Genomic DNA, 57,671 nt, shown 5'->3' on the forward strand with positions numbered 1-57,671 from the left:
GAAATAGTTTTTCGTGGCTCAAGTAAATTACCACCCGGACACCAATTATCCCGTGAAAACCTACTGATAAACTGCGTGCCTGCAATTAATTTATTTTCCCAAGCGGCAGAGCCAATCAGAATCGAACCCAATCGTACCGACTATATGATCACAGCAGATCAAAATCGTACCGATCATATTTTCAGTTACACCGTCGATTCGGTAATGGGGCGCAACTCGCTCAGTGGTAAAACCTATGATTATACACCTCGTTATCAAAGTGTATTTGAAGATGAGAAAAAGCTATTTACCGTATTAACTAAAGATGTGGGTGCAGCTGCACCAACTCATTACTTACAGTTGCCTTTCAATTTAAATGATGAAAAAGAAACACTATCTGTTGATTTAACTGCTTTTAATGCAGGCTGGCCTCGGCAACTACTGCAAGAAGGTGATTTAAATATTGGCGGGCGCGATATGCCAAGTATTGCCGAGGTTGAGAATGTTATTAGGCCTACTAATTATTTACCGTGCCCAGAACAACCAAAACATTGGCAGCTGATCAGCTTACTTAATGTTAAGTTTTCCCAAATAACTCAAGTAACCGAGCTTAAACGTTTATTAGTGCTATTTGATTGGTCGCAAAAAGCTGAGAATCGCTTGCGTATTGAGAGCATTCAAAAAATAACGGCTACTCCGATCAGCCAAATAAAGCGTGGAATTTTTATTAAAGGCGTAGATGTATTAATTGATATCGATGAAAGTAAGTTTGTGTGCGATGCCGATCTTTATCATTTTTGTAATATGTTGCACCAATTCTTTTTAATGTACGCACCAATTAATGAAAGTGTGCAGACTCGCGTTAATGCTATTCCTAGCTATAAAACCTGGTGTTGGGATATTGAGCCGGGCAAGAGTTATCAATTATGAGTGTGCATGAACCAGCCATAAAGCATCCGGTTTGGGCTAAATTGCCCAAACCGATTGAACAATTAATTGCTAAGCCTTGGCAGTTTAATTTATTTAAAGCGATGAGCTTAATTGAAAAGCATTGGGCAACGCCTCACGAACTTGACAAAGGCATTAGTGAGCGGGTGATGTTTAAGCCCTATAAAGAGCTTGGCTTTCCAGCAACCGATGTACGTGCGTGTAGCTTAGATAACCAAGGACGCGGGCGACTCAGTTTATCAACGTCATTCTTGGGTTTGTATGGGGTTGATGCGCCAATGCCGCATTACCTGTTAGAGCAAGCAGCAAGTGATGACGAAAGTGGTGACAGGGTTCGGCAATTTTTAGATATGTTTAATCATATTTTATATTGCCAACTTTTTCAGGCGTGGAAAAAGTCACAAATCAATGTTGCAGGACGTGGTGCAGATCAATTTGATCATTTAATAGAAGCCATTTTATCTACAAAAACAGATCAAAAAGTACAATGCGGCATTGCTAGCTTAAAACAAACCAGTGCAGCAGGCTTAACTCAATTACTTAAACATACACTTGCAGTGAAAGAGCTGCATGTTGACGATACCCGCGCTAATTGGCAAACAATTGATGCCCCAAGTACATTTGGTGATGATGCTCAGATGGTACTCGGTGGTTCTGCGGTATTAGGTAGCAAAGTATTAGTAAGTGGCAGTATTTTAACAATTGCCATCGGCCCTGTAGACAGTGAAACTGCCATTAGTTTGAACCCTTTGCATGAGCAAGGTAAAAAAATGGCGGCGTTATTAAGCACTCACTTACCAAATAATGTGCAGTGGTTATGCCAAATCAAAGTGGCTAACGAAGCTGTAGAGCAACAGGCAATCGGTGTGTCACCGTTAATACTTGGACACAACAGTTATTTAGGCAGTGCTGCGGCAAACACAACCGTACACAGCTATACCCATCTTCAATATCAACATTAGTAAGAAACCAGATTTAAGGACAAAACAATGGATGCAAAAGGCATTAAACAACTTATCGACAAGCTAAATGGCCATACCGCGACCGCGCTTGAGTCTGCTGCAGGGTTTGCTAGCAGTCGTAGTCATTTTGAAGTGCTGCCTGAACACTTACTAATTAAGTTGATGGAAGAGGGCAGTAGTGGCGATTTAGAACAAATATTTCACTTTTTTAATATTAATCAAGATGCGGTATGGCATGAGTTGCTTGACTTTTTAAATCGTCAACCTGCGGGTAACCAAAGTAAGCCGGTGTTTTCTCGTCGTTTATATGAATGGTTAGAACGCGCATGGTTGAGCGCTAATGTGCAGCATAAAAGTGATTGGATCAACGGTGCTGCATTGCTTGATGCACTCACGGAGCTATTACCTTATAGCCCTGTGCTTCAATTACCAGCGTTGCTAGATAAAATTGACTCACGCTTTTTAGCCGAAAACCTCGATAAAATTTGTCAAAACTCAAGCGAGCGTTTAAACCCACAGGCAAAAACAGCTCAGCAAACGCAAAATAATGGCCAAAGTGAAGGTGGCGGCGCGCTTGATGAATATTGTGAAGATTTAACCGAAAAAGCTAAGCAAGGAAAAATTGATCCTGTACTCGGGCGAAACGACGAGATACGCATGATGGTGGATGTGTTATGTCGTCGTCGTAAAAACAACCCGATTTTAGTGGGTGATCCGGGAGTCGGTAAAACCGCCGTAGTAGAAGGTTTTGCACAGCGTATTATTGATGGTCAAGTACCTGATGAATTAAAAGGTGTGCGTTTATTAGTCTTAGACATGGGCTTATTACAAGCTGGCGCAGGTGTTAAAGGCGAGTTTGAGCGCCGTTTAAAAACAGTAATTGACGAAGTTAAAAACTCAACCACGCCGATCATTATGTTTATTGATGAAGCACACACCTTAATTGGTGCGGGTGGCGATGCCGGTATGAGCGATGCGGCTAATTTATTAAAACCCGCTCTTGCCAGAGGTGAATTACGCACAGTGGCAGCAACCACCTGGAGTGAGTATAAAAAGTACTTTGAGCGTGATGCCGCATTAGAGCGTCGTTTTCAACTGATCAAAGTCGATGAGCCAACGGAGCAAGCTGCGCAACTTATGCTAGCGGGTTTAAAAGATAAATATCAGCAACATCATAATATCCAAATTACCGATGATGCCATTGAAGCGGCTGTTGTATTGTCAGCTCGTTATATCACAGGTCGTCAGTTACCAGATAAAGCAATTGACGTACTTGATACAGCAGCAGCTCGCGTCAGAATGTCGTTTGCAACTGATCCAGCTGCAATTGAATCTGAGCGAGAGCATATAAATTATTTACAAACTCGGATTGCCAGTATTGCCAGTGAAAGCGAGCAAGGTTTAGCTGTCGATATGGATAAGTTATTGTACTTACAGCAAGAGTTAAATACTGCACAAGCTAAACTTGCTGCATTAACCAGTGCCCGCGAGTCACAAATTGCTACTTTAAGCCAGATCAACGAATTTAAACAAGCAACCAATGCAAGCGAACAAGACAGTGCTGCACTACTTAGCTTGCGCCAAACTTTAAAAGAGCAAAACAGTCAAGATAATGGCTTATTTAGCGAAGTAGACGCTGATGCAGTGGCACAAATAATTTCTCAGTGGACCGGTGTACCTGTTGGTGCCATGGTTAAAGATCAGATCAGTAACCTCATTAATTTAGAAACGGCAATTGGTCAAGAAGTGATCGGGCAGCAAGCGGGTATGGCAAAAATTGCGCAAGCATTACGTGTCAGCAAAGCGGGGATCAGTAATGAACAAGGACCGTTAGGGGTCTTTTTACTTGCCGGACCCTCCGGTGTTGGTAAAACTGAAACAGCCCGCTGTTTAGCTAAGCAATTGTTTGGTGGCGAGAAGTTCTTAACCACTATCAATATGAGTGAATATCAAGAGTCGCATACAGTATCGCAGCTTAAAGGTTCACCTCCTGGTTATGTAGGTTACGGTGAAGGCGGTGTATTAACTGAAGCGGTAAGACAGCGCCCATACTCAGTAATTTTGCTTGATGAAGTAGAAAAAGCGCATAAAGATGTGCTTAACATGTTTTATCAAGTATTTGAACGCGGCAATATGCGTGATGGTGAAGGCCGTGAAATTGACTTCAAAAACACCGTGATCATCATGACGTCTAACTTAGGTTCAGCAGAGCTAATTGATGCATGCACACCACCAACAGTGATCGATTTGAGTCCAGAGCAAGACGATGATGTAGAACAACCGACTGAGCAGCAGCAAGCCATTAATGACGCACTCAATCCAACGGATGCACCGATTAATGAAGATGGTAGCCCATGGCAAGTGCCGTCAATTGGTGCGTTAAGTGAATTAATTAAGCCACAGTTACTACAATTCTTCGCACCAGCTTTACTTGCACGCATGCAAGTAGTGCCTTATTTAGCGCTTGATCAAGATGCACTGCAAGCAATTGTTAGTTTAAAACTAGAAGCGATTGCTAAGCGTCTTGCTACAAATCATAAAATGCAACTGCGTGTTGATGCAAGTGTATTGAGTAAGTTAACTCAGCAATGCCAGCTTTCAGACAGCGGTGCTCGGATGGTAAATGCAGTGATTGAACGACAAATTTTGCCGGGAATTGCTAAATCTATTTTGGAATATATGGCGCAAGAAGATATGCCAGATATTTTAACGTTAACGGTTGATGAGCAAGACGAAATCACCGCAATATTTGCCGATAACGCCTAATTTAATAGATAAAAAAGGATTGAAAATGGGACTTATGGACATCTTTAGTGAACATAAAGCGAATACCAGTCATTTTAGCGTAAGTATACAAGGCTTACCTGATGGCATGGTGCAGGTAACTGACTTCACATCAATTAATGATAGCTTATGTGAAGACTATGAATTTAATATTCAAGTATTGAGTCAGGAACATTTAACTGCGCAAACGTTGCTAGGTAAAGATGCCAGTTTGAGTTTGGTGTGGTCTATGACAGATCGGACTATCTCAGGTTTACTAAGTCGTTTTGTAGCCCATGGTAAAAGTCACCAAGGTTATCATTACACGTTAGTGTTGAGTTCTTATTTAACTTTACTTAAGCATCAACATTCTAATCGTGTTTTTACGGCGATGGATCCCGCTGCCATTATTAAAAGTGTGTTTAGTAAAGCGGGCTTCCCAATGCAAAAATTTAGCATGCAAGCCAGCGGCCCTAGCCTCGATATGACAGTGCAATATAATGAAACCGATTATGAATTTGTTACGCGTTTAATGCGTAAACATGGCTTTGTTTATAGTTTTGTTGAGCAAACTGACGCGGATTGCACTTTTAAAGTATGCAATAGCAGCAAAGATATTGCGGCTCTGTTTGATGAAGTAAACTTAAGTTATGTGCCACCATCTGGGCAAGTACGTACTAGCGAAACAATCTTCGCAATTAGTCGCCAAGCCCAACTTCAGCCGCAAAGTATTGCGTTAAACGATTATAACTACCGCGCACCAGGTAATTTACAGGTATCGGCGCAAAATAGCGCTTCGCAACCAGGATTTGGTGAAGACAGTCATTATGGTAATAACTATGCAACTTCTGGCGAGGGCAATACGCTTGCTAAAACCCGTCAGCAAGCGTTTGATTGTCAACGAGAGCAATTGATTATCGACAGTGATTGCAGGGCGCTTAGACCAGGAATGATTTTAACTATTTATGATCATCCAGATCATAATGGCCAATATTTGGTTGTGCGTGTTGATCATAAGGGTAGCCAGCAAGCAGGTGTGGAATATGGCGCTAACGTAAAAGGCTTAACTTATAAAAATCAGGCGTACTTGGTCCCATCGGATCAACAGTTTAAAGCACAGTTACTTCCAGAAAGACGTGTATTTGCAACTTTTAACGCACTAGTAGAGCAAGAAATTGATGATGATGGTAATTACGTAGTAAAACTGCCATTTAATCAAGATGGTGAAGGCCAACAAAGCCGCCCAACACGCTTAATGCAACCTTATGGTGGCAGTGGTCATGGCATGCACTTTCCGCTTACACAAGGTACTGAGGTATTAGTTTGTGGCGAAAATGGCGATTTAGACAGACCCATTATTTTAGGTGCGTTATACAACCAAAATGCACCTAACCCAGTTACCAGCCAAAATCCGACCGAGAATAAGCTCGTTACTAAAGCTGGCCACAGTTTAATAATGGATGATAAAAAAGGCGAAGAAAAAATTAGCCTTGCTAATAAAAATAATAAAAACCAACTATTACTCGATGCCACCAATGGCGCACATCAAGCAACGCTTAAGTCTGTAGATGGCGATGTAAAAATATCAGCGAAAGAAAATCTGCAATTTGTTGCTGAAAACGACGCCACCTTTACGGTTGCCAATGACTTTACTACGCGGGTAGAGAATAACTTGCAAATGCAAACCCGCGAAGGGGATATCACAGTAACATCGGCGGCAGATTTAACCCTCAAAGCCACCTCAAACACACGTATTGAAGCAACCGATGGCAGCTTAGAGCTTAAAGCGGATCAAGAGCTTAAATTACAAGGTGAACAAGATGTTAGCGTATATTCGGTTGACGGCAATTTAGAACTGCAAGCCCCCAATGGCGATATAGAAATTAGTAGTGGCGCAAATATTACCATTAAAGCGGATGGTCAAGGATCACTGCAATTGAGTCAAGGCGGTGCGAGTATTGAAATTGATGCCGGTGGTAACTTAACCATTGATGCGACAAGTATTACTTTATCGGCCAGTAATATCGCCGTGAAAGGCAGTGCAATTAGTAATAACTAGTTGAAAAGGAGTTTATTATGAGCGCTCAGATCCAAAGTATATTCAATCACGATCAACATTTAGCGTGTGTGAGTCGTGTCGACAGTTTTGGCCGTGTAAAAGCGGTATTAATTAATAATGTTGAACATCAAGTTATTGCGCAAGGCGCACATGTCAGCATCGCAGAAGTAGGGGCTAATGTATTACTTGTACATAGCGCACAAGGCTTTATTGTAACGGCGCTCTTAGCGCAAGCGGATCAAGCACCTGCCGCGCAAATTAATAATTCGCAAGGGCATATCGTTATTGAAGCCCAGCAAAGTGTTAGCCTACAAACGGCCAAGGGTAGTGTTGAGGTATATGCAGACGGCACTATCGTGCTTGAAGGGCAAGATATTACAGCAAACAGCGAGCAAGACCTTACCTTGGCTGGCTGGCCAATTAGGCTTAATTAGCACTATGTTCGCACCTGTATATAAAGTAAAACTTCATAATCAGCGCCTCACCACCTTGTTAAAGCACCGGCAAAAGCTGTTGCAGCAAGGGGCGTTTTCGTTGGCACGTTTTAGCGTGATCGACACGCAAATGCTCAATCATTTATATACCTTAAGTGAGTTGGCAGGCGAAGCGCCAACAGATTATTTTTCAGCGCAAAACTTAACCCAAGTAAGCGAGTTAACATGGCAGGCTTTGTGTGAACTTGCACAGCAAAATAGCGAACATAGTGAAGTATATCGTTTAATAGCGGGTGATTTATTCATTACTGCTATTGATGACTTTACTGCCTACTTTCATAGCTTAAGAGGCAGTGAGCAATTAGCGCAGTGTGAATTACTTCAACATAATTTAAAGCATTGGCAGCTTAACGATTTAAAAGCGCTACGCACCAGTGTACTTGAAGGTAAAGAAAAACCCCAAAACGTGGTTAAAACCTTATTATTTTCACAACCTCTTACAACCAGTGAATTACTCGCAGCGGTATTACACAAAGATTTTGAGATTGCCCTTGCTGCGTTAGTAAATAGTTATTGTGCAGGGCATGACGATGTAAGCGATAAGCTATTTAAAGTGTTTGCAAAAACCGCAGATGAACAGCAAAAAGCACAATTACTCGCTTTAGCGGGTTTACTTAATGACACGCGTTGGTATGAACCCTGTGCATTATTTTGCAAAGCAAATCCAGAGCACTGCTCGTTTGTATTAAGTCATTTTGTTTATAAACAAGCGCTGCCATTAGTGATGGATTTAATGACCATCGCAGTAACACAACCAAGTGCTTATGCAGCGTGGCTCACATTAACAGATAGGCCGCTTGCCAAAGCTGAAAAAATGTCAGTCGTCAGTGATAACAATGCAGTAAAACCGCAAAGCGGCATTAACCTTGATGATGCCGAGCACGTAAGGCAAGCGTTTGCAATGCAAGCAGGTGAGCAACTTTTAATGGGCATTAGTTTTACCAAAGCCAATAGCGCACAAAAACTCGCTAAATTAGCAGGCTCTTTAGTACAACGTGTTATTGCCCCACATTTTGATTTAACAAGTGCATGTGGTTTATTTCATGTCCAGCAAAGTGCATCGCAGTGGCAATTACTGTTAAGTGAAAAAGTGGAGAACGTTCATGCTTCATAATCTTTCTCCTTGGCAAGCCAGCACGTTTAGCGGCTGGTTAGAAGACAGTACTGAAGGTCAAGTAGTGGTGGTTAAACAAAGCTTTGAGTTTGATGAGCAAGGCAACGTTACAGCCATTGAACCCGGCCCTGAGATTGTTATTGCTGATGATTACCAAGGCGATCCTAACAGCTCACCGATTTGTGAAGTAAACGAGCAGGTGGCTTTTAAGTATGGCTTTGAAGTATATGGTAATTGCACTGCTTATCCGCCAAAAGGAAAAGACGCGCGCGTTATTGAGGTTGAGCTGGGCCTTGATTCGCCTTCGCAACCTTTGTTTAAAAAGCGTTTACGTGTAACCGGAGCGCGTTATTGGCGACGTTCGTTGCTTGGGCCAGTCGCTACAGATCCAGATATTATTACCCCAGTGGCACTCAATTATATGCAGGCTTTTGGTGGCAAAGAGCTAAATAACGAGAGCAACACGTTCTTAGAAAACCCAATCGGCCGTGGTTTTAAACTTAAAAATAAGCACGCGGTCGGCCAGCAGTTACCCAGTGTTGAATACGCTAACTCATTACTTAGAAAACCTAGCCACAGCACACCGGTCGCAAGCTTTTCGGCCATACCAAGCCATTGGTCGCCACGAGTTGAACGCTTACCAGAAATAGACGAAACAGCACTTATGGCGGGAGACTACCCGTTTAAAACAACACAGCCAAAAGATTTATACAACACAGCGCCCATTGATCAGCAAGTTGCAGCCGAGTTTGGCAAAGGCTGGGCGTGTCAGTTAACAGGGCTTTATCCATTACAACAATACGGACAACAACAACGTATAGAACTGCCGTACCAAAAACCTATTGTGGAAGTGGTAAATACACTAGCCCGCGAGCGGCTAACCATGCGCTGCGACACCTTAGTAATTGATTCCGACGCCCAGTGTTTTTCTCTGCTTTGGCGCGGTCATATTAGTCTTGAAAAAGTAGGCGCAAATAGTCAAATACTCGTTGCCTCAGAAGAAAATAGCGGTAAAGAAAATTAATATGAAACAACTTACTTTTGACAGTCTTTATCATATTAATGCTGCCGGCTGTACATCAAGCAGCTTGTATACTGCAGTGGCTAATAAAATGCTTTTTTCTAAACCAAGTAAAGCATTAATTCGATGTGATATTAGTTTAGATGCGCCGTATATTTTTGTTGAAATAGACGAACTTGCGCAACTCGATAGAGTCACGCGCTGTTTATTAATGCTCTCGCACCTACTTGAGCAAGTTGATATAGCCACGTTAAGGCAAACAAACCGCATTAGCCAAATTGTATTTTTACTGCCCGTTGATGAAATTAAACAGCCACTGATAAGCGATGGAACACTCGCTGAGCTACTCCAAGAGTGTATTGCAGAACAAATACCCGCCTATTCACAGATGCCAACATGTGACTTAACCACCATGAACAACGACACCTTAGTAATCGCTGTGGATTCATGTAATAGCTATCAATATGTGAGTGAACAAGCTAAACGCTGCACCGTGCAAGTATTAAACGGCCCACCGGGCGTTATATATGGCGAAGGTGGATATGCACTGTTAATACACCCGCAAGGCAAGCTTACCGCGCAATTATATGACGGCCAAATGACGGCTCAATTAGCACAGGCCAATTGCACCAGCCAAGACCGTTATTTATTTGCGGGCGAACAATCACTTACTTGGCAAAAAAAATGGTTTGCTTACACACAAAAATTGTACAAAAAAGGCCAGCCGCTCATTGAGTGTGCAGAGTTAGCAACGACGATAGGCCATCAAGGTAATGCAAACTCATTAGCGGCACTTACACTAGCACAAAGCTATTTATGCAACCCGCTTACGCGCTCACTTGAGCAGGTATTTGCTATTTTTAATGCACCTAATGAGCAGCTAGTCAAAATTTCAAGGAGTGAAAAATAATGCCTTATATTAACGCCGCAGCAGGCAAACAAACAGGCAGCGTACAATATGATATTGATGCGCTGAGCGCTGATGTGCGCACCGGTGGCTCAGTAACATGGCGACATAACAACTCAACATTGCTAGGGCTTAACAATAGCGCCCGCAGTAATGGTGCGCTAGGTAAAGCTAACGGTATCGCTATTTTTGAAGATAAAGCCAGTGGTGACGCCGCCTTTTTAGCTGAGATTGCCAGGCCAAAATACCGCGAGAAAACCCTCGGTGAAATGGTAAATATTTTTATACCTGATTATATTATTCCACCGCCACAATGGGATAGCCAAAAAAACGAACCTAGGCTGCCATGGAATGAACCGCAAACTAATATGGATGTAAATAAACCCGTTAGTAACGCGCAAGCATTCTTAGATTTAGTATCAACGCATTTAGGTTGGCAAGCCGGTAACCAAGAGCAGCTTATTAAAGATACAGCTTCACAAGCACCACAAGTACAAGCTGTATCGGGGCAAAATGTGCTGATAAATGGTCGCACCGCTGTACATCAAGATAGTGGCGGTAAACTTATGACGGTGGATGTCTGCTTAACCACAATTGGGACTAGCGTTGTACCAATTCCATACGCAAATAAAGCGCAATCAAGTGACGTTACAGATGTTGCCAGCTCAGTAAAAGTCAATGGCAATGGCGCCGCTAATATAAATAGCACTTTTTCACAAAGCTCAGGTGACTCCCCTGGTGATAAAAAAGGCGTCGCGAGTAAGAAAAACGACGGTGAAGCTGAATTTATCATGGGCTCGTTTAATGTATTAATTGAAGGTAAACCCGCTGTACGCCAAGGTGACCCGATGATTTCCAATTCTAAAAACACCCCACCTGCGCCACTTATGCAATCAGGCGGCCCCGCACCAAGAGGGTTGAGCGTGCAAGTGAGGGATAGTTTGAGTGATGCAGAAACAACACATGGAGCGAGTATTTTAGTCAAAGGTGTTGATAGTAACGATGCATCGCTTGGTGCAATAAAAGCGACTCAAGGTGCAAGTGAGCAAAAAGAGCCAATCGCAGATAAGCAAAATATCAGTGGCAAAAACGCGTCAATTAATTTTACAGCAGGTGCTTAATATGGGATTAATTAAATTAGATTCGGAGATAAAGGGTGAATGTGGGAGTTCATATATACCTTTCGGCTATACACAACCTTATACTTTAGATAATCCGCCAAGTGATGACAATAAAGCGCAATTTATTTCGGTAAAACCAACCGTTTTTACCGAGGCGTCCCTTGATAAAAACAAAGCTAAACCTGCGCAATTTCAAGTGTTAGGAGAAGACGAACGACCTGTTAGTAACTTAAACGGCTTTTACTATATATTCGTTAATGGTTATTTATGGCGTGAAATTGCAGCTGTTGACAATGGTTGTTTATCTGAAGTTGATTTGGCAACTGAATTTGGCAAAAACGAGCGTTCATATTCGGGTTTAGTTACCCAAACAATCTTGCTGCCTAAGAAAACAAATGGTTTAAACTGTGAGCCAGGTTCACTTAGTGACCCCACGGTACAAGTTGCTTTTTCCATCGCCCAATGGTCATGGCAGTATATTGTGAGCCTCGGCGGACTGTACAAAGATGATCCAAGACAAAAAAGTGCTAACGCCACTGCACCTACACATGTTGAAGACCAAGGATTAGCTGATTCATTACGAAACGCTCGCTGTCAACAAATTGATTTAGCAGTAGCAGAGCGTGAAGGGCAAATTACAATACATGACCCAGGTGGCATAGCGCTTTCTCTGTTAAATAAGTGCCAAATGATTTTTTTACAGCTACAGCTTGAGAATAAAAAGCTAACAGATAAGAAACATTATGATTCAGGTGTGTTGGCTTATCAAGCGATGCTAAATGATGATTTGCATGAAAAAGTGATGCGCGATCATTATATATTCCCACATCGAACTTCGATGACTCCTATAAAAACCAAAAAAGAGGGATATGCAGACTTAAGTTCTGGTGCAAAGTTTTTACGTAGTGGAGCAAAGCATCTAGACAAAGAATATCTAGAGCAATACTTGTCAAATGACAAATTAGAGAAATATTTAAAGGAGTTACCAATAGCACAAAAAGAGTTTGTTGATTTTTTACAAGACTTAAATAACGACTCATCTTTAACTTCTAAGCAAAGTGATTATATTGGTTTAGCTCCAGTAATGAATGATTGGGTAGCCCTTGAAAATGTAGATTATTTATTTGGCTTTAATTTTATTACTAATGTATTAAATATGTTGAGTATCGACGATGTTTCAACTGGTGTATTTAGACCTTGGAAAGAAAAGTTACCTGCTGAAAACGAGCGTAAAAATAATATAAATAAAGCCACAAGCGCAATAGAAAGCTTTTTAAAAGCAACGTTTGAGCAAGGCAATTGGTTATCTGACTGCTTTATGATCCCAGAAGGGCACTTCGATATAAACCAGCCTGGGAGTGTTGTATTAAACAAGTTGCCGGAAGAAAAAAATAATGGCGAAGCTAAATTTAGATTTGAAGAGTTTAAGCGCATTCATAAAAAGTTGATCGAAGAAAAGCAAGAGCAAGACAGCTTATTAGCTAATAAAGGTTTAAAAGAGTTTTTTGGTAAAGCAAAAGATGCGGTGGGGTATTTAACCGGTGCGTGGGGGCGTGTTGCAAGTCAATATCAAAACGGCGTTTTAAAACCACATACTGTAAAAATTAGAAACTTAATGGTCTCATATAACAAGGCGCTTGGAATTAGTGACTTTGCAGATATTCATGTTAAACAAGCTGGGGCAGTATTAGGTGATAACCCATCAGTAATAGGCATAACCAATTATAAGCGCACGCAAAACAATAGGCAGCAAAGGCGTGCAATGTTACGTGAAAGCGTGAAAAATCCGCCGCCAAATGCTGTAACGATTTATGATAGTAAAGAAAATGTAATCGCCTCTGAAGACCCGAAAGCATTTGGCAGTAACAAAGGCTATTTTAACCCAAAAAATTGGACAGATTATCACGATTTAATCGGTAGATATGATTCTATCGAAGGTGAATTAGTAGTAGTACCCAAAACGCATCGGTATGCAAGCGCGTATGATAACCCTGACTTTAAGCTAGGTGCCGTTGATACAGTCAAGCTCAAAGGTGTGAGAGTTTTAGAACACAACTTGCCGATGGTGATGTTAGCGTTTGAAATGTTTAATGCGAACGAGATGATTAAAAAGTTTAAGGCAGGGGACAAGGTAGATGCTAAGTTCGTCCTTGATTCGATAAACCTTGTCTATAGTTTAGCGACTTTATCTGTTGAGGCTGTTTCTTTCAAGGTTACTTCAGTTGCAGATTTTTTAGAAAAAGGTTTTAGATTTAGAACTAGTACTTTTCAGCTTACAAAAATATTGGCTAAAGTTGGGCTTACATTGGCTTTAGCAATTACTTCATATGACATTTATAAGTCTTTGCAAAAAAATGATATGGATGCAGTATTTTTTCATGCTTTGAGTGGTGTAATTGCTATTGCAGGGTTTATTTATTTGGGGGCTGCATTATTTACTACCCCACTTGGGTGGGCAATAATCGCAGTCGGCTTGATCATTGCAGTTATTGCTATGTTAGTCACTGATAATGAATTAGAAACCTGGGCTAAAAATGGCCCATTTGCTGAAGATGAAGATGACCGTTGTACAGGTGATTATAAAAAGTGGGATACATACCCTAAAGAATGTTATGCCACATTAGTGTCAACAATAATGAAGCCCAATGTGACTTTGGGGGTGAAAAAGTTAACCAGTTCGCATTGCCAATTAACCATTGATATAGACACGCCAAATTTTGCACTTGGGCAATCAGAGTTATTTGTTCAAGTATACCAAATTGAAGATGAGGGAATTTTGCATTTTGAGCAGGAATTTCGTCATGACCATAAAAATTGGCAGGTTATCCAAAAAGAAAGCACTGAATCAGGGGCTATAACTGGGTTTAAATATAGCATACCGATATTATCAATGTGGCCAAAACACTTTGAAGTTGATTGGCAAGTAAAAGTACAATATCGCTTAGATAAGAATACCACCTTACCTTATGTCGATATAGATGAGCGTGATAAATGGGGTAAAGGTGAGCAACCTGATATAGCTTGGATAATTAAGGAAATAGAATATGCTTGAGCAGTATGCTGAAACAGCTTATAGAGGTAAGCAAAACCCTAAAATTAGAAATAAAATAGCGACTGATGAGCGCAACTCTCTGTATTGTCGTTATCAAAGTAAGCAAGCGTTATACCCAAGAGGAAATGTTTTTAGACATTGTTTTGACAGTTCTCAAACCTTATTTTACAAGGATAATTTAAATGGAAGTGCCGAAGATTGCAGAGCACTTTTCAAAATAGATAAAAAGTTAAAACTGGCCCTGAGTACTATTCCTGCTAACTTCACTGATTTCATTATTTCTTCTTGGGTTATACTGCACTTTATTAATTTGTTGTTTGTTATTTTTATCCCTTCAGTGGCATTTGCTTTAGGTGCAACCAGTGTCGCTCTTGATTTTTTATTGGTTCTAGTGGTTATTTGGATTATCTCAAAAGTAATGAGTTTGATAGTGCTACCATTTTTTCGTTCCAAATATAATTTTACCGTCAATTTTAATCGCTTAAATGGAACAGTTGAAGTTCCGAGTTCAAATGCGAAAGATTTTGAAGTTGCACCATTTGAAGAATTCAATGCCCATTATAAAGTACAGAATAATCCTAAAAGTGGTTATCCTTATCGTGGCTTTTCGTTGTTACACTATAAATATAGTATGAGATATGAGATAACGTTCGCAAATCGAATTACTCCAGCACTAATTCATTGGGAATTATTAAAAAATTTTATGGATGTTACTCAGCCCTTAGCTGATATTCCGCAATTTGAATATTATCGAGAGTTTGATAAAACCACCGCTGAATTCGATAAGGCCAATGGTCGACCAAAATATTTTTGGTATCGTGTTGATAAGTCTTTTTTAAAAGAAATGTCTAAAGCACATGACGAGGTTTTAAAAGAGTTTAATGACGAAGAGCAACTCGATAACCTTTTAATGGGTAAACCAATCAAAAAACTTAATCCACCTGAAATCTTCAAGCTCCCTTGGAAATACGCAGAGAATATAAAACCTGAAAGTGAAATTAAATTTGGTAAAACGCTTTGGCAAAAGTTTTACTTGTTTTTAATAGTTGATTTGTAAGCCGTGGAAGTAAACATTAAAAAACTACAGCTTTCTACTTTCCATAAAAACACAGAATATCAAATCGGTTAACTGACCATAACTCTTTAACAATCAGAAAAGGAATTCAAACCTAGGCGGTATATGCTGCCTAGGTTTACCGTCACGTTGCTGGCTAATATGGCGACATAATAAACTGTTAAGAAGACAGCCCCTTTAAATATAAGCGTTTTTGGTGATGAAGTAGAATAAAAATAAACCATGCGCGAGGTAAACTCCCGCCAACAGGCGATATAATACAGCTGTTTAAATTTGCGTAGGCGGGGCTTTACGCCGCGCAAATTGAAGAATAAAAATTGAAGAATAAAAACGATACTCACTCTGAATAGTTAAGATGGGTGTCATCTTAATTTCGTTTCCTCAAAAAAGTATGAGTATAGTTCACCTAAAGGGTTAATTATTGTCCGATTTTTATTAGAAAAAGAGGATAATAAAAAAGTACAGCCTCAAAGCTTGGATAATGAAAGCCGCTACTTGGGTTTTCATAATGCGGGGGATTGGACGCTAGGGTTAACATTAGGGCCTATTCTTTTAGGAGTAACAGGGAGTATCGTGGTTGCTTGCATTTTTCTTATATGTCTCTACACCCAATTTACTGCTACCCCGGAACCATTACCCGTTTGGTTTATTGTATTTGTTGTTTGCTGGGATCTATTCTTTTTAAACTTCATAACCGCCCTGAAAAGTACTGGCGTTTAATGAGCTACAAGCAAATGAAGCAAATAGAAGAAAAGCTCGATAATGATATTTACCGCTTTAACTTTGATGGCGCCATCACCAACCCAAAACGCTGGGCAAATAAAGAAATCACCAACCCCTGGGAAAAGTGGCCGATAGACGAAAGTTTAAACAAACCAGACAACACCCCATACTGGAAACGCCTAGCTAAAACGTTGGCATTTCAATTAATAGCCGGTGTTTAAAAGTTACTGCTCTTTAACAATCAGAAAAGGAATTCAAACCTAGGTGGTGTATGCTGCCTAGGTTTATTAAAGCAAAGGAACCTGATGCAAAAAAATAATTACCTTGGTGTTGGAATAATGCAAAAGAAAACGAAGTTTAATCGTTTTTTTGAATATCGTAGTATAAAAAATATATATCACGAATTTAAAGGCCTGTGTTTTTTATATGATTGGCTTGATACGAACAAGTTATATGAAAATCAGCGCGAAAAATACAAACTTGTCCCTTGTGGCAATAATCCTATAAAAGCCATATTATTTGGACCAATGGCTATCGGGGCTGTATTAAGCTTATTGTTACTAATAGCCTGTGTTGTCGCAACGTATTCTGAAGAGCCATTTCCTTGGTGGCTGGTAGTCCTTACCTTTTGCTGGAACTTATTCTTCTTAAATTTACTACCAATAACTGCTAGGTATATACCTGATAGGGTGATGTATCTTGATAGGCAAAACCAAACGGTCGGATTTACTTTTGATATACCAGGTTGTGAACAACGAGATGACTTAGGTAACTGTTGCTTTAAATGGGAAGAGATTGTTTGCAGGCTAACCTCGAAAATGGGCGCGCCGGGTGTGATGAATTACTTTCCAGAAATTAGTCATATAGACCAAGAGAAGTACCCTAAAACAATAGTAACTGGTTCAGTTGTAGAGCTTTCAGCTAACCCTGTCCATTGTTATTTATTATGGGAGTGTTATGTGCGCTTTATGGATTTAAGTAAGCCATTGCCCGATGTGCCTGTGTATGAACAGCACCGCCATTTAGACCCCATTACAGCTGAATTTGATAAAAAAAATAATCGTCCTTCAGACTTTTGGGTAGACTTTTCAATTGAACAGCAAATTGAAATTAGGGACGAAATTTTAGAAGATGCTTTTCCATTTGATTGGCTAAAAGGTAAAGTAAATGACGAAATAACGAAACCTTGGCAGCATTGGAAAGCAGAGCCTGAGCGCATAGAGCAATTAACGTGGAAATATAAAGTAAAGCGTTTACTGGTTCAACTTTTTATCGGCTTTCCGTGAAACGGCTTAAGTTTCAGAGTCCATGATATGTTAACAATCAGAAAAGGAATTCAAACCGAGGCACTTTAAAGTGCCAAGGTTGATTAAACAATAAGGATATTAAATGCAAAATAATGACTACCTAGCCGTTGATATCATGCCTAAAAAAACGCGATTTAATCGTTTTTTTTACCCTCATAAAATCAAAGAACGATATAAAAAGTTTAAAGGCTTATGCTATTTGTATAATTGGATAGATACTGACATGCATTTAGTTGAAACCCAACCGCAAAGATATCGGTCTTTTAAGTGTGGTAACGATCCTATAAAAACGCTCTTCTTTGGACCAATGGCAATTGGGTTTACTTTAAGTTTGCTATTTGTCATTTCTTGTGTTGTTGCTACCTACTCGGACGAACCTTATCAATGGTGGGTACCGTTACTTACATTTAGTTGGAATTTATTTTTCTTGAATGTATTACCAGTTACATTTAGGTTTACATCTAAAAAAATAATATATTTTGATAGATTAAAGCAGACAGTGGGTTTTACTTTCAATATACCAGACTGTGAACAGCGTGATGAATTAGGTAATTGCTGCTTTAGTTGGGATGAAATAGTGTGTCGGCTTGATATTGCATCTACGCGTCCGGGAGTTGTAAGCTACTTCCTGAGTATTAGCCATATTGATTTAGAAAAGTATCCAAAGACTAAAATGCTAGGTACGGTGGCGGATAATGGAGAAACACCAGCATATTGTTACTTGTATTGGGAAAGTAATGTACGTTTCATGGATTTAACTAAACCTTTACCTGATGTACCTGAATATGAAGAACACCGGCATTTAGACCCACGGACAGCTGAGTTTGATATTCAAAATAATAGACCTGTAGGTTTTTGGCTCGACTTTTCATTTTCGCAACAACAAGAAATTTGGCGAAAATTAAAAGAAGAAGCTTATGACTTTGATTGGCTGAAGGGAAAGCCTAACGAAGAAATAACCAAACCTTGGCTTCATTTTAAAGGTGAGCCAGAGCGTATCGAAAAACTTACTTTGAAATATAAAGCAAAGCGCTTAGCATTGCAGTTGTTTATGGGGATACCTTAAAAGATGACTTTATGTATAGTATTAGGCTAAGTTTATTTTTAATAAAAGTAAACTTAGCCTAGGCAGTATATGCTGCCTAGGTTTATTAAAGCAAAGGAACCTGATGCAAAAAAATAATTACTTTGGTGTTGGAATAATGCCAAAGAAAACGAAGTTTAATCGTTTTTTTGAAGCGCACCGAATAATAAATGAAGGAAGCGAATTTAGAGGATTATGTTTTTTCCGACGTTGGCTAAATCAAGATAGGCGCATTTACGCGAATAAAAAAGAGCAATATAAAATAGCACCTTGTGGCAATAACCCTATAAAAGCCATATTATTTGGTCCAATGGCTATTGGTGCTGTATTAAGCTTTGTTACATTAATTAGTATCTTATCACTTCCATTTTATGATGAAGGTGAAAATTTTCAGTGGTGGATACCACTTGTTACCTTTTGCTGGAACTTATTCTTCTTAAATTTATTACCAATAACGGCTAGGTATATACCAGATAAGATGATGTACCTTGACAGGCAAAACCAAACGGTCGGGTTTACTTTTGATATACCAGGTTGCGAACAACGAGATGACTTAGGTAACTGTTGCTTTAAATGGGAAGAGATTGTTTGCAGGTTAACCTCGAAAATGGGTGCGCCGGGTGTGATGAATTACTTTCCAGAAATTAGTCATATAGACCAAGAGAAGTACCCTAAAACAACTGTTACCGGTTCAGTTGTAGAGCTTTCAGCTAACCCTGTCCATTGTTATTTATTGTGGGAGCGTTATGTGCGCTTTATGGATTTAAGTAAGCCATTGCCCGATGTGCCGGTATATGAACGACACCGCCATTTAGACCCCATTACAGCTGAATTTGATAAGAGGAATAATCGGCCTGATGAGTTTTGGTCCTTATTTTCGTTTTCGCAGCAATTAGAAATTGAAGAGGAAATTCTGAGTGAAGCATTTCCTTTCGATTGGCTTAAAGGTAGAGAGCAGGAAGAAATAATCAAACCTTGGCAGCATTGGAAAGCAGAGCCTGAGCGCATAGAACAATTAACGTGGAAATATAAAGCTAAGCACCTTGCGCTTCAGCTTTTTATCGGCTTTCCGTGAAACGGCTTAAGTTTCAGGGTCCATGATATGTTAACAATCAGAAAAGGAATTCAAACGAGGCACTTTAAAGTGCCAAGGTTGATTAAACAATAAGGATATTAAATGCAAAATAATGACTACCTAGCCGTTGATATCATGCCTAAAAAAACGCGATTTAATCGTTTTTTTTACCCAGAGAGATTAAATAGCCTTAAGAGTAAATTCAAAGGCTTATGCTATTTATATGATTTACCAGCTAGAAAACAACAAGCAATTACAAAATATCCTGAACGATATAAAGTAGAAATGTGCGGGAATAGCCCTGCTAGAGCAATACTTTTTGGTCCTATAATTATAGGAGCGGTACTAAGCCTTGTGACTTTTATAAGTGTTGTATCTCTGCCTATTTACGAAGAAGGTGAAAAGTTTCAGTGGTGGATACCTATACTCACTTTTTCTTGGAACCTATTTTTTCTTAACTTATTACCAATAACAGATAGTTACATCCCTAAAAAGCAAATATATTTTGACAGACAAAAACAGCTAGTGGGCTTTACCTATGAGATACCCGGTTGTGAAGAGCGTGATGAGCTGGGTAATTGTTGTTTTAAATGGGCTGATATTGTATGCCACCTTGATATAGTGGCAACACGCCCGGGTGTAATGGGGTTTGTGCCTTTTATTAGTCATATTGATGAGGATAAATACCCCGCCACTAAAATTGTTGTTCAAGTGCCTGATAACTCAAATAACCCGATGAACTGCTATTTATATTGGGAACGAGTAGTCCGGTTTATGGATAACAATCAACCACTGCCTGATGTGCCTGAGTATGAAAACTGCCGCCACCTTGATGAACTCACAGCTGAATTTGATAAGCAAAATGACAGACCCAATAATTTTTGGAGCGATTTTTCGCTTGATCAACAAGTCGAAATTTGGCAAAAATTCAATAAAGAGGCTGCTCATTTTAATTGGCTCAGAGCGACACCGAACGAAGAAATAACCAAACCTTGGCTGCATTTTAAAGGTGAGCCTGAGCGTATCGAAAAACTAACATGGAAATACAAAGCAAAGCGCTTAGCACTGCAGTTGTTTATGGGTATACCTTAAAAGATGATTTTATGTATAGCATGCAACTAGGATTCTGATAAAAATTAAAAATGGAATTCAAGCCTAGGGGTTATGCACCCATCTAGGTTTATTGGCACACTGACGACTAAGGAAGTAAAAAGGAAATTAAGAAGAGAGCCACTTTAAATACGCGCATCTTAGTCATAAGGTAGAAAAAAATCAAACCATGCATGAGGTAAACTGCCGCCTACAGGCGATGTAATATAGCTGTTTAAATTTGCGTAGGCGGGGCTTTACGCCGCGCAAATTGAAGAATAAAAACGATACTCACTCTGAATAGTTAAGATGGGTGTCATCTTAATTTCGTTACGCCGCATTAGTAGGCACATTGATGAGTCCAAATGTTACATTAGGGGTTAAAAAGCTAACTGGTTCCCATTGCCAATTAACCATTGATGTAGACACACCAAACTTTGCTTTAGGTCAATCGGAACTTCTCGTTCAGGTATATCAAATTGAAGATGAAGGAGTTTTACATTTTGAGCAGGAATTCCGTTACGATCATAAAAATTGGCAAATAATCCAAAAAGAAAACACTGAATCAGGAGCTATTACTGGGTTTCAATATATTGTCCCAATTTTATCCATGTGGCCGAAACATTTCGAAGTTGATTGGAAAGTAAAAGTACAATATCGCTTAGATAAAAATGTCACTTTGCCTTATGTTGATATAGATGAGCGTAAGGGGTGGGAAGACGGTGAAGTACCTGATAAGGCATGGATAATAAAGGAAATAGAATATGCTTGAGCAGTATGCAGAGACCGCTTACAGAGGTAAGCAAGAAACAAAGTTTAGAAATGAAATTGCGACAGACGAGCGTGACTCTATGTATTGCCGCTATCAAAGTAAGCAAGCGCTATTCCCAAGAGGAAGCGTTTTTGGGCATTGTTATAATAATGATCAAAAGTCAGAGTATAAGTATAATTTAAGTGGTAAAAGTGAAGAGTACCGCTCAATTTTATGTCGAAAGAAACATGGAGTTGAATTGGCGTTATCTTCAAATGCTACTAATTATATCGATGTATTAGTTTTTTCGTGGGTCATTTTACATATTACCTTGTTATTTTTAATTGTTTCTTTTCCGTTTGTGAGTTTTGTTCTTGGAGATTATAAAAATGCCTTTGATTATGTTTTATATATTTTTATAGCGTGGGCTATATCAAAACTGTTTAATGTATTTGTTTGGCCAGTATTTCGCCACAAAATTAAATTGGCTGTTGTTTTTAATCGCCTAACAGGTGGGGTAAGTGTGCCAGATTACAGCTCTAGAAAACTCGATACTTTACCATTTAAAGAGTTTAATGCTCATTATAAGGTGTCGCATAACCCAAAAAGTGGGTTTCCCTATAGAGGATTTACACTCTTACATTTTACTCGAAGTGCCAGATATGAAGTTACATATAATAATGATATATCTTGTGGATTTATTCATTGGGAACTGCTACAAAACTTTATGGATATAACCCAACCCCTAGCAGATATCCCTCAATTTGAATATTACCGTGAGTTTGATAAAACCACTGCTGAGTTTGATAAAGCGAATGGCCGCCCTAAGTATTTTTGGTATCGTGTTGATAAATCATTTTTAAAGCAAATGAATCAAGCTGATGATGAGCTTCTAAAAGATTTTAATGATGAAGAGCAGCTTGATAACCTTTTGATGGGTAAACCTATTAAAAAGCTAACACCGCCGGATATATTTAAGTTTCCATGGAAATACGCAGATAACATAAAAGCCGAGTGTGACATTAAGTTTAGTAAAACGTTGTGGCAAAAATTCACTTCATTTTTGATGGTAGATCTATAGTTAAATAACATAATAAAATTAAAGGAATTTAACCCAAGCAGTAAATAACTGCTTGGGTAGGCAAAAGGATATTCATGTCAATTTCATATAAATTTGCAAAACTAAATGCAAAAGTGATAGAAAAATCGCAGAACTTTAAACACTATATTTCCTCATAAAAGTATGAGTTCACATCACCCAAAGGAATAATGATTCCCCGATTTTATTGAATAATAAAATTTAAATAACTACCTCAAATGTTTGATTAAACTGCTGTAAAGCGGCTTCAACGCGGGTGATGCCTAAGTCAAACTCAGCCCGGGTTGCTGGGCCGCCTAGGGTGAGGCGAACACCATTTGGATTATCCACCTTTAGGGCTGGAACTTCTGGGATAAAGGAATCTAGCGTCCTTACAATTACCTTATGCGCTTTTAATACGCTGCAAAACTCAAACATATTCTGCGACTGGGATAAGCGAATATATACATTTAAACTGGCAAACTGAGCATCTATCTCATAAGTTTGAAGCAGCTTTTTTATTTGTTCAATACGATAGCGTATCTCATCTGCTAGCTTAGTTTGATTATAAGTAAATTCGTTACTCTTAATGGCGCGCATTATTAACTCAAAATTCATTGAGGAAACCGCCCAACACTCACTATGAATTTGTTTTAAAATTGGTTGCTCCCAAAGTCGTGGAGGTAATAAGTAACCGGCTCGTAGTCCGCCTGCAAAATATTTTGAAAAGCTTGAAATATAAAAAACCCGATCCGGTGCTTGTTGCCACAATGGTAATCGCCAATACTCTGGCAAACAGTAATTTACGTCATCTTCAATAATGAAAAAATTATATCGGCGACTCAGCGCCAGTAGGGCATTTAAATTGTTACTGCTATAGCAAATATTGGTTGGATTTTGACAGTTTGGCGTGATGTAAACCGCTTTGATTGTACGCGACTTACACAATGCTTCAATTTGTGCAAGATCAATCCCGTCGCTATGCACGTTTACTTGCGCTAATGAAAGTTTAAGCGAATGACACGCATGGTAAAAACCGGGGTAACACATTGACTCTGCAATGACAGTATCGCCACTTTCACACAAGGTTGCTAACGTAGTGAATATTCCTTGCTGAGCACCTTGGGTAAATATCAACGGATGGTTTAAGCAATCAAAGCCCTTATCCGCTAGCCATTGTTTGAAAAAATATTGATGTGAGGTAAGTCCATTGAGTTTATAAATCATCACATCTGTTAATGCACTTTGATCCTTTGACAGCGATTGCAGGGCATTGGTCATAACATGTTGTTGCCCCATCATCGGTTGCATGCTTGAAGCAAAGTCTGTGTCGCCCTCAAAATGACTTAACTCAATAACTTTACTTACAAAGGTACCAGCCCCTAGTTTTGCAGTAACCAACCCTCGTTGCTCAAGTAAAGCATATGCACGAGTTACCGTACCATGTGTAACACTTAGGCTGTCAGCGAGAAGTCGTTGGGCTGGTAATTTTTGCTCAAAACCCAGCATTTTGTTGTCGATAGCATGCTCAATCAAAGCGGCTAATGCGCGATATTTTGGCTGTGTTTTGCACAAACTACTAAATAGAGTGTGATCCGGTTTGTAAATTGTATTCATAACAATAAAAATATTGATGATTTTACATAAGTATGACAATTAATAGTTATTAAACAACTACAATATTGTATCAATACAATTAATTATTATGAATACAGCTACTGTTTTTGAGCTTGCTCCGGCTCTCATTTTATTTTGTTTTGCGGCGTCAATTACGCCTGGGCCTAATAATATTTTGCTTACTCACTCAGGCACACATTTTGGCGTGATCAAAACCCTACCGCACTTATTGGGTATTCGAGTAGGCATGACGATAATGCATTTGGCAATGCTACTAGGATTAGGTAAATTGTTTTTAATACAGCCAAAGCTGCATTTTTTTCTACAGCTTTGTGCCAGTGGTTATATTTTATATTTGGCATACAAGATAGCTAGTAGCTCTCAATTAAAAGGTGATAATGCTCAAGCAAGGCCTTTAAATTTTTTTCAAGGCATGCTTTTTCAGTTGATCAATCCTAAGTCATATGCAGTGTTAATGACACTTTGTACTGCACTTACTTTACCAGGAGGTGCCTATTGGCCTTCTGCAATTTTGGGCGTGATTATTTTTAACCTTGTCGCGGCTTGCTCAGGCTTGTTTTGGGTGAATTTTGGCAAATACATGCGCCAATTTCTAAATAAGCCAAATATCTTTAAACGTTTTAATTGGGTTATGTCACTGTTTCTTGCGGCATCAATTCCTTTAGTTTTTCTTTCCAATGCAAGCATTCAGTAGGGAAATAAAATGAAATTTACTCACCAATTGTCACCACAACAATTTACCCAAGCGTTTGAGTTTTTATCTGAGCGAAGTTATTGGAGTCAAGGCATTAGTCGCGAACGGTTAGAAAAAGCGTTCGCACACTCGCTGTGCTTTGCATTAATTGAAAATAAACAGCTATTGGCATTTGCACGAGTGGTGACTGACCAAGCCACTTTTGCAAACTTACTGGATGTATTTGTGTTAGAGCCATTTAGAGGTCAAGGGCTGGGTAAAAAGCTGATGGATCATGTAATGAGTCACCCTGAATTGCAATCATTACGCCGTTTTACACTGGCAACAAAAGACGCTCATTCACTTTATCAACAATTTGGTTTTCAAAGCCAAGCAAACCCCAATCTCGCAATGGAAAAGTGTTTAGTTGGCGGGTACTCAACATTATTACAGCGGCAAAATTAAGTATGGATTGAACGTTTTAATGCGTGCAGTTAAATACTTTTATTATTTTGCAGCTGAACTATTTATTCTCTATTTATAGCCGTTTTATTAAAAATGTGAGCACTTTAGAGAGTATCAATAAATAATACGGCCTATAAAAATAGGCCATATTATTATACCAATCGACTTAAATATTTAACCATTCTGGCGGGCTAAATAAAACGCTAACTGCGTTAATCATTTTTTATGTAGAGCAACAACATGTCAAAATTTCTGCCTTGTTATCACTGTATTTATCTGTCGTTATAAATGGTCAGCAACTTAACACTATTGGTATTATTGAGTTTTTTAGAGTCAGTTAATTAGTAAGATGCAACAATGCTTACGCCAGAAAATGCATTGTACCCTCTTAGTGTAATGTAATATTTACCGCCTTGTCCTGAGCCTAGGTTACAGCTTTCATTATTACCATTTGCATATGGACGGCAGTCATACACACTAGTTGTAGCTTGTGCGCCTTTACGAACATATAAATCAGCGTCGCCCGTACCTCCAGACATACTAATATTCAACGAAGCATTTGCTGGTACTTCAATGGTGTAGACAAGTTCTTGATTTCGTGCCCCAGAAAGCCCTGTAATTGGCACGCCATTTGTTAAGCAATTGCTGCCACAGCTAGTGCCACCGCCAATTGTGCCAGTTAAACTTACACCACTGTATTGGCTGTAGCCATTGAGCATTACCCACCAATCGCCAGCTTGTGGGTTAGTGAACGTGCAGTTTTCTGTGTTGCCATTTTTATATGGTCTACAGTTGTAGCTACTAGTTGAAGGTTTTTGCCCTACCTGTACATACATATCAACATCGCCTGAACCACCATTGGTATCAAATGATAGCGATTCAGAACCCGCAGGAACAACGAGCTTATAAAAAGTGTTTGTACCTTGAGCGCCTGATACGTTAACGCTTTGTCCATTGGTCAGTTCATTTTCTTCTGGGGGGACAATAATGCCACCTTCTAATGTATAAAGTAACTCATTCGGTGAGCCAGATTTCGCATCAGACACTTTGTTTTTAGTACTACGTTGGCTGAGCATAGTATCGATTTGTGATGGGCTCAAAGAGGGCGTTTCATCAAGGTATAGTGCAACGGCACCAGCAACATGAGGCGAGGCCATTGAGGTGCCACTGATAGTATTTGTTGATGTATTTGAGTTATACCATGCTGATTTAATACTTGAACCAGGTGCGTAGATATCTAAACAGTTACCATAGTTTGAAAAACTTGAACGACTATCGCTGCTAGTCGTTGAGCCAACAGTTATGGCGTTCGCTGCACGAGCTGGTGAATAATTGCAGGCATTACTGTTGTCATTACCCGCAGCTACTACAAAACTTATTCCTGCTGCTACGGCATTGTTTACTGCGTCATCAGTTGCTTGTGAGGCGCCACCGCCTAAACTCATATTTGCAACTGAAGGTCCCGTCGCGTTATTTTTAACCCAGTTAATACCTGCAATAACCCCTGAGTTTGAGCCTGAACCATTACAACCTAGTACGCGCACACCTACGATGTTGACATTTTTAGCAACCCCGTAAGTACCACCACCAATCGTGCCGGCAACATGCGTACCATGTCCATTACAGTCTGTTGCATCTGAGTCGTTATCTATAAAGTCATAACCGTGAGATGCGCGATTGCCGAATTCATTGTGGCTTATACGTACACCTGTATCAATGACATACGCAGTTACGCCAGACCCATCAAAATCATAATAGTAATTTGAATTGAGAGGGAGGTCTTGTTGATCTATGCGGTCTAAGCCCCAGATTGCATTTGGTTGATTTGCGTTTGTTTGTGCCAAAGGGTTAATCGACATCATTTGATCTTGTTCAATGTAGTCAATATTCGGATTGCTAAGCATTTGTTGAATTGTTTTATCTGACGCATTGACAACAACACCGTTTAAAATGCCGCCAAATTCCTGAGCCACATCGATGTTATATAGGTTACTTAAACTCGCTGATTGTGAACTGGCAAAGTCAGCTATTGCATCACTACTTTGAACATTTAAAACGGAGGGAGTTTTAAATACAACGATATATTTACCTTCAATCGCGCGGCTTGTGTCGACGGACATAAGTTCTGCCGCATGAGTTTGCACCGCTGATAAACTGACTAAAACAGCAAAACTTAGAGTACTTAATTTACGCATTGTTTAATCCTTTTTGGATAGTTATTGTTTGAAACGCACTCCAAAAGATAGCTTTAATTAGCAACAAGTAAACATTCTGTTAACTTTAATTTAACTTAAATGTGAAAATATGTAAACAAGTGTAACTGTTTTGGTTTTTTGTAGCCTTATTATGAATCTAACACTTGCTTGCTTTTTAGTGCAATTATTTGAATTTAAGTGTTTTTAATATTGAGCGTATTGTTATTTTTGGCAGGATTATTTTTGAGGATTATTCAAAAGTACTGCGCCACTTTGGGTATCGCCTAAGTAATCGTCTTTATTGTAAATCGGGCACTTTGTCATTGACAGGCAACCGCAGCCGATGCAGCCGTCGACTCTGTCGCGTAGGCGCTGCATAAAAGCAATACGTTCATCAAGTTGTGCTTGCCAGTTTTTTGATAATGCTGACCAATCTTCTTTAGTGGGGGTACGTTTATCAGGTAAAGTGGCGAGGGTTTGTTTGATTTCCTCAAGAGTAATGCCCATTGCTTGCGCTGCTTTGATGACCGCCACACGGCGCAGTACATCAGGCTTATAACGGCGTTGGTTGCCGTTGTTCCGCCAGCTGTGGATCAAGCCTTTGGTTTCGTAAAAGTGTAGCGCGGAGACTTTTACGCCGCTGCGTTTAGCTACAAAGCCCACAGTTAAATTAGCTTCAACAAGCTTTTTTTGTTGATCGGTCATAGTTTTCTTATTTTTTATTAAAAATCAATTTTTAAGGTTGACCTCAATCTTACTTGAGGTTTTACGCTCTTTGCAACCATAAAAAAGGAGAAATAAAATGCAAGAAAAACCAATGCATAACACCGCTATTATTTATTCAAGTGGCCGTAAAAACGGTAATACTACGGCGCAAGTTAATGCCTATAGTAAGCAACAAAGCGGCATTGTTTTTTGCTTAGATGATTATGTTATTTCACCTTATCGCTACGATAAGCAGTATCACAATGATGATTTTTATAATTTGTTTGAAGTGTTACTTCGCTACGAACATTGGGTGTTCGCATCGCCTGTGTACTGGTATAACACCACGCCACAAATGAAAGCATTTATGGATAGGATCACAGATTACATGGATGACGAGGCGTTAAAACCGAAGCTTAGAACTTTACGTCAAAAACAGTTTTCACTATTGTCTAATGCCTCATCTGCCTCTGCGCCAGACGCCTTTATAGACATGTTTAAACAAACCTTTAATTATTTAGGAATGACTTTTAAAGCTCATTCACATGTACAGGCTGGTTAAATACGGGTAGGCTAAACAAAAAAGGATGATTTATGAAAACTTCACTTTTAGGCTTTGGCCTTCTTGCAACTAGCTTAACAACGATCGCTGCTGAGCCAACTCCTGTTATCAATGACTTTGGTTATTTTTACAATGTACCAGCTCAAGTATCAGACTTAAGCCAAGCGCAGTTTAAAATTGCCTTTGATGTGGGGGATGGTGCAAAACATGGCGAGCAAAATAACCCTATTAATTCGTTAGCGCGCTTTATTAATATGCATGTTGCCCATGGGGTAAAGCCGGAAAACATCCAACTGGCCTTAGTCGTACACGGTAGCGCGAGTGTTGATGTGCTGGAAAACAGCGTTTACAAAAGCCGCTTTGATGTTGATAATAAAAACCAGTCTTTGATCACCCAGCTACTTGCTAATAATACGGTTGTGTATGTGTGCGGGCAGTCGGCAATGCATATGAAGGTAGCAGCAGAGCAGCTTATTCCAGGGGTGGAAATGGCGCTTTCTGCAATGACCGCTCATGCGCAGTTACAGCAACAAGGCTACACGCTGAATCCATTTTAAAATGAATATTTTGTGTTTTGGTGATTCGAATACCTTTGGTATTTCTCCTGTTGATGGGAAACGGCTGAGCGAAACTGAACGCTGGCCTACTTTATTAAAGCAGCAGTTGGGCACAGGCTTTGAAGTGATTGAAGCAGGGGAACCTAATCGTACTTTAGTCAATAATCCCCCGTTTATGGGGGATAAATCGGGCATTAAGTATTTAAAACCGTATTTGGAAGCGCATACTGTTGATGTTGTTATTATTCAACTCGGTACTAATGATTTAAAAGCGCGCTTTGACTTAACACCAGAGCAAATTGCAGGTGGGTTAGACTCTTTTATAACTGCTATTAAGCTGTTTTATCAACAATCAATGATACCTGTACCAAGCATTGTGGTTATCTCTGTTGCAAACGTAATTGCGAACGGCGCTTATAAAAAAATCTATGCGGGGGCAGAGCATAAAGTTATGCATCTTGCTGCTTGGTGTAAAAAAGTGACCAACAAGCATAACTGCATATTGGTTGATGCCTTCTTGTTTATTAAGCCTTGTCAGTATGAGGGGGTGCACTGGCCATCTTGTGAACATAAAAAGCTCGCAGATAATTTATATCAGTATATTTTAGAGCAAAGAACGTGATACTTCTTTATATGACTTGCCAACTTTTACAATCGTACCTGAGATTAGCTCAATATAGTCATTACTAACTGCAACAACCTTATTTTTATTGATTAAAAATGATTTATGAGTTTGCAAGAATGAGCCATCAAGTTGTACTGAGAGCCGCTTAAGTGTGCTTGTTGCAAGTATCACTTGGTCAGCTAGGTGAACTTTTACATAATTACCATACGCCTCAATGTATTCAATACTATCTAAGTTGATCTTACGTTTTTCACGGTCAACTTTAAGAATGATGCTTGATTGCGGCTGTGTTGAAAACTGATTCTCACGAATTATAACTTTGTTGAGTGCTTGCTCAAGCCTCTCTGCCGATACGGGCTTTAGCAAATAATCAGTTACATTGAGTTCAAAGCCTTCAAAGGCATACTCTTGATAAGCACTGACTATAATTACTTGCGGTGGTTTAGCGAGCGCTTTGAGTAACTCTAACCCCGATAACTCTGGCATATTGATGTCTAAAAAGACTAAATCGACGTCTAACTTTGCCAAGTCATATAAAGCATCTTTTGCGCTATAGTATTGGCCAACAATATTAATTGTAGGGTGAGCTGCTAAGTGGTGCTGAATTACGAGGTGTGCGAGTGGCTCATCATCGATTATCAATGCGTTTAACATGATGAAAGCTCCAAAGTGAGTGTAGTTTGCCAAATATTATGTTGACTATTTGTAATCAGAGAATAGCTATTTGGGTACAGAAGTTCCAGTCTTCGCTTTAAATTGTTCAGTCCCATGCCAGAATCATTTTGTTGTTTTTGTTGGTGGATGGTGTTTGCGCAATACAGCGTTAGTGTATTGCTACTGACTGTGAGTTCAAAGGTTATTTCTGTTTGCTGTGATGTTGGCTCTACACCATGTTTAATAGCATTTTCTAATATAATAATGAGTAGCAGTGGGGCTATTTTTAATTTACCAGGGTTGCTTGGCCAAACAAGGTTAATTTGGCACTTGTCACCACTTCTGATCTGCTGTAATTCGATAAAGTCTTTAAGATAATTAATTTCTTGGGTTAAGAAAACCTGTTGTTTTTGACCTTCGTAGACCGTGTATCGAAGTAAATTGGCAAGTTGCATCACCAACTGCGGTGCATTATCTGATTTAGTGAGTGTTAATGCATATAAGTTATTTAGTGTGTTGAATAAAAAGTGCGGGTTAATTTGTTGTTGTAGTAACGTCAGTTCTGTTTCAGTTTGCTGCTTGGCAATCACATTTAATTTATTATGCTGCTGTTGGCGTTCAAAGGCTAAAATAATTGGCGTGCTAACGCTAAGAAAGAAAAACATAAACTGGTAGTTATACTTACTAAAAAGGCTTCGAGTTCCACTTGGTGTTAAATTTGCAACCTCTGTAGGCAGATCATTGATGGGCAGTAAAAGCACACCCGCAGTGAGGGTGGGTGTAAGCAAAGCAATAAAAATTAAACATGCAGCGAGAAAAGTAAACACACCATGGTTTGTTAATATTTGGCGGATCAATATGTATCGGTTAAATAAGTACAAACAAAAAATGATAGCTGTGTATACGCTTAGCTGCCAAAAGTAAGTTAGGAATTGATTAAATTGGGTAAATACTTTGCTTATATCAAGGATCAGGTCTAAAGGTTGATTTAGCATCGGGTTTGTATGCGTATTAAGTACGCCAGCCATAATTAAAGACCACGATACTAATACTAAAATAACCATATTATCGAGAGATGTTAATGAGTTAAACCACTTTGAAGTTAATGAGTTTTGTGCGCTACTAACTCGCTTTAACATTAGCCAAATAAGACTCGCGAATGCAGAGAGTATCCAGCATTGTGCGTCGAGGTATTGCCAATTAGCAAACGCAGAAGACATTATATGTACCAGATAGACAAGAGAAGGATACGCAACAAAGCCTAATAGCCACACTACAACTGAGCGTTTAAGTGGCAATTTAAATGCTAAAGCGTGAGCAGCTAAAAAAGGCAAGCACTCTAAAAATAGTTGCCCATTAATTAGCGTGTAGAGCTCGGCTGAGTCTTGCTTCAATGATAGATAGCGAATGTGTGCTTCTAGCATTATTGCAGCAATAACGGGTAGTAAAACAACCACATAATGTAAGTTTAATCGTTGCCACCGCGCTGAAATAGCTGCCTGCATACTACACTCCATGTTCATCGTGCTTAATGATATGTTTTATTAAGTTTAAATGAATTACTTCACTTAGTTCAGCAAAATAATGATCAAAGGTCGTTTTTTAATGACAACTGCAAAATACTTGCTTTCATCCTTTAATTCAATGTGTTGATCATTGCTATGTAGCTTATTGTGCGGTGCTTTCTTAATGTGATTATTAATCAATTAAGGAACATAACGATGCTAACACTTACAAATATTAATAAAAAATACGCAGATGGTACCCAAGCATTAAGTGATATATCTATTACTTTACCAACCGGTATGGTGGGATTACTTGGGCCAAATGGGGCGGGTAAATCAAGCTTAATGCGCACGCTTGCGTGTTTGCAAAGCGTTGATACTGGTCAGGTGAACTTTGACGGTTTAGATGTGTTGCAACACCCTGATGAGATGCGCAAGCAGCTTGGCTATTTACCGCAACAGTTTGGTGTTTATCCAAATATGAGTTGTATTGCTTTGCTAGAGCATATCGCAATTTTAAAGGGCCTTGATAGAAAAGACCGACAGCAGCAAATAAGTGAGCTCTTGGCGCTATTAAATTTATCTCAGTTTGCAAACAAAAAGGTGAGCCACTTTTCTGGTGGGATGAAACAACGCTTTGGTATTGCTCAAGCGTTGCTAGGCTCCCCTAAACTGATTATTCTAGATGAGCCAACAGCAGGACTAGATCCTGCAGAGCGTGAAAGTCTCAACAATTTACTCGTAACTATTAGTAAGCAGCGCTTGGTGTTGTTATCTACCCATATTGTTGAAGACATAGAAAATCAGTGTCATTTTGTCGCGATGATCAATCAAGGTCGGTTAATTCAAAGTGGTGAAGTGGCAGCACTCATTAAGCCATTGCATGGTTGTGTATGGCTACTGGAGAGCCTTCCTAATGTGTTACCGCAGGAGAGCTTTGTATTAAGCCAAAGTTATCGATACGGCAAGCCTTCATTTCGAGTTTATGCCACAACGGCTCCCGCTGAGCGTGCAAGACCTGGCGAAGTGACACTGCAAGATAGTTATTTTTATGAGTTGAAATTGCGAGGTAGTAACACATGCTACTGATCAACGAACTACGTTATGTACTTCGCCAGCCTTTGCTTTGGCTTTGCTTTTTAACTGCCCCTTTATTTGCGTTTACATTGTCATCAGGTTTAGCCGTCGAAGGCAGCGACGCTATAAATCAATTTAAATTACATCTAGTTGCACTGCAAATGATACAACTAGCTTTACTTACAGGTGCGCTTGCACCGACACTTTTTTTACGTGATCAAATACACAATATGCAAGAGCTGGTGGCTGTGACACCTATCACGTTTAAACAAAACGCATTGCTACGTGTGGGGACGTTGGTGTTGTGTGTGTTTGTGATTGTGCTTATCAGTATGCTAGTAATGATGGTTATGCAAGTACACAGCAAAGGGTTTGACTGGCAAATCATTAATCAACTGGCTGTTAATAGTCTTTTTGTGCTGCTTCCTAATAGTTGTTTGCTTGGTGTAATTGCATTTTGGCTTTGTCAAAAATTCAGCAGCGCTCTGGTGAACTATGTTGTATTTGCAGTTTTATGGATTGGCTACTTACTGCTTGCAAGTGTCACGGGTAATCCCATATTGGCGGGAAGTAGTATTATCAGTGAAACTAGTTATCAACTGTTTATATGGTTAGATCCTTTCGCATACACTGCAATTATAGGTAGCTTTGTTGAGCCTCAGGGCTGGGTTATAGCCATTAATCGGGCGCTGATACTGTTACTCACAACCGTTATCTACTTTAGTACGGTGGCTGCGAGTAATGTGTTTAACTCGTTCAGTAAGCGGGTAAAAAATGCAGTGAGCAATCTACAACCCGTTATAGTAGCAAGTGCTTCGTACCAACCTGAGGCTGCAAAAAACCATGAACTGCCGATATTTATCGCATGCTATAAAGTAGCGCTTTTCAATGTTTTAAAACATCCAATAACACTGTTAATTTTATTAGTTTGGCCCGCCATGGTTTTCAATAGCGTGGCCTCTTCTGCTGATTATGCTGAGCCGCTAAGTGTAATCAGCGCAACCAGCATCGATGCAATTAGTCACTATGCTTTTGATATGCAAATACTGTGTGGATGCTTATTGATGGTGCTTTGGAGCTGGCAAGTCAGCTGTTATGCAAGGCGTTTTAATATGGCGGAGTTAATCGCTGTAACGTCGATCAAAACGGCCACTATTTTATATAGTCAATTACTGATATTGACTACCTTGGTTATTATTTTTTCAGCTATGAGCTTTGTTGGTGCTTCTTTGTCACAATGGTTTATTCATAGCCAATATGACGCGTATGATCATGTATATGTTCTGTGTTTAACGGCACTGCCCCTGATGCTAATTGGCTGGGTAACGGTGTGTGTATTTAATATTTGTCGCTCAACACTGGTTGCAGGAGGCGTTATTTTTGTGATGCTGTTGCTAAAATTTACACCAGTTATGACTTATTTAGGATTCACACACACATTTTGGAGCCTAGCTTGGACGCCATTGCAGCCACCGAGTGAATTTTGGGATTATCGGGCCAGTATTAGCAGTTATTGGCCTTATATACAGGTGTGGTTGTTTGCCTGTGTAAGTTTTATATTGCTAACGTGTGTATTTAGTCACCGTGGTACGGGACTTGATAGGCGTGCGGTTGTACGAAAAGATGCATGGCTAATAATGCCTGTGTTGCTCTGTGTTGGTTTATTTGTGCAATTACACCTACGTTTAGTTGATGAAAAGCCCCTTACCAATTCACATAAACGTGAGGCCTTTAAAGCGGATTATGAAAAAACCTTTGCAGGCTGGCAGCATAAGTTGCAACCTCAGGTTAGTCATATTGATGCAAAAATTGATTTTTACCCGCATCAACAGTTAGCAAAGTTTGATCTGGCTTACACCTTAAAAAACTCTCATCCAATGGCCATTAAGCAAATTTTAGTCGGCAGAGCTGGGTTTTATAAGTGGGCGAAGGTGAAGATTGCAGGTGCGACACAAATTGCTTTTTATCCTGACTTAAATCAGGCTGTGTATGAGTTTGACGTTGCAATAAAACCACATGAAACACGACAATTAACAACACAATTTGAAGTGCATCAAGCGAAATTGTGGCCTGCTGGTGGACATCAAATAATTACGCCTGAGTTTAGTTATATTCGAGCAGTTCCGGTGCTGCCAACCATTGGCTATCAAATCAACTATGAGTTAACAGATACAAGCTTACGAGCTCAATATGGTTTGCATCAAAAGCCTCGTCCTTTAGCTTCAGCGTTAGTTACTAAAGGGCAAAATAGACCAGCGCACTATGAGCGTATAACGATGTCGAGCACAGTATCAACGGCAGCGGGGTATCAAGTTGTGACACAGGGCAAGCAAATTACGCATCAACGTGAACAGGGTCGTGAAATATTTAAGTTTAAAACAGTGTCTGCAATTAATAACTTACCAGCTTGGCTGTCAGTGCCTTTTATTGCTGAAACTAAAAAACATGATGGTGTTACTTTACAAGTATTCGTAAAAAACCAAGATGTGCTTGAACGTGCAGATGCAACCGCCGTTAATTTACAAGCGATGAGCGACACACTTGATTGGTTTAAAAATAATATTGTTGCGTATAAAGCCAAGCAATTAAGCTTAATTGCAGCTCCCCCATTTGGTGGCACTGGGTATGCTTTACCACAAATTATATTAATTGAGGATAAAGTTGGGTTTAGGGCTCGTCCAAGCGTTGGTACTGGCTTTGATCAGCGTTATCGCCGTGCAGTGCATGAAACCGCGCATCAGTGGTTTGGCCATGATATAGGTAATAGTGTGCCTGCAGATAGTGCCTTTTTAATGGAATCGATGGCTAAATATATCGAATTAGTCGTGTTAGAAAAACGCTACGGTAAAACCGCTATGAACGCATTAGTTGATTATGAAACAAAGCGTTATGAGCAGGCATCGCGCATGGATATTACCGCTAAAATGGCGTTGATTGATTCAACAAAAAATTATGATCAATACTCAAAAGCCACCATCGTGTTTGCAAAACTAAGGGCTAAAGTAGGCGATGAAGCGATAACTAGTGCACTTAAGTCAGTATGGCAAGAGTATGCTTATCCAAATCGGCCTGCGACAGCAATGGATTTTATTCGGGCATTGAAACAACAGGTTGAGGAGCAGCATATTGCATTTATCAATACGCTGTTTTTAGACGTTTAAGTGAACTAAACTCCACAATTTATAAACCGTGGCTTGATTTTTATGCTTTGTTTAGTAGCTGGTAAAATGTGCGTAGTTTAAATAGTCTTGATTATTAAACAACCCGCTTTGTAGTTTAATATTACTTAAAGCCGCGTATAATGCGCGGCTTATTTTTAGTGTCTGTATGGTGTTTTTTGAAGTCGATATTCAAACAGTATGGTGTGGTATTTATCTTGTTAAGCTTATTAACGGGCTTAATAGGCGCATTTGTTAATCCACTAATGAGTTTGTTTATTGTTGAAGGCTTACAAAGCCCACCTATATATTTGGGTGTGTACACTACAGGTGTCACTTTGATGGGCATTCTCTTTAGCCAATGGTTAGGTGGATTGGCCGATAAGGGCGTGAGTGCTAAAAAGATGTTTATGATTGCGGTCTCTGGCATGGGGATGGCGTTAATCATATTCGCTAACGCAACGTCTTTTTGGCAGGTATTTGCTGCCGGAGTACTCTTGCTTTCAATGGGCAATGCCGCGATACCGCAAGTTATGACTATTGCTCGCCAGTGGGCGGATGAGCAAGATCATATTGATATCACCCAGTTTAATACTCGCCTTAGAGCGGCTATTTCATTTGCATGGGTCGCAGGCCCGCCGCTTGGCTATTTACTTGCATCAGGAGTTGCCTTTAGTCGCTCATTTTATACCGCAGCTACGTTTGCGTTGTTGGCATTAATTTTTGCAATGAAGTTTTTGCCCAGTGTTAATGCTAACGACAGAGCTAAGAAAGCTGAGCCAAATCAGCCGATCAATCAATCGTTTTGGGCTTTAGGTGCTGCTATAACCTTTGGCTCAATTGGCAATATTATGTACGCCAGTGCCTTACCGCTTTATACAATTAATGAACTGGGCTTTGCCAATAATATGCCTGGAATATTTATGGGCATGGTGGCATTAATCGAGATCCCTGTGATGTTGTATAGCGCAAAGCTCAGTAAACGCATCACTAAAACAGGCTTGTTAGGTTTTGCTTTTAGTTGCGCTATTTTGTTCTATATTGGCGTATTTTTTTCCGATCAAGTATGGCAATTCTTTGTACTGCAAGGTGTAAATGCTATTTTTTATGGGATCTTTGCGGGTATCGGCTTGACTATTTTGCAAGAGCAACTGCCATCACGAATTGGTTTTACCTCTGCTTTTTATGGCAATGCCATTAAAGTAGGGGTCATGCTTGGCACTGCCAGTACCGGTTTAATTGCGCAGTGGTTTAGTTTTCGTTTTGCCACGCTAGGCTCGCTTATTGCGGCAAGCATTGCTATGACTTTTTTAATAATATTTAGTTATTTAAAGCGCCAAGAGAGCGAGTCGCAAGAGCCGATTTTTGCTCAAAACGTGATTTAAAAAAGCCGCAGTGTATTAACCACCACGGCTTTGGGTATTGATCCAGGGAGATGGGGGTTAGAATTCGTAGCTTACGCTTAAGCGTGTTGTACGAGGCATAATGTAACGGCCATTGGGCGCGTCAGCATTACGTGGGTCGCCTTCGGTAATACCTTGCTCGTTGGTTAAGTTATCAATTGCTAATTGCAGTTTGATCCCTTCCATTGGCTCAAGGATAAAACCTAAGTCAACTTTTTCGTAGCCATCAAGTGTCACGGTGTTTTCATTATTACCAAAGCGGTCATCTACTGCTGACAAAGTACCATAGAGTGTGGCGTACATGCCGTCTACTTCAAAGTCATAGCTTGGTGTTACACGTACTTGCCATTTAGGCTGGCGCTGTGCTTCATTGCCTTTATTTTCTGGACTTTCAGTGATTTCGGTTTGTTGTAATGTGGTATTTAAATTAACAGAAAAGCCAGATTCATGATTAAAGTTGTAATCAAGTTCAACACCATACGCTTCGTTGGTTAAAATTTCAGCTGGCACACCCGGGCGACTTACAAAGGTATCGCCTTTGACTTCGTTGGTAAATAAAGTGGCAAAAAAGTCAGTGCTTTGAGTGATCAGTTTATAGCCAAGTTCAGCTTGAGTGACTTCTTTAATTAGTTTTTCACCCCCTTGGTATGCGCCAAAATTATCTCTAAAGTCATCAAAATATGGCATTTTATAACCACGGTTAACGCGAGCAAATACGCCCATGTCATCATTAATTGAATAGTTTAAACCGGTTGTCCATGAGGTTTTACTTTCATCGTAATCAACAGCTTTAGTGATAATACCGTCAAGGTCTTCATCAACACTGTACTGCACATCATGGTTTTCTTTACGTACACCTAAATCAAGTGTAAATGCATCTGCAAATTTATATTGGCCTGTAAAGTAAAGGGCATTGGTGCGTGCATCGCCTGTTGAGCTGATATCGTAATTAAAACCACACCCATCAGTGTTTTGGTTACATTCAATACCATTTAATAATTCACCACCGGCTTCCAGCACATGATACGCCGTATTACCTAAGCTCCACCAATCGCTCGCAGATGTGCTTGCTGTGTAATAACCAAAAGTGGCTGATACGTCACCAAATTGTTTTGAAAAAGCTAAGTCGTTAGTAAACGAGCTTATTTCTTTTAATACTACCCAGCGACCCAGCTGCTGAATCGCGGTGTCACTAGCGTATTCGGTGTCAGTCACCGCACCAAATGCAGTTTGGCCATTGTCGGCCACTTCACCAACCGTCGTTGCTGAGCCATTGGGTACTAGACCAAATGTATTAGCATCGCCTTTGGTAATGTTAAAACGATCAATAAATTGCCAGCCATTATCAAATTCAAGTTTAATACTACCGCCGGATACATGGCCATCCCATCCTCGGCCATCACCTAGGTCAATGTCGTGTGCTTGCGCATTTGGGCCGGTAAAAATCGTCGCTTGACGGTTAAGTGTGCCAAGTTGGGTATATTCAGCATCAATGCCATTAACATTGAGCGGTGTTGGTAAGTACCATGCGCCATGATCGTCTGTTTGACGGGTATAAAAGTTAAGCTCGCCATTGTCTAACTCTTTAGTTATGTTAATTGTAAATTGGCTGCCTTTTTCAGAAGTAAAGCCTGCATCACGGATACCTAGAGAGCTTTTTACATAGCCGCCTACCATAAAATATAAGTCGTCGCTGATTTCGCCACTTAAAACAGCATCAACACGTTGCAAATCGTAATCAGAGGTGGTGTATTTAAATAAGCCTTGAGTATCTTCGCTGCCACGCTTTAATCTAAAGTTGGTTGTTAAGCCCGGTTGGCCGTTAGAAACCACTGGGTTTGGACCACCACGTAATGCTTCCATGGTTTCAATGGTTTCGTCGATTCTAAATAATGATGAGTTTTCTAAAAACGATAATGTTGGTGCTGGGTAAATAGGAGAACCTTCAAGGCTTAGGGTTAAAAATGGCGCATCACCACCACCAGGAAAGCCGCGCACAAATACATTAGCGCCAGATTCACCACCCGAGCTTTCTACCCACACACCGGGAACTGCTTTAAATAAGTCCGCAGTACTTTTTGGTGATAGTTTAATTATTTGCTCAGCATCAATATTTGTCACAGCATAGCTGGCATCAATTTTACGAACGCCCATACCTGCAGGTGTGCCAGAAACCACAATGCGTTCAACTTTTTTATCTGTGGTTGTTTGCGCGCTTGTTGCTGGTTGATCTGCAAGCACGGTTTGACTGGATAGCGCTAAAATAATAGCGCAAGCAAGTTTGCTTGGTGTGTGTGTTGTTGTCATGTTGGTATTCCCATTTTTTGTTCGTTATTTAAAAAACTATAAATAACAAAGCACTAACTAATTTAATGAAATGTTAATGCTGTGTTCTTTTAAACCTTAGAACTTTATGCAAACGTTTGCAATTATTTTTTTAACTTTCTGTATTATTTTTATACACGGTTATGTTTATGACTAAATTTAGGCCTTGGCGCAGCCTAATTTTAATAATGATGGTATATTGCAACTTCACGATTTAAGGAAGGCTTCGTACTTAGCAATGAATAACAAACAACTAAAGTTAGCGGATCTAGCCAAGCTTGCTGGAGTATCAACCTCGACTGTTTCTCGTGCGTTAAATGATAACCCATTGATAAAAAAAGAAACTAGAGATAAATTAAAGCAGTTAGCAAAGCAACATAACTTCAGTTTAAATACGGCTGCGAGCCGCCTTCGCTCACAAAAAACCAATGTTGTAGCAGTGATCATAAATTTCGACAGTGGCACTGAGCAATCAATTAACGACCCTTTTTTGCTTAAGGTAGTCGGAGAGATAAACCTCGCATTGAATAAACAAGGGCTAGAACTTCTACTCTCAAACTCATTTATGGCCGGTGATGACTGGGCTAATTACTTTATCAATAGCCGTCGGGCTGATGGCATTATTGTGGTTGGGCAAGGCAAAGATCCGGCAAACATTGAAGCCGCCGCTAATGCAGGCGTGCCTTTAGTTGTTTGGGGTGACCCAAAAACTCCCAGTAATTATCCCATTGTAGGCAGTGATAACTTTGTTGGGGGTCGTCTTGCGACTGAACACTTATTAGCAGGTGGCGCTAAAAATATTGTATTTTTGGGAGATCCAGGACATGCTGAAATTGGCGAACGTTACCGTGGCTATTTAGCGGCTCTAAATACGGCTAACGCTATAGCACACGTAGTGTCTATCGATATTACTAGTAGCGCAGCATACCATGGGATCAACCAATTACTAGTCGCGAAAGGTTTATGTTTCGACGGCATTATGGCGTGCAGCGATATGGTGGCACTAGGCGCTATGAAAGCGTTAAAAGAGCGCTATATCAGTATTCCTAACGATGTTGCGTTAGTTGGTTTTGATGATATTGCCATGGCAGATGTGAGTCACCCATCACTTTCGAGCATTAAACAAAACACTCAGCGAGCCTCAGTATTACTGGTTGAAAAATTATTAGCGCAGTTACAAGGTCAGTCAGCTGAATCACAAGTTGTTGAAATAGAATTAATTAATCGTCAATCTAGCAAAGGATAATCTGTAGGGTGAGTTAACTCAATTTTGAAATTTAAAATGCAAACGTTTGCATTTTATTTTGCGCTACACTATGCTAAAAGAAATCAACATCAGGTTAACGTGCATGAACCCAATAAGAATAACCATAGCGTTGGCGTGTAGCTATTTCGTGTTCGCTATTTTACTCAATAGTGTTGGCACCGTAATTTTACAAGCCATCAATAGTTTTGACATAACAAAAACGCAAGCTTCTGTTTTAGAAGGCTATAAAGACCTTACCATAGCAATAGTTTCTTTTATTGTTGCATCATTTATTCCACGACTTGGCTATAAACTGGCCATGCTTGTAGCGTTGGGGTTGGTTGCCTTAATGTGCTTGTTAATGCCCTCAATTGCACAGTTTTATGCGTTCAAAGTATTGTTTGCTGTGATCGGTTGCAGTTTTGCGATTATGAAAGTATCCGTTTACTCGGTTATTGGCCAAGTCACTGATAACGCCAATCAGCACTCAGCATTGCTTAACACCATTGAAGGTATTTTTATGCTTGGGGTGTTATCTGGCTATTGGGTGTTCTCATGGTTTATTGATAGTAGTAATGCGCAAAATACAGCATGGTTGAACGTGTATTATTTGCTGGCTTTGTTAGCGGGTATGGCTTTTATTACAGTGCTTATAGCGCCAATAAAAGTTCCGCAAAAAGCAACATTACGTACCAGTCAATTAGCTGCTTTTATTGACATGCTAACACTCACTTATAAACCTCTAGTGGTTATATTTATTATCAGTGCATTTTTGTATGTGTTGATTGAGCAAGGGGTAGGGACTTGGTTACCTACTTTTAATAATCAAGTACTTAAGCTGCCAGTTGATATTAGTATTCAACTGGCCAGTGTGTTTGCCGCAGCACTGGCGCTAGGTAGACTAGTGGCGGGGCAGATATTACGCGTTATTGGCTGGTATAGTTTGTTGTTAAGTTGCTTGGTTGCTATGGCCGTGCTGGTGCTACTAGTTTTACCGCTGACTCATGAAATTGATGGCAGCCAAGTAACGAGTGTATTTGATGTGCCTTTTGCAGCATACATGCTGCCGCTCATTGGCTTTTTTATGGCTCCTCTTTACCCATTACTTAACTCTGTGATGCTCAGTGCGTTAGCCGCTCACCAGCAGGCAGCTATGACCGGACTTATCGTGGTTTTTTCAGCATTAGGCGGCACCACTGGTTCAGTAATTACCGGCTTCATCTTTGATAAATTTAGTGGCCAACATGCCTTTTATCTTACCTTGATCCCAATTAGCTTGTTGTTGATCAGTGTAACTTTATTTAAAAAAATGACAGTAAACTTAGGCGCAGTGCCAGAAAAAGGAACGATATGAACTTTGTAAATAGCCAATTATTTTTAGATGTGCAACTGGCGGCTATATTTAGTGACAGTAAAACTTTTGCTGATGCGATTGCTAATGATAGTTGGCAGTTAGCATGCGACCTTTACTTACGCGTTAAACCACTTACTACACCACAGTTAACAGAATTTGTAGCACAGCATTTTACGTTTGAATCAACGGAGCTCCCAACTCAGCAAAGCAACAGCGATAGTGTGCAAAGCTATATTGCCAATTTATGGCCGTATTTGCATCGCAATGCAGACACAGCTAAAGCCAGCTCTTTATTACCACTTAAACACAGCTACATAGTACCGGGTGGGCGCTTTCAAGAAATATATTATTGGGATAGTTATTTTACTGCGTTAGGTTTGCAAGATATTGGCGATATAGACAGTATCGAAGCCATGCTTGCTAATTTTATTGATCTGCAAAATCGTAATGGTTGTATTCCCAATGGCAACCGCAGTTACTATAGTTCTCGCTCGCAGCCTCCTATTCTAGCGCTGATAGTTGATTTAATTTGGCAAGCAAAATACTGTAAAAATAGTGACTTTGCATGGTTAACTGATTGCGTTGTTGCCCTTGAGCAAGAATATACATTTTGGATGCAGGGGGCAGAGCTACTGAGTGAGCAAATATCAAGCCATAAGCGTGTAGTAAAAATGGCAAATGGTGCATTACTTAACCGTTACTGGGATGATCAAGCAACACCACGGCCAGAATCACTGCGTGAAGATTTGCATGATGCCTCATTACTTCCTGAACAGCAAAGAGCTAATTACTATAGAAATATTAGAGCTGCGTGCGAGTCTGGTTGGGATTTTAGTAGTCGCTGGCTGGGTAATAATAAGCTTACCAGTATTCAAACCACGGATATTATTCCTGTGGACCTCAATAGTTTACTTTATTACCTTGAAAAACAGCTGGGTCATTACTTTGCGGTATTAAACAATACAAATAAGCAACAGTATTTTGAGCAACAAGCAGCTCAAAGACGTGCGGCAATTAATCAGTATTTATTCAGTACTGATATGGGGTTTTTTGTTGATTTTAATTATCAAAGCCAGCAACAATCTACAGTGCTGTCGCTTGCCGCCACCGTCCCATTGTTTGTCAATTGTGCTAGCGAAGAGCAGGCGGTGTTGGTTAAAAATAAGCTTATGAGTGACTTTTTAAAACCAGGCGGATTAGTAACAACCCTCAATGAGACTTCCCAGCAATGGGATAGCCCTAATGGCTGGGCACCACTGCAGTGGTTTGCTGTACACGGATTTCACCAGTATGGCTTTGTTGCAGATGCAAACACCATCATGAGCAATTGGTTACAGATGATAGAAAACAGTTTTAAAACCGACCACTGTCTACTCGAAAAATACAATGTTTATGAGCCTGAAAATAGAGCTGGAGGTGGCGAGTACAAAGTGCAGCAAGGCTTTGGTTGGACCAATGGAGTGACTTCTCGATTTTATCATTTAATAAAATAACGTAATAGCCAAGGATTGGCTTTAAAATTGTTTAGTCGTTATGCATCAGACATCTAAATTTTCATTCTTTTGATAAATCAGATGCAATATAGATGCAATATAACCCCCATCTCTGTTATTAGCATTGAAGATAGGTGTCATTATAAGTTTGTTCCTTATACTGAACATGGAATAGCGGTTTAAAGGAGAGAGTAATCGTCTGCTAATACACTCCTACAAAACAGCTAAGAGTGATTGTTATCAGCCAATTAAGCAAAGATATTTAGCGATGTTGCTGCTCTCTTTTTAGCGTGAAATAAAAGCTTTTCATGAGTATATACATGGTTACGGCCAGCTATATTCATACTTTTAAATAGTATAAAAGCATGATATAGCTAAGGTTTTAAAAATTACAGGGGATATTGTCAATAATCGCTTGTGATGCTACCTGGCCAAATAATGCTTGTGTTATTGCATCTCCTGGTAAGGTATCGCTAAACGTTAATAAATCGGCTGACTTCCCTGTTATGGTTTCATACAACACCAATGAGGAAAGCAACTTACCTAACATTGTTGCATGATTCCCGTCAGCCTGATGAATGGTTAACTCAGGCGATATTTCGAAGGCTTGATTCCATGCTAACCCTACAGGGGCCACACAACTATGTTGCTCTTTAGCAATATCTACATGAATACCGTGTACGTAAATTGCATCTTGTGGCTTTCCTGCCAGTGGATGTTCAGGAAAAAGAATTGGCGTGGCACCTATCGCTTTTGCTCGTTGTATCCAAGTTACAGTGGCATCGATAGGATAAAATTCCGACTGGCTTTGAGAGTATTTTTGCCCTTGTAAAATAACATGGGTCCATTGTTTATTTTGTATTGTTTCAATAATGCTTTCGTTATTAACGATCGTGTCGAGAAATGCTCCATTGCGAGTGTCAATATTTACCGTTTTATTGGCGTCACCATGAGAAAATATTTCTGTTAGTAAAGATTCAATACCGGCTACATGGCTATTACCAATAATTAGAATATTATAATTACTTAATTCTCTGTTATTGGGGATTGGTAAATTATCCGTTGATTTTATTGGCTCACTAGTGCCATTTCCAGCAGGGATGGCTGCTTCTGATGTGGGAGTCGACCCCCCACACGCACACAGCATAAGTATTGCAGAATAAATAATTAGGTTTTTTCTCATCATTCCCTCGATAGTTAATAGTTATTTTTTTAGTGTGGAATTTGGCTTGATGTATCCTATTTTTTTGCCACTTTATTTAAATTTATTATAAAACTCGTCAGTTATGGTTGTCATTTTGCAATTCAATGTGGTGTTTTTTCGCTTCATTATAAACAATGCATAAACTTGTACTCATCAAATCAACAGCAAAGATAAAATTATATCGCTGTTAAAATCATTTGATACGGTGTTCCAATTACCTGCAGTGCCTTTAGAAATAGTTTAAAACAATGCGTTAAAGTCTAAATCTTTTTGTTGAACATTTTCATCATTAGCAACACCGTAAAAACGATGGTGCACTGCATGTAGTCACATTCCATTTACATTACCACCAAGTTTGAAGCAAATAAAGTAAATATCTACTCCTTGGCTACCGACATTTAATAAACAGATACTGAAACGTCTTGTTTTAGGGCCGTTGGCATGTGGCTCTTACTTTCGCGTTAAACTACTCACAAGAGCGAAATTAACAGAATTAGTAACGTAGCATTTTTACATTCGTATCAACCAAGCTTCCAGCTAAGCAAAGGATCACCGAGGCCAGAATCATTGCGTGAAGATTTAAAGTATGCCTAATTACATCCTGAGCACCAACGAGCTAGTTACTATAGAAATATTAGAACCGCGTGTGATTATGGTTGAGATTTTAGTCGTCGCTGGCTTTGTAATAATAAGCTTATGAGTGACTTTTTAAAACTAGGAAGATTACTTCCCTCAATGAGACTTCCCTGCAATGGGATAGCCACAAATGCTCACTGGTGCTAGAAAGTACTTTTAATACTGACCACTGTCTACTCTAAAAAAGTACAGTTTTTATTGGGCTTTAAATAGGCTAGAGCTGGCGAGTACAAAGTGCAGCAAGGCTTTGGTTTATAACCTCACGATTTTATTATTTAATCAAACCATAAGTTAATAATAAAGTTTTGATTTAAATCATTTTTATAGCTAAAATGGATTAGTTAAAAGGTGCTTGATAGTCAAGCATCTAGACGTCTAAATTTTTTATTCTCTTTATAAATCAATAGATTTGAGTGAAATAGGTTGAACATTGGAGTTGTTTTAGGTATTGTAAACAAAATGTTTCAAGGACGAGATGCAATGATTCAACCAACCTCAGTATTTATCAAAACCGTTTTTAAAATGCCTGTCCGTTCGCAGTGTTATCCATACTTAATTAAAACGTTAGATGCATTTTTTAGTAAAGTAAAAATGGACGACAGTCTACCCCATAATGACAACCGCAATGAGTTTGATCTTTTCTTAATTGATAGCAGCGGCTGCAATTGGCAAAACTTAATACCAGCAGACTTATTAGCCTTAGCCAAAGTGAAACCTGTGATTGTGTTTAATGCGCATTCTGACGCTATTTGTGAAAAAAACTTGTTACTTAATAATTTTAAGGGAGTCTTTTATAACAATGACCTTCCTGAGGACGTATTTACCGGATTAATGCGGATCATTAATGATGAGCTCTGGTTCAGTCGCAAGATTATTTCTTCTACATTTAATGAAGTGCTCGCGATGGTAAGTCATTATGATCATCAACCTAGCAGTGATGCTGGTAGTGAACATCAAGTGTTAAAAAGCCTGACTAAACGAGAAAAATCAGTGGTTTATTTACTTGCGCAAGGTGCGAATAACCATAGTATCGCAGAGCGGTTAAATATCAGTGATCACACCGTAAAAACACACCTTTATAGCGCATTTAAAAAAACAAATTCACGAAATCGTATTGAGCTATCTAATTGGGCACAGCGATATATGGCGGTACGATTACCGTTGCATGACTAACAGATCAACCATAATATGCACCCAATTATAACCAGTAGGATGGAGCATCAGTAACTGCATATTTTGTGATATTGTTTCAGGTAAAGCACCTTGTGACCCTGTTTGGGAGGATGAAAGCATTTAGTATTTCTGACTATCTATCCAAATACAAAAGGAGCAACTGTGGTTATTCCTAAGCAGCACCTTAGTCGTTATGCTTTTGCGCAATCTGATGAAGTACTTGCAAAGCTGATTGTAGCCACTAAAAAGTTGCTCTTATTTTAGACTCTGCGCTAGAGGGAGGGGAGAACAGGTATGTTTTTGAAATTTATATTCTCACGATTGTGAAAGAGCCGACGACAGTGAGCTCGCTGCTTTTGCCAAACAGATCAGAGAGTACGCATAACCTTTGTTTATATAATACTCAATCGGTAATTGCAGCCCTAATACTCTTCATACATTACGTTGGTTTTTGATTGGTGCTATATCGGTGCTGGTACACAGATATAACACCTGTTATTGCTATTTTTGTATCTCATGGTTAGCTATAGAATAAGCTAACCAGAAATCAGAATCGTTATGCCAGCGTTGATAGACGTTAATTATCAACTACGCTTTGTTGCCCATATGCCTTTATCAATGCCTTTGATGACTAGATCACTGAGGGCTTTTTCAATTGCTTGGGTTACGCAAATACTCATCGGTTCGTTATCACTAAAACCCGCTTCGGCTTCGGCTAAACGTTTATAACTAACATAACGGAAAAACCCTGCGCGCATTTCTTGGCTGAGCACTTTTTTGCTGGTGGCTACGGACAATAATACTTGCCCAGTACGCACGTCTACGGCACGTAAGTAAATAGAGATAGCATCTTCGCGGTAGAGTTCTGACGCGCCGATGCCAAAATATTCCATGCCAAAACCACCGGTTTTTACATTGGTGTCGTAGCTAATTATACCGCCTTCTAAAATGATTTTAGCGGTGGTCAGTGGTGGTAATTCAACAGCATTTGGCTGTTCGGCTTGGGCGGCACGAATAATTTTTCTTTCAGTCAGAATATTTTGCAAACCTTCACGTTCAACCGGAATAAACCAATCAGATTCGTGTAGCGCTTGTATTAAGATGGAATTAGCCCCTTGAGTGACGGCGGTTGAAAATGAACTAACATTGCCTTGCGGTTTATATTGGCCCGTTTGATCACGAAAAGAATATACCGATACGGCGATACTGCCAGCAGGTGTTGGTAACTGTTGAAGTGCTTTAAAGGTTTCAGTGGGGGTTAAACTTGCGGCCAACTGTTGCGAAGGTGGGATCAAATTGCCCATGCTACTGCATGCGGATAATGCCAGGGTAAGTACTGCAATAAATAGCGCTTTCATTTAGCTAAACCTCGGTACTTCAATGACCACGACACTGTTGTCAGTGGTGTTGGTTATTCGCACTGTAATTGAATCTACGGTACTGGTGATCACTTGAATTTCGTAATCACCACTTAAAAAAATTGAATCTTGGTTAAAAATACTTTCATCTATATCTTCACCAAAGGCAATATCAGTGATCTCTCTTACCATGCGGTTTAAGTAGGTACGTTCTAGAGAATCTTGAAATTTCTCAGCGTAGCTTTGTTCAATTATTGGTGCTTTATGTTTATTTTGCGCTTGCGCTTTATTTAATAGCATACTGGCATTGAGTGGACTACCTCCGAAACTTGGATTAATGGGGGTATACACAAGCTCAGTTGCAGATACCGATAAGGGGAGTAATATCATTATAGTTGTTGTTATATATTTTCTTGAGTCGGGGGCCATTTTACCATCCATTTTTTGCCATATCGGGCGAAGCTTTATGTAAATTAGAGCGCGCCATCGCATCCATAACACTGTATAAAGCGTGTTCTACACGCTCATCAATAGGCTCCAAGCGACGCCCTAAATAGGTTACATATACAATTTGATTATTCATTACTAAGGTCAGTTTTGTGCCAGCCCGAGGAAGTACGGTCTCTTTTATTTCTATATTAAAACCAGCGGTTGAGGGTAGGTCGCGCCAAAGGTTTGAAAATTCAAAATAAAACTGGTGACCAAAGCGACTAATGCTGCGATCGAGCACTAGGCCATCTATTTCTAATTCGTCAGCGCCTTGAGATAAGTGGCTAAAGGTAGTTAAAAAAAGCAGGCTTAGCGCGGTAATAAGCGTTCTAACTAATGTCATGTTTAATATGGGGGGACGTGCCCCCCAATATCCTTATTCTTGGCTCACAGTTGCTGTGTTGTAATCGCCCACTTGGGTGATCACGACTGAAGTGTTAGAAGCGGTAATAGCACCTTCAACTAAGTTGCCATTGCCTACTTGTGTGACTGTGAAGTTGATGTTGTCACCACCAACGATAAATGCACCCGTATCGATACCTGCTACCATATTCATATCGCCTTGCTGCGAAATATCAATAGAATGGTTGCTGCCTTCCATAACTAAATCAATCGCATTCAGATCGCCACTTTGGCTAAAATCAACGCTATTGTTATTACTATTTAGCACACTTGCAAAGGTTAATGTTGCTTCATTTGTGCTGCCTAATTGACTGATATTAATGTCATTATCGTTTGAATTAAGCGATGTGTCAGGGTACGAAGATTGAATTAAAGCGGTATTCATGTCACCGGCTTGAGCTAAATCAACGTCGTTGCCTTGACCATTAAAATTAGCGATGTGAGCGCTGTTTTCGTTACCAATTTGAACGCTTGAGAATTCATTATCAGCGCCAATTGTGCCCAAGTAGGTCTCGTTCATTGAGCCATTTTGCATAACAGTGAGTTCATTGTTATCACCTAATACATCAGCCCCAACTTGATTATTATCTTGTTGTTGATCAACCGAAACTTGATTGTCATTACCGGCAAATAACTCAGATGTGAAGGTATTGGTATTACCTTCTTGATCGATTGATAGGGTGTTTTCGTTTCCTTCAACACTTGCAAAAGTCGCAGTATTTGAATCACCCGCTTGTTCGATGTCTAAGCTGTTTTCATCGCCGCGAACAGAAGTAACCGTAACGCCGTTGAAATTACCTTCTTGTGCTATTACTACTTCATTCGTATTACCAACGAGTTCAGTAAGTGTAAAAGCGTTAAACAAGCCGTTTTGAGTAACTTCAATGGTGTTTTCGTCACCACTAATAGTTGCCAGCGTTGCTTCATTTAAAAGGCCTGCTTGAGATGCGCTAATTTTGTTGCTATTACCTTGCAAATCCAAATTATAAAACCAATGGCCGCCATCTTGCTGAGTAACTGCAATGTCGTTAGCATCACCTTGAACTACGTTAATCGCTTCGTTATTAATACCAAAAAAGCCCGTGCCAAACTGCGCAACATTGACTGAGTTATCATCGCCTGTTATGTCTGATAGAGCGCCATTAACTTCACCATCTTGGCTGTGACTTAGGGTGTTGTTATCGCCTATTACGTACGTTAAAGACAAGTTTTGAATTTGTTTTTGATCAACATTAATGCTGTTGTTATCGCCTAAACTTGTTACGTTTGCTTCAAGGCCATCACCTTGTTGCGTGACCATTACATCGTTACCCATACCTTGCAATGATGTTTGTTCAATAGTGAGGACATTGCCTACCGCAGTAGTTGACACTTGACTTGCTAATACAGAGGTTGATTGGTTTTTATCGTCGATATTTGCGTGTGCAACAAAGCTTGAACTTAATGCAACTGCGATTGCACATGTCAATAAAGATTTATTTAACTTCATGATTTTTCCTTAACTTATAATTATTAGAGCAGTCATTAATGGGTTGTGGATACCTTAATGTTCTGCATAGTTTGTTCGGCATGCCTTGCCGATTTAAGTTTTGTGATATCAAGAGCAAAAAGCTCACTCATACAAAAGTGAGTGAAGAATTATATTGCTATGCAGTGTTGTGTTTTATGCAATTAATGCTTTTTTACTTACGCACTGCTACCAATTGACGGTTAACTTTATTGTGTAAACGTAATATTCGAAATCATCTCTTTTTATGATTTTTAATCTACTTTCTTTTCAATTGCTTACTTGTTTTCCACCGTAATCAGCTTGGAATGTTGAATAATCTGGTAATAAAAGATGAGGCGAGTAAGGCATCTACTGAGCGCTAATTACTCATAAAAACGATTGTGTTGTTAATAAATTGACCGTTAAAAACAGTGTTAAAGACTGGTTTTTTAGTAATTTATTGAATTTTTCTTGTCTAGTTTAGGTTTTCTCTGTCATTTATGGTGCTTGCCAGTGATATTTCAAAAGTAGTGAAGTTAGCGAAACTTAGTAACAAAGCTAAGTTAATATTTCTAACTATGGATACAAAATATGAAAACTAAATTATCTATTTTAAGCTTGGCTATTTTGCCATGTTTAGCTGCAGCACAAGTAACAACCATTGCTGCAGAGCCTTCAGCACGAGCTTCTCAAGACTCATTGCTTGTTATGTATAAAAAAGGCACTTCTGTGGCAATGCGAAGTCAAGCCCGCAGTTTAGTAAAAGCTAAAGTAAGTGATTTAAATAAAGATGGTGTTGATGATAACTATTCGTCGATTTTATCTGGTCGTCTAGCTAAGTTTGAAGTAACTGGCATGAGCACCAAGCAAGCAATTAAATTACTGCAAACACATGCCGCGGTTGAATATGTTGAGCCAGATTATCGCGTGAGCATTGCTACGGCTCCTAATGACCCTGATTTTTCAAAGTTGTGGGGATTACACAATGAAGGCCAATCTGGTGGAACGGCCGATGCGGATATAGATGCACTCGAAGCATGGTCAATTACAACAGGTGGTAAAGATGTCGTTGTGGGCGTTATCGATACTGGTGTAGATCACAGTCATAGTGATTTAACGGCAAATATGTGGATAAATCCGAATGAAATCGCAGGCGATGGCATCGATAATGATGGTAATGGCTACATTGATGACGTGCATGGTATTAATGCCATTACAAATGTTGGCGACCCAATGGATGACCAAGGTCACGGTACGCATGTCTCAGGGACAATCGGCGCTGCAGGTAATAACAATAATGGTGTTGTGGGTGTTAATCATGAAGCGGCGATTGTTGGTTGTAAGTTCTTAGATGCATCAGGCAGTGGCTCTACATCCGACGCTATTAAGTGTATTGACTATATGGTGAGTCTGAAAAATGCGGGTGTAAATGTTCGCGTACTAAATAATAGTTGGGGCGGTGGTGGCTTTAGCCAAGCGCTTGCTGATGCGATAACCGCCAGCGAACAAGCTGACATTTTATTTGTTGCCGCTGCAGGTAATGACGCCGTTGATAATGATCAAAATCCACATTATCCATCCAATTATGAGCATGAAAGCGTGTTGTCAGTGGCCAGCACTGATCGTAACGATAATATGTCAGACTTTTCACAGTGGGGTTTAACCAGTGTTGATTTAGGCGCACCAGGGAGCGCTATTTTATCAACCGTACCGGGTAATGGTTATGCCACTTACTCTGGTACATCAATGGCCACACCGCATGTTGCGGGTGTCGCTGCTTTGGTACTATCACTCAATCCTGACTTATCAACAAGTGAGCTTAAACAGCTGCTTATGGATAGTGGCGATGATAATGCACAACTGGCAGGGAAGACCGTATCGGGCAAACGCTTAAACGCTAATCAAGCTCTTGAGCAGGCAGACCCTACACCAAGCTTTAAACTATCTGTTACACCAACAGCTCAGCAGATCACTGCCGGTGAAACGGCAACATATACATTTGAAATTGGCTCAATTGCCCAGTGGCAAGGGGTTGTAGACCTTGAATTAATTGGCGATTTAGCTGGTGCTAGTTTATCAGCAAACACTGCAACGCCTGGTGATGTGGTGATACTTAGTGTGCCAACTCAAGAGTCAACACAATGGGGGCGCTATGACTTTAGCGTAAATGCATCTTCTGGCGAGTTGGCTAAGCAGAAGTCAGTAAGCTTATTAGTTGATCCTGTTGGCTTAAATGATTTTACCTATACGAATGATACCGCAGTAGCAATCCCCGATAACAATGTTGACGGTGTTGATTCTGTGATCACCGTAAATGATCCACTGACTGTTTTTGCAACTCAAGCGAGTATTGATATTTCACATACTTACATTGGTGATTTAATCGTTACGTTAACCTCGCCTAGAGGAACAAGTTCTACATTGCATAGTCAGTCAGGCGGTAGCGCAGAGGATATAGTACAAAGCTACTCTTTAGCTGATTTTAATGGCGAAGTGGCAACGGGTGATTGGGTATTACATGTTGAAGATACCTATGCGGCAGATACTGGCACACTGAATAATTGGTCACTTACATTTAGTGCAATTGGTGAGGTAACCCCGCAGCCACCACAAGCTGATTTTGACTATGATGCACAAGCTTTAACAGTCTCGTTTACGGATTCAAGCAGCGATGCAAATAACGATATTACACAATGGAGCTGGGACTTTGGTGATGGTGCAACTTCAACAGATGCAAATCCAGTTCACGCTTATGCGCAATCAGGTAACTACCAAGTAACATTAACTGTAACCGATAGTGAAGGTAATACTGATTCGTCAGTACAGACCGTGGTTGTGAGTGATGTTGCAATTGCGTTGAGTTTAACCCGCGCGAATAAAACCCGCTTAAACACTATGCGTGTTGATCTTAGCTGGGAGCAAGTGGGTGCTCAATCACTTAATGTATATCGCAATGGTGAGTTTGTAGGAACAACGACTGATAACGGCCGTCACCGTGACTTCTTACGTAATGCAACTTTGCCAGCCTATGATTACCAAGTTTGTGTTACAGCAGATGTATGTTCAAATATCGTAACAGTGACATTTGAATAAGTGCACTTAACATTTAAATAATTCCCCGTGAAGTCCCAAGCCTTGCTGTTCCCCTGCAAGGCTTTTTTATTGCCTACTATATTGTTCCTGATAGTTAAACTCTGCACTTCAAACATCTAATAATATTATCAGATAGTCGTATTGTGGATTTTAACAGGCTCTGCTAACGTTCAACGATTACCCATAGTTTGAAATTCGGGGCGACTGACAACGCGCTCTATATTACAAAAAGAGAAACGTGCTTATGATCATCTTTTTTATCTGCCTGACTATTTTAATATTAGGTTACAAGTTCTACAGTCCCTTTGTAGAAAAACAAGCTGGTATGGACGCCACCATTGATACACCACAAAAACGTTTTAGCGAAGGTGTTGACTATGTTGCAATTCATCCTGTTCGTGCGTTTTTAATTCAGTTTTTAAATATTGCAGGGGTAGGCCCAATATTTGGCCCTATTCTCGGTGCTCTATATGGACCAATTGCTTTGGTCTGGATCGTACTCGGTAATGTATTAGGTGGAGCTGTACACGACTTCTACTCAGGTGTTATGAGTATCAAAGAGGATGGTAAAAGCCTACCAGAAATTGCAGGTAAATATTACAACGTTGTATTTAAAGGCTTTATGTTAATATTTACGGCGATGTTACTGTTTTTTGTCGGCGTGGTATTCATAATGAGCCCCGCTGGATTATTAAGCAACTTAGACGTATTTAAAGATACTATATTTGCCAATAATACCTTTTGGGTTTTGGCTATTTTGGCTTATTACTTTTTAGCTACTTTACTGCCAATTGATAAAATCATTACTAAATTTTACCCTGTTTTTGGTTTATTAATGATTGTGATGACGGTTGCAATTGCTGTATCACTGTTAATTAATGCGCCGCATTTACCGGTAGCTGGTGATTTTTTAGCGTATTTTGAAGCTGATCATGCCCATGACTTTTTAACTCCAAATCCAGATGGATTACCTACGTGGCCGTTATTGTTTATTACCATAACCTGTGGTGCTATTAGTGGTTTTCATTCTACGCAAGCACCAATTATTGCACGTTGCCTAACTAACGAAAAATACGTTCGTCCAGTTTATTATGGCGCAATGATGTGTGAAGGTATTGTTGGTTGTGTATGGGCATTAGCGGGTATTGCTGCTTTCCCAGAAGGCTATGCAGGTTTAAAAGCAATGCTTGATTTAGGCGGCCCAGGTTTGGTGGTTAACCATATAGCAAACAGTTATTTAGGTGTGTTTGGTGGTATTATGGCGATTATTGCAGTAGCAGTATTCCCAATTACCTCAGGCGATACGGCGTTTCGTTCACTTCGTTTAACAGTGGTTGATGCGTTTAGTATTCCGCAAAGTTTGCGTAATCGTTTATTGCTAGCAATCCCTATTTTAACGATTGCCTACTTTATGACTAAGCTTGATTTCTCTGTGATTTGGCGCTACTTCGCATTCTCAAATATGCTGCTTTCTACGAGTGTGTTATGGCTTGCGACTAAGTACTTATTTGACCGTGGAACATTTCACTGGATTGCCAGTGTACCTGCAGTCATCGCTACAGCAGTGACCTTGTCATACATAATGACTGCGGCAATAGGGTTAAACTTATCAAGTGATTTAGGTAAACCGATTGGTGCAGCAGTGGCGGTAATAGGCTTTATAGTACTAGCGATAGTGCATTCAAAGCATAAAGTGCGTGCAGTTTAATAAATCGTAATCTTAATAATGTAAAAGCGAGCCTTATGAAGGCTCGCTTTTTTATGTTTAATCGAGTTGTAATTTAGTTAATAGCTTTATCAACTTTTTGATCACTAACCGTTCAGGCAAACTATTAGCCGCTAAAAAGTAGCTTGCTCAAAGTAGCGAATATCATCAAGGGTGTTGCTGATCATCATTGCGCCCTCTAATAAACTCACTGTTTTAATCGCAGCACGTTCAGGATTAAGCTCTCCATTTATTTTATGTGCTTGAGTTAACCAGGCTAAATTTTTAATGAAAAAGCGCTTTACTTCATCGCGCACTTTATCAGGAAGGCTGTCACTTTGTGCGCCAAGTAAGCCACATAAACACATTTTTTTATCCATCACTAACGCATTTCTAAATAATTGCGTGTAAATATCGATTGGATTTTTACCGTTTGCTTTATGTGCCTCCGGTTCGCCAAGCACAGCGATAAAGGCATCAGTGTATTGATGCGCGAGTTCAGCACCTAAATCAGCTTTGGTCGGAAAATGATAATGCACACTCGCACTTTTAATACCAATTTCATTCGCCAACTCTCTAAAGCTAAAATTGCTATAGCCACCAAGTCTAACCTTATTTTCTGCTGCTTTTAACAGGGCTGCTTTTTTTGTCATTTTAAAACTTCCTTCATATCGCTGCAAAAAATTATCAACCAGTAGGTAGTTATTTTCAAGCTCTTTTATTTTTAGTTTGCAAAGATCGAGATCTTAATATAAATTACCTATCAGTAGGTAGGTAATTTGATCTTGCCAATATTAGTTCAAACTGTTGTTAAAAATATAAAGAGATAATTATGAAAATTTATGACGTAGAAAACTTTCCTAATCCATTACGTGTACGTATTGCACTTGCTGAAAAAAATGCGACTGACAAAGTAGAATTTGTTGCTGTTGATTTATTAAATGGTGAGCATCGTACTGAAGCCTTTTTAGCTAAAAACCCCTTAGCAGGCGTGCCTGTTTTAGAGCTAGATGATGGAACGTTTATAGCAGAATGCACCGCGATTACTGAATACATTGATAGTGCTTTTGCTGGCCCTTCATTAACCGGTGTTGAGGCAAAAGAACGCGCGGTGATTAATATGATGCAAAAGCGTGCGGAGTCAATGGTCCTTGATGCTGTAGCAACTTACTTTCATCATGCAACGGATGGCTTAGGCCCAGCACTTGAAACCTATCAAAATGTTGCTTGGGGAGAAAAGCAAGGTGAAAAAGCGCGCCAAGGCTTTGTTTATTTTAATACAGTGTTAGCCAATTCTGCTTATGTTGCCGGTGAGAATTTTAGTGTTGCAGATATTACTTTGTACGCCGGTCTGGTGTTTGCAGGATTTGCGAAAATTGCTATTCCTAGTGAGCTATCACATTTAATTGCATGGCAACAAAAGGTCTCTCAACGTCCAAGCATTGCCGCTTAGTTATCAATTTATAATGTGGAGCTACTTATGAAAATTGCAGCTGATTTTAGCGAACGTGTTGTTGTGCATAGCGAATCGTTAGAATGGATAGCCTCACCGATGGCGGGTGTTGATAGGCGTCCACTTGATAGAGTGGGCGATGAGGTTGCACGCGCAACCAGCATTGTACGTTATGCGCCAAACAGCCATTTTTCTGCCCATACACATACCGGCGGTGAAGAATTTATTGTGCTTGAAGGTGTTTTTCAAGATGAACATGGTGATTTCCCCAAGGGTTCTTATATTCGTAATCCGCCTGAGTCAAAACATACACCAAGCTCTGAAAACGGGTGCGTTATATTTGTAAAATTATGGCAGTTTCAGCCAGAGGACAGAGAGCATGTTCGCTTGCAAACTAATACCATGCACGGTGTTCCTCACCCTGAGTTTAGT

At 39.7% G+C, this 57,671-nt stretch carries 46 protein-coding genes (2 of these 46 only partly in view); 34 read left to right on the top strand and 12 right to left on the bottom strand.

All coding sequences use genetic code 11. From position 1 onward, the window contains the following. The 18 genes from tssF to H5162_RS01080 form a co-directional block, all read left to right on the top strand. Positions 1-909, top strand: partial view of a type VI secretion system baseplate subunit TssF gene (gene tssF / locus H5162_RS00995; RefSeq protein WP_182777382.1) — the 3' portion only. The gene continues 810 nt to the left of window position 1, outside the view; the window shows 909 of its 1,719 coding nt (coding positions 811-1,719); its start codon lies beyond the left edge, outside the window; its stop codon occupies positions 907-909. Further along, positions 906-1,889, top strand: coding sequence for a type VI secretion system baseplate subunit TssG (tssG, locus tag H5162_RS01000; protein WP_220491355.1), 984 nt, complete (start codon positions 906-908; stop codon positions 1,887-1,889). The genes tssF and tssG overlap by 4 nt, the downstream gene beginning before the upstream one ends. 27 nt (positions 1,890-1,916) lie before the next feature. Then, positions 1,917-4,655 carry a type VI secretion system ATPase TssH gene (gene tssH, locus H5162_RS01005; protein WP_182777385.1) on the top strand — a complete coding sequence of 913 codons (2,739 nt, stop codon included), beginning with the start codon at positions 1,917-1,919 and terminating at the stop codon, positions 4,653-4,655. A 34-nt stretch (positions 4,656-4,689) separates the two neighbouring features. Beyond that, on the top strand, positions 4,690-6,711 hold the full coding sequence (locus H5162_RS01010; RefSeq protein ID WP_182777464.1) for a type VI secretion system Vgr family protein: 2,022 nt from the start codon (positions 4,690-4,692) through the stop codon (positions 6,709-6,711). A gap of 17 nt (positions 6,712-6,728) precedes the next feature. Then, on the top strand, positions 6,729-7,145 hold the full coding sequence (locus tag H5162_RS01015) for a hypothetical protein (RefSeq protein WP_182719402.1): 417 nt from the start codon (positions 6,729-6,731) through the stop codon (positions 7,143-7,145). A gap of 4 nt (positions 7,146-7,149) precedes the next feature. After that, the gene (locus H5162_RS01020; protein ID WP_182777387.1) at positions 7,150-8,319 is read left to right on the top strand and encodes a hypothetical protein; all 1,170 of its coding nucleotides are present in this window, start codon (positions 7,150-7,152) and stop codon (positions 8,317-8,319) included. Continuing rightward, positions 8,309-9,343 carry a DUF2169 domain-containing protein gene (locus tag H5162_RS01025; protein WP_182777389.1) on the top strand — a complete coding sequence of 345 codons (1,035 nt, stop codon included), beginning with the start codon at positions 8,309-8,311 and terminating at the stop codon, positions 9,341-9,343. Before H5162_RS01020 ends, H5162_RS01025 begins: the two co-directional genes overlap by 11 nt. Position 9,344: 1 nt before the next feature. Next, a complete protein-coding gene (locus H5162_RS01030) occupies positions 9,345-10,250 on the top strand; it encodes a hypothetical protein (protein ID WP_182777391.1) in 906 nt (301 codons plus the stop codon). Further along, the gene (locus H5162_RS01035; RefSeq protein ID WP_182777393.1) at positions 10,250-11,368 is read left to right on the top strand and encodes a DUF4150 domain-containing protein; all 1,119 of its coding nucleotides are present in this window, start codon (positions 10,250-10,252) and stop codon (positions 11,366-11,368) included. The genes H5162_RS01030 and H5162_RS01035 overlap by 1 nt, the downstream gene beginning before the upstream one ends. Before the next feature lies 1 nt (position 11,369). Further along, positions 11,370-14,420 carry a hypothetical protein gene (locus H5162_RS01040; RefSeq protein WP_182777395.1) on the top strand — a complete coding sequence of 1,017 codons (3,051 nt, stop codon included), beginning with the start codon at positions 11,370-11,372 and terminating at the stop codon, positions 14,418-14,420. Further along, positions 14,413-15,477, top strand: a complete 1,065-nt coding sequence (locus H5162_RS01045) for a hypothetical protein (protein ID WP_182759390.1) — start codon at positions 14,413-14,415, stop codon at positions 15,475-15,477. The genes H5162_RS01040 and H5162_RS01045 overlap by 8 nt, the downstream gene beginning before the upstream one ends. Positions 15,478-16,214: 737 nt before the next feature. Next, complete coding sequence (locus tag H5162_RS01050) at positions 16,215-16,439, top strand: hypothetical protein (protein WP_182733916.1); 225 nt, start codon at positions 16,215-16,217, stop codon at positions 16,437-16,439. Positions 16,440-16,523: 84 nt separating this feature from the next. Beyond that, on the top strand, positions 16,524-17,504 hold the full coding sequence (locus H5162_RS01055; protein ID WP_182759391.1) for a hypothetical protein: 981 nt from the start codon (positions 16,524-16,526) through the stop codon (positions 17,502-17,504). Positions 17,505-17,607: 103 nt separating this feature from the next. After that, positions 17,608-18,591 (top strand): hypothetical protein, encoded by a 984-nt coding sequence (locus H5162_RS01060; RefSeq protein WP_182759392.1) that lies wholly within the window; start codon positions 17,608-17,610, stop codon positions 18,589-18,591. 103 nt (positions 18,592-18,694) lie between these two features. After that, positions 18,695-19,684, top strand: a complete 990-nt coding sequence (locus H5162_RS01065) for a hypothetical protein (protein WP_182777397.1) — start codon at positions 18,695-18,697, stop codon at positions 19,682-19,684. Between the two features lie 102 nt (positions 19,685-19,786). Beyond that, complete coding sequence (locus H5162_RS01070) at positions 19,787-20,776, top strand: hypothetical protein (RefSeq protein ID WP_182759394.1); 990 nt, start codon at positions 19,787-19,789, stop codon at positions 20,774-20,776. 352 nt (positions 20,777-21,128) lie between these two features. Further along, on the top strand, positions 21,129-21,545 hold the full coding sequence (locus H5162_RS01075; protein WP_182759395.1) for a hypothetical protein: 417 nt from the start codon (positions 21,129-21,131) through the stop codon (positions 21,543-21,545). After that, positions 21,538-22,605 carry a hypothetical protein gene (locus H5162_RS01080; RefSeq protein ID WP_182759396.1) on the top strand — a complete coding sequence of 356 codons (1,068 nt, stop codon included), beginning with the start codon at positions 21,538-21,540 and terminating at the stop codon, positions 22,603-22,605. Before H5162_RS01075 ends, H5162_RS01080 begins: the two co-directional genes overlap by 8 nt. Positions 22,606-22,824: 219 nt before the next feature. Here H5162_RS01080 and H5162_RS01085 read toward each other — a convergent pair whose 3' ends face one another. Beyond that, entirely contained in the window at positions 22,825-24,219 is a 1,395-nt protein-coding gene (locus H5162_RS01085; RefSeq protein ID WP_182759397.1) for a PLP-dependent aminotransferase family protein, read from the bottom strand. An 88-nt stretch (positions 24,220-24,307) separates the two neighbouring features. Between H5162_RS01085 and H5162_RS01090 the strand changes: the two genes are divergently transcribed. After that, entirely contained in the window at positions 24,308-24,934 is a 627-nt protein-coding gene (locus tag H5162_RS01090; RefSeq protein WP_145234560.1) for a LysE family translocator, read from the top strand. 9 nt (positions 24,935-24,943) lie between these two features. After that, the gene (locus tag H5162_RS01095; protein ID WP_182730817.1) at positions 24,944-25,378 is read left to right on the top strand and encodes a GNAT family N-acetyltransferase; all 435 of its coding nucleotides are present in this window, start codon (positions 24,944-24,946) and stop codon (positions 25,376-25,378) included. A 341-nt stretch (positions 25,379-25,719) separates the two neighbouring features. On the opposite strand, the gene H5162_RS01100 is transcribed toward H5162_RS01095, so the two are convergent. Both H5162_RS01100 and soxR read right to left on the bottom strand, forming a co-directional pair. Beyond that, entirely contained in the window at positions 25,720-27,573 is a 1,854-nt protein-coding gene (locus tag H5162_RS01100; protein WP_145234556.1) for a S8 family serine peptidase, read from the bottom strand. A 237-nt stretch (positions 27,574-27,810) separates the two neighbouring features. Further along, a complete protein-coding gene (gene soxR / locus H5162_RS01105) occupies positions 27,811-28,278 on the bottom strand; it encodes a redox-sensitive transcriptional activator SoxR (RefSeq protein ID WP_182777400.1) in 468 nt (155 codons plus the stop codon). Positions 28,279-28,375: 97 nt separating this feature from the next. On the opposite strand from soxR, the gene H5162_RS01110 reads away from it, so the two are divergent. Genes H5162_RS01110 through H5162_RS01120 form a run of 3 tightly spaced genes read left to right on the top strand, consistent with a single transcriptional unit; the run spans position 28,376 to position 30,019 of the window. Then, a complete protein-coding gene (locus H5162_RS01110) occupies positions 28,376-28,840 on the top strand; it encodes a flavodoxin family protein (RefSeq protein WP_149981836.1) in 465 nt (154 codons plus the stop codon). A gap of 32 nt (positions 28,841-28,872) precedes the next feature. Then, positions 28,873-29,397, top strand: a complete 525-nt coding sequence (locus H5162_RS01115) for a DsrE family protein (protein ID WP_182730815.1) — start codon at positions 28,873-28,875, stop codon at positions 29,395-29,397. Between the two features lies 1 nt (position 29,398). Continuing rightward, a complete protein-coding gene (locus H5162_RS01120; protein ID WP_145234548.1) occupies positions 29,399-30,019 on the top strand; it encodes a GDSL-type esterase/lipase family protein in 621 nt (206 codons plus the stop codon). Here H5162_RS01120 and H5162_RS01125 read toward each other — a convergent pair. Both H5162_RS01125 and H5162_RS01130 read right to left on the bottom strand, forming a co-directional pair. Beyond that, positions 30,002-30,676 carry a LytTR family DNA-binding domain-containing protein gene (locus H5162_RS01125; protein ID WP_145234546.1) on the bottom strand — a complete coding sequence of 225 codons (675 nt, stop codon included), beginning with the start codon at positions 30,674-30,676 and terminating at the stop codon, positions 30,002-30,004. The two genes, H5162_RS01120 and H5162_RS01125, sit on opposite strands and share 18 nt — an antisense overlap. Beyond that, positions 30,670-32,181, bottom strand: a complete 1,512-nt coding sequence (locus H5162_RS01130) for a sensor histidine kinase (RefSeq protein ID WP_182777402.1) — start codon at positions 32,179-32,181, stop codon at positions 30,670-30,672. The genes H5162_RS01125 and H5162_RS01130 overlap by 7 nt, the downstream gene beginning before the upstream one ends. A gap of 216 nt (positions 32,182-32,397) precedes the next feature. Here H5162_RS01130 and H5162_RS01135 point away from each other — a divergent pair, with 216 nt between their 5' ends. The 3 genes from H5162_RS01135 (at position 32,398) to H5162_RS01145 (ending at position 37,801) form a co-directional block, all read left to right on the top strand. Beyond that, the gene (locus tag H5162_RS01135) at positions 32,398-33,270 is read left to right on the top strand and encodes an ABC transporter ATP-binding protein (RefSeq protein WP_182777404.1); all 873 of its coding nucleotides are present in this window, start codon (positions 32,398-32,400) and stop codon (positions 33,268-33,270) included. Further along, on the top strand, positions 33,261-36,419 hold the full coding sequence (locus H5162_RS01140; protein WP_182777406.1) for a M1 family aminopeptidase: 3,159 nt from the start codon (positions 33,261-33,263) through the stop codon (positions 36,417-36,419). Before H5162_RS01135 ends, H5162_RS01140 begins: the two co-directional genes overlap by 10 nt. A gap of 176 nt (positions 36,420-36,595) precedes the next feature. Next, positions 36,596-37,801: a sugar efflux transporter gene (locus H5162_RS01145; RefSeq protein WP_220493471.1), complete on the top strand. Its 1,206-nt coding sequence runs from the start codon at positions 36,596-36,598 to the stop codon at positions 37,799-37,801. A gap of 57 nt (positions 37,802-37,858) precedes the next feature. Here H5162_RS01145 and H5162_RS01150 read toward each other — a convergent pair whose 3' ends face one another. Further along, positions 37,859-40,126 (bottom strand): TonB-dependent receptor, encoded by a 2,268-nt coding sequence (locus H5162_RS01150; protein ID WP_182777408.1) that lies wholly within the window; start codon positions 40,124-40,126, stop codon positions 37,859-37,861. Positions 40,127-40,382: 256 nt separating this feature from the next. Between H5162_RS01150 and H5162_RS01155 the strand changes: the two genes are divergently transcribed. The 3 genes from H5162_RS01155 to H5162_RS01165 all read left to right on the top strand — a co-directional run bounded on the left by H5162_RS01155 (position 40,383) and on the right by H5162_RS01165 (position 44,237). Next, positions 40,383-41,390, top strand: a complete 1,008-nt coding sequence (locus H5162_RS01155; RefSeq protein ID WP_149981828.1) for a LacI family DNA-binding transcriptional regulator — start codon at positions 40,383-40,385, stop codon at positions 41,388-41,390. Between the two features lie 103 nt (positions 41,391-41,493). Next, the gene (locus tag H5162_RS01160) at positions 41,494-42,744 is read left to right on the top strand and encodes a sugar MFS transporter (RefSeq protein ID WP_182730808.1); all 1,251 of its coding nucleotides are present in this window, start codon (positions 41,494-41,496) and stop codon (positions 42,742-42,744) included. Then, positions 42,741-44,237: a trehalase family glycosidase gene (locus tag H5162_RS01165; RefSeq protein ID WP_182759403.1), complete on the top strand. Its 1,497-nt coding sequence runs from the start codon at positions 42,741-42,743 to the stop codon at positions 44,235-44,237. The genes H5162_RS01160 and H5162_RS01165 overlap by 4 nt, the downstream gene beginning before the upstream one ends. Positions 44,238-44,619: 382 nt before the next feature. Here H5162_RS01165 and H5162_RS01170 read toward each other — a convergent pair whose 3' ends face one another. Further along, positions 44,620-45,423: a hypothetical protein gene (locus H5162_RS01170; RefSeq protein ID WP_182733945.1), complete on the bottom strand. Its 804-nt coding sequence runs from the start codon at positions 45,421-45,423 to the stop codon at positions 44,620-44,622. 1,134 nt (positions 45,424-46,557) lie between these two features. On the opposite strand from H5162_RS01170, the gene H5162_RS01175 reads away from it, so the two are divergent. Then, positions 46,558-47,250: a response regulator transcription factor gene (locus tag H5162_RS01175; protein WP_145234532.1), complete on the top strand. Its 693-nt coding sequence runs from the start codon at positions 46,558-46,560 to the stop codon at positions 47,248-47,250. Positions 47,251-47,834: 584 nt separating this feature from the next. Here H5162_RS01175 and H5162_RS01185 read toward each other — a convergent pair. From H5162_RS01185 to H5162_RS01200, 4 genes are read right to left on the bottom strand one after another with little or no spacing between them, the layout of a single operon-like run. Further along, a complete protein-coding gene (locus tag H5162_RS01185; protein WP_145234530.1) occupies positions 47,835-48,608 on the bottom strand; it encodes a CsgG/HfaB family protein in 774 nt (257 codons plus the stop codon). Continuing rightward, positions 48,609-49,049 carry a curli assembly protein CsgF gene (locus H5162_RS01190; RefSeq protein WP_145234528.1) on the bottom strand — a complete coding sequence of 147 codons (441 nt, stop codon included), beginning with the start codon at positions 49,047-49,049 and terminating at the stop codon, positions 48,609-48,611. Further along, complete coding sequence (locus H5162_RS01195; RefSeq protein WP_145234525.1) at positions 49,039-49,440, bottom strand: curli production assembly/transport protein CsgE; 402 nt, start codon at positions 49,438-49,440, stop codon at positions 49,039-49,041. Before H5162_RS01195 ends, H5162_RS01190 begins: the two co-directional genes overlap by 11 nt. A gap of 33 nt (positions 49,441-49,473) precedes the next feature. Then, the gene (locus H5162_RS01200) at positions 49,474-50,988 is read right to left on the bottom strand and encodes a curlin (protein WP_182777410.1); all 1,515 of its coding nucleotides are present in this window, start codon (positions 50,986-50,988) and stop codon (positions 49,474-49,476) included. A 591-nt stretch (positions 50,989-51,579) separates the two neighbouring features. Between H5162_RS01200 and H5162_RS01205 the strand changes: the two genes are divergently transcribed. Then, entirely contained in the window at positions 51,580-54,081 is a 2,502-nt protein-coding gene (locus H5162_RS01205; protein ID WP_182757475.1) for a S8 family serine peptidase, read from the top strand. 244 nt (positions 54,082-54,325) lie between these two features. Then, positions 54,326-55,789 carry a carbon starvation protein A gene (locus tag H5162_RS01210; protein WP_145234518.1) on the top strand — a complete coding sequence of 488 codons (1,464 nt, stop codon included), beginning with the start codon at positions 54,326-54,328 and terminating at the stop codon, positions 55,787-55,789. A gap of 131 nt (positions 55,790-55,920) precedes the next feature. Here the strand turns inward: H5162_RS01210 and H5162_RS01215 are convergent, their stop codons facing one another. Further along, positions 55,921-56,439 (bottom strand): TetR/AcrR family transcriptional regulator, encoded by a 519-nt coding sequence (locus tag H5162_RS01215; RefSeq protein WP_182730804.1) that lies wholly within the window; start codon positions 56,437-56,439, stop codon positions 55,921-55,923. 179 nt (positions 56,440-56,618) lie between these two features. On the opposite strand from H5162_RS01215, the gene H5162_RS01220 reads away from it, so the two are divergent. Together H5162_RS01220 and H5162_RS01225 are read left to right on the top strand one after the other, a co-directional pair. Further along, positions 56,619-57,239: a glutathione S-transferase gene (locus H5162_RS01220; protein WP_182777412.1), complete on the top strand. Its 621-nt coding sequence runs from the start codon at positions 56,619-56,621 to the stop codon at positions 57,237-57,239. A 27-nt stretch (positions 57,240-57,266) separates the two neighbouring features. After that, positions 57,267-57,671, top strand: the 5' portion of a protein-coding gene (locus tag H5162_RS01225; protein ID WP_145234512.1) for a cupin domain-containing protein. Its footprint extends 288 nt past the window's final position; 405 of the gene's 693 nt are visible here — the first part of the coding sequence; its start codon is at positions 57,267-57,269; its stop codon lies off the right edge, out of view.

The sequence above is a fragment of the Pseudoalteromonas sp. SR41-8 genome, assembly GCF_014163915.1.
GTDB lineage: Bacteria > Pseudomonadota > Gammaproteobacteria > Enterobacterales > Alteromonadaceae > Pseudoalteromonas > Pseudoalteromonas rhizosphaerae.

Excerpts from the sequence above, each read along its gene's own strand:
- tssG (WP_220491355.1), top strand. The coding sequence starts at position 906 with ATGAGTGTGCATGAACCAGCCATAAAGCATCCGGTTTGGGCTAAATTG.
- tssH (WP_182777385.1), top strand. The coding sequence starts at position 1,917 with ATGGATGCAAAAGGCATTAAACAACTTATCGACAAGCTAAATGGCCAT.
- H5162_RS01010 (WP_182777464.1), top strand. The coding sequence starts at position 4,690 with ATGGACATCTTTAGTGAACATAAAGCGAATACCAGTCATTTTAGCGTA.
- H5162_RS01015 (WP_182719402.1), top strand. The coding sequence starts at position 6,729 with ATGAGCGCTCAGATCCAAAGTATATTCAATCACGATCAACATTTAGCG.
- H5162_RS01020 (WP_182777387.1), top strand. The coding sequence starts at position 7,150 with ATGTTCGCACCTGTATATAAAGTAAAACTTCATAATCAGCGCCTCACC.
- H5162_RS01025 (WP_182777389.1), top strand. The coding sequence starts at position 8,309 with ATGCTTCATAATCTTTCTCCTTGGCAAGCCAGCACGTTTAGCGGCTGG.
- H5162_RS01030 (WP_182777391.1), top strand. The coding sequence starts at position 9,345 with ATGAAACAACTTACTTTTGACAGTCTTTATCATATTAATGCTGCCGGC.
- H5162_RS01035 (WP_182777393.1), top strand. The coding sequence starts at position 10,250 with ATGCCTTATATTAACGCCGCAGCAGGCAAACAAACAGGCAGCGTACAA.
- H5162_RS01040 (WP_182777395.1), top strand. The coding sequence starts at position 11,370 with ATGGGATTAATTAAATTAGATTCGGAGATAAAGGGTGAATGTGGGAGT.
- H5162_RS01045 (WP_182759390.1), top strand. The coding sequence starts at position 14,413 with ATGCTTGAGCAGTATGCTGAAACAGCTTATAGAGGTAAGCAAAACCCT.
- H5162_RS01050 (WP_182733916.1), top strand. The coding sequence starts at position 16,215 with ATGAGCTACAAGCAAATGAAGCAAATAGAAGAAAAGCTCGATAATGAT.
- H5162_RS01055 (WP_182759391.1), top strand. The coding sequence starts at position 16,524 with ATGCAAAAAAATAATTACCTTGGTGTTGGAATAATGCAAAAGAAAACG.
- H5162_RS01060 (WP_182759392.1), top strand. The coding sequence starts at position 17,608 with ATGCAAAATAATGACTACCTAGCCGTTGATATCATGCCTAAAAAAACG.
- H5162_RS01065 (WP_182777397.1), top strand. The coding sequence starts at position 18,695 with ATGCAAAAAAATAATTACTTTGGTGTTGGAATAATGCCAAAGAAAACG.
- H5162_RS01070 (WP_182759394.1), top strand. The coding sequence starts at position 19,787 with ATGCAAAATAATGACTACCTAGCCGTTGATATCATGCCTAAAAAAACG.
- H5162_RS01075 (WP_182759395.1), top strand. The coding sequence starts at position 21,129 with ATGAGTCCAAATGTTACATTAGGGGTTAAAAAGCTAACTGGTTCCCAT.
- H5162_RS01080 (WP_182759396.1), top strand. The coding sequence starts at position 21,538 with ATGCTTGAGCAGTATGCAGAGACCGCTTACAGAGGTAAGCAAGAAACA.
- H5162_RS01085 (WP_182759397.1), bottom strand. The coding sequence starts at position 24,219 with ATGAATACAATTTACAAACCGGATCACACTCTATTTAGTAGTTTGTGC.
- H5162_RS01090 (WP_145234560.1), top strand. The coding sequence starts at position 24,308 with ATGAATACAGCTACTGTTTTTGAGCTTGCTCCGGCTCTCATTTTATTT.
- H5162_RS01095 (WP_182730817.1), top strand. The coding sequence starts at position 24,944 with ATGAAATTTACTCACCAATTGTCACCACAACAATTTACCCAAGCGTTT.
- H5162_RS01100 (WP_145234556.1), bottom strand. The coding sequence starts at position 27,573 with ATGCGTAAATTAAGTACTCTAAGTTTTGCTGTTTTAGTCAGTTTATCA.
- soxR (WP_182777400.1), bottom strand. The coding sequence starts at position 28,278 with ATGACCGATCAACAAAAAAAGCTTGTTGAAGCTAATTTAACTGTGGGC.
- H5162_RS01110 (WP_149981836.1), top strand. The coding sequence starts at position 28,376 with ATGCAAGAAAAACCAATGCATAACACCGCTATTATTTATTCAAGTGGC.
- H5162_RS01115 (WP_182730815.1), top strand. The coding sequence starts at position 28,873 with ATGAAAACTTCACTTTTAGGCTTTGGCCTTCTTGCAACTAGCTTAACA.
- H5162_RS01120 (WP_145234548.1), top strand. The coding sequence starts at position 29,399 with ATGAATATTTTGTGTTTTGGTGATTCGAATACCTTTGGTATTTCTCCT.
- H5162_RS01125 (WP_145234546.1), bottom strand. The coding sequence starts at position 30,676 with ATGTTAAACGCATTGATAATCGATGATGAGCCACTCGCACACCTCGTA.
- H5162_RS01130 (WP_182777402.1), bottom strand. The coding sequence starts at position 32,181 with ATGCAGGCAGCTATTTCAGCGCGGTGGCAACGATTAAACTTACATTAT.
- H5162_RS01135 (WP_182777404.1), top strand. The coding sequence starts at position 32,398 with ATGCTAACACTTACAAATATTAATAAAAAATACGCAGATGGTACCCAA.
- H5162_RS01140 (WP_182777406.1), top strand. The coding sequence starts at position 33,261 with ATGCTACTGATCAACGAACTACGTTATGTACTTCGCCAGCCTTTGCTT.
- H5162_RS01150 (WP_182777408.1), bottom strand. The coding sequence starts at position 40,126 with ATGACAACAACACACACACCAAGCAAACTTGCTTGCGCTATTATTTTA.
- H5162_RS01155 (WP_149981828.1), top strand. The coding sequence starts at position 40,383 with ATGAATAACAAACAACTAAAGTTAGCGGATCTAGCCAAGCTTGCTGGA.
- H5162_RS01160 (WP_182730808.1), top strand. The coding sequence starts at position 41,494 with ATGAACCCAATAAGAATAACCATAGCGTTGGCGTGTAGCTATTTCGTG.
- H5162_RS01165 (WP_182759403.1), top strand. The coding sequence starts at position 42,741 with ATGAACTTTGTAAATAGCCAATTATTTTTAGATGTGCAACTGGCGGCT.
- H5162_RS01170 (WP_182733945.1), bottom strand. The coding sequence starts at position 45,423 with ATGATGAGAAAAAACCTAATTATTTATTCTGCAATACTTATGCTGTGT.
- H5162_RS01175 (WP_145234532.1), top strand. The coding sequence starts at position 46,558 with ATGATTCAACCAACCTCAGTATTTATCAAAACCGTTTTTAAAATGCCT.
- H5162_RS01185 (WP_145234530.1), bottom strand. The coding sequence starts at position 48,608 with ATGAAAGCGCTATTTATTGCAGTACTTACCCTGGCATTATCCGCATGC.
- H5162_RS01190 (WP_145234528.1), bottom strand. The coding sequence starts at position 49,049 with ATGGATGGTAAAATGGCCCCCGACTCAAGAAAATATATAACAACAACT.
- H5162_RS01195 (WP_145234525.1), bottom strand. The coding sequence starts at position 49,440 with ATGACATTAGTTAGAACGCTTATTACCGCGCTAAGCCTGCTTTTTTTA.
- H5162_RS01200 (WP_182777410.1), bottom strand. The coding sequence starts at position 50,988 with ATGAAGTTAAATAAATCTTTATTGACATGTGCAATCGCAGTTGCATTA.
- H5162_RS01205 (WP_182757475.1), top strand. The coding sequence starts at position 51,580 with ATGAAAACTAAATTATCTATTTTAAGCTTGGCTATTTTGCCATGTTTA.
- H5162_RS01210 (WP_145234518.1), top strand. The coding sequence starts at position 54,326 with ATGATCATCTTTTTTATCTGCCTGACTATTTTAATATTAGGTTACAAG.
- H5162_RS01215 (WP_182730804.1), bottom strand. The coding sequence starts at position 56,439 with ATGACAAAAAAAGCAGCCCTGTTAAAAGCAGCAGAAAATAAGGTTAGA.
- H5162_RS01220 (WP_182777412.1), top strand. The coding sequence starts at position 56,619 with ATGAAAATTTATGACGTAGAAAACTTTCCTAATCCATTACGTGTACGT.